At 45.1% G+C, this 56403-nt stretch carries 45 protein-coding genes; 26 read left to right on the top strand and 19 right to left on the bottom strand.

Annotated elements, in window-relative coordinates; all coding sequences use genetic code 11:
- From QUB13_RS24215 to QUB13_RS24200, 4 genes are all read left to right on the top strand, one after another.
- On the top strand, positions 1–201 hold a 201-nt coding region (locus QUB13_RS24215; protein ID WP_333385857.1), incomplete at its 5' end, for a hypothetical protein.
- A 1-nt stretch (position 202) separates the two neighbouring features.
- Positions 203–2428 (top strand): WD40 repeat domain-containing protein, encoded by a 2226-nt coding sequence (locus QUB13_RS24210; protein WP_333385854.1) that lies wholly within the window; start codon positions 203–205, stop codon positions 2426–2428.
- Entirely contained in the window at positions 2425–3549 is a 1125-nt protein-coding gene (locus tag QUB13_RS24205; RefSeq protein ID WP_333385851.1) for an ATP-binding protein, read from the top strand. Before QUB13_RS24210 ends, QUB13_RS24205 begins: the two co-directional genes overlap by 4 nt.
- 210 nt (positions 3550–3759) lie before the next feature.
- Positions 3760–4344, top strand: a complete 585-nt coding sequence (locus tag QUB13_RS24200) for a D-glycero-alpha-D-manno-heptose-1,7-bisphosphate 7-phosphatase (RefSeq protein WP_333385848.1) — start codon at positions 3760–3762, stop codon at positions 4342–4344.
- 7 nt (positions 4345–4351) lie between these two features.
- Here QUB13_RS24200 and QUB13_RS24195 read toward each other — a convergent pair whose 3' ends face one another.
- From QUB13_RS24195 to ftsH2, 5 genes are all read right to left on the bottom strand, one after another.
- Positions 4352–5572, bottom strand: coding sequence for a hybrid sensor histidine kinase/response regulator (locus QUB13_RS24195; RefSeq protein WP_333385845.1), 1221 nt, complete (start codon positions 5570–5572; stop codon positions 4352–4354).
- Positions 5573–5580: 8 nt separating this feature from the next.
- Positions 5581–8172, bottom strand: coding sequence for a PAS domain S-box protein (locus QUB13_RS24190; protein ID WP_333385842.1), 2592 nt, complete (start codon positions 8170–8172; stop codon positions 5581–5583).
- A gap of 277 nt (positions 8173–8449) precedes the next feature.
- Positions 8450–9739 (bottom strand): aminopeptidase P N-terminal domain-containing protein, encoded by a 1290-nt coding sequence (locus tag QUB13_RS24185; protein ID WP_333385840.1) that lies wholly within the window; start codon positions 9737–9739, stop codon positions 8450–8452.
- Positions 9740–9898: 159 nt separating this feature from the next.
- The gene (locus QUB13_RS24180) at positions 9899–10282 is read right to left on the bottom strand and encodes a hypothetical protein (RefSeq protein WP_333385837.1); all 384 of its coding nucleotides are present in this window, start codon (positions 10280–10282) and stop codon (positions 9899–9901) included.
- 198 nt (positions 10283–10480) lie between these two features.
- Positions 10481–12370 carry an ATP-dependent zinc metalloprotease FtsH2 gene (gene ftsH2, locus QUB13_RS24175; RefSeq protein WP_194008112.1) on the bottom strand — a complete coding sequence of 630 codons (1890 nt, stop codon included), beginning with the start codon at positions 12368–12370 and terminating at the stop codon, positions 10481–10483.
- Positions 12371–12692: 322 nt separating this feature from the next.
- Between ftsH2 and QUB13_RS24170 the strand changes: the two genes are divergently transcribed.
- Positions 12693–13775: a ParM/StbA family protein gene (locus tag QUB13_RS24170; protein ID WP_194008113.1), complete on the top strand. Its 1083-nt coding sequence runs from the start codon at positions 12693–12695 to the stop codon at positions 13773–13775.
- A gap of 20 nt (positions 13776–13795) precedes the next feature.
- The gene (locus QUB13_RS24165) at positions 13796–14317 is read left to right on the top strand and encodes a hypothetical protein (protein WP_194008114.1); all 522 of its coding nucleotides are present in this window, start codon (positions 13796–13798) and stop codon (positions 14315–14317) included.
- A gap of 427 nt (positions 14318–14744) precedes the next feature.
- On the opposite strand, the gene QUB13_RS24160 is transcribed toward QUB13_RS24165, so the two are convergent.
- The 5 genes from QUB13_RS24160 to QUB13_RS24140 all read right to left on the bottom strand — a co-directional run bounded on the left by QUB13_RS24160 (position 14745) and on the right by QUB13_RS24140 (position 22287).
- Complete coding sequence (locus tag QUB13_RS24160; RefSeq protein ID WP_333093123.1) at positions 14745–15689, bottom strand: hypothetical protein; 945 nt, start codon at positions 15687–15689, stop codon at positions 14745–14747.
- Positions 15690–16047: 358 nt separating this feature from the next.
- On the bottom strand, positions 16048–17445 hold the full coding sequence (mgtE, locus tag QUB13_RS24155; protein ID WP_333385831.1) for a magnesium transporter: 1398 nt from the start codon (positions 17443–17445) through the stop codon (positions 16048–16050).
- Positions 17446–17811: 366 nt separating this feature from the next.
- A complete protein-coding gene (locus QUB13_RS24150) occupies positions 17812–18699 on the bottom strand; it encodes an amino acid ABC transporter substrate-binding protein (protein ID WP_333385828.1) in 888 nt (295 codons plus the stop codon).
- Positions 18700–18932: 233 nt separating this feature from the next.
- The gene (locus tag QUB13_RS24145) at positions 18933–20669 is read right to left on the bottom strand and encodes an ABC transporter permease (RefSeq protein ID WP_333385825.1); all 1737 of its coding nucleotides are present in this window, start codon (positions 20667–20669) and stop codon (positions 18933–18935) included.
- A 277-nt stretch (positions 20670–20946) separates the two neighbouring features.
- Positions 20947–22287 carry an ABC transporter ATP-binding protein gene (locus tag QUB13_RS24140; RefSeq protein WP_333385823.1) on the bottom strand — a complete coding sequence of 447 codons (1341 nt, stop codon included), beginning with the start codon at positions 22285–22287 and terminating at the stop codon, positions 20947–20949.
- Positions 22288–23362: 1075 nt separating this feature from the next.
- On the opposite strand from QUB13_RS24140, the gene QUB13_RS24135 reads away from it, so the two are divergent.
- The 9 genes from QUB13_RS24135 to QUB13_RS24095 all read left to right on the top strand — a co-directional run bounded on the left by QUB13_RS24135 (position 23363) and on the right by QUB13_RS24095 (position 34290).
- Positions 23363–23968, top strand: coding sequence for a hypothetical protein (locus QUB13_RS24135; protein WP_333385820.1), 606 nt, complete (start codon positions 23363–23365; stop codon positions 23966–23968).
- Positions 23969–24128: 160 nt separating this feature from the next.
- Positions 24129–25913 carry an aspartate--tRNA ligase gene (gene aspS, locus QUB13_RS24130; protein ID WP_333385816.1) on the top strand — a complete coding sequence of 595 codons (1785 nt, stop codon included), beginning with the start codon at positions 24129–24131 and terminating at the stop codon, positions 25911–25913.
- 384 nt (positions 25914–26297) lie between these two features.
- The gene (locus QUB13_RS24125) at positions 26298–26510 is read left to right on the top strand and encodes a type II toxin-antitoxin system VapB family antitoxin (protein WP_333365887.1); all 213 of its coding nucleotides are present in this window, start codon (positions 26298–26300) and stop codon (positions 26508–26510) included.
- Positions 26497–26904 (top strand): type II toxin-antitoxin system VapC family toxin, encoded by a 408-nt coding sequence (gene vapC / locus QUB13_RS24120; RefSeq protein WP_333385813.1) that lies wholly within the window; start codon positions 26497–26499, stop codon positions 26902–26904. The genes QUB13_RS24125 and vapC overlap by 14 nt, the downstream gene beginning before the upstream one ends.
- Before the next feature lie 255 nt (positions 26905–27159).
- Positions 27160–28212 carry a restriction endonuclease gene (locus QUB13_RS24115; RefSeq protein ID WP_333385812.1) on the top strand — a complete coding sequence of 351 codons (1053 nt, stop codon included), beginning with the start codon at positions 27160–27162 and terminating at the stop codon, positions 28210–28212.
- A 52-nt stretch (positions 28213–28264) separates the two neighbouring features.
- A complete protein-coding gene (locus tag QUB13_RS24110) occupies positions 28265–29818 on the top strand; it encodes a hypothetical protein (protein WP_333385809.1) in 1554 nt (517 codons plus the stop codon).
- Entirely contained in the window at positions 29815–30333 is a 519-nt protein-coding gene (locus QUB13_RS24105; protein ID WP_333385806.1) for a hypothetical protein, read from the top strand. Before QUB13_RS24110 ends, QUB13_RS24105 begins: the two co-directional genes overlap by 4 nt.
- Positions 30334–30934: 601 nt before the next feature.
- On the top strand, positions 30935–32128 hold the full coding sequence (locus tag QUB13_RS24100) for a M20 family metallopeptidase (RefSeq protein WP_333385803.1): 1194 nt from the start codon (positions 30935–30937) through the stop codon (positions 32126–32128).
- Between the two features lie 506 nt (positions 32129–32634).
- Complete coding sequence (locus tag QUB13_RS24095) at positions 32635–34290, top strand: SpoIID/LytB domain-containing protein (RefSeq protein ID WP_333385800.1); 1656 nt, start codon at positions 32635–32637, stop codon at positions 34288–34290.
- Positions 34291–34646: 356 nt separating this feature from the next.
- On the opposite strand, the gene QUB13_RS24090 is transcribed toward QUB13_RS24095, so the two are convergent.
- Positions 34647–34946, bottom strand: a complete 300-nt coding sequence (locus QUB13_RS24090) for a ferredoxin (RefSeq protein WP_193971396.1) — start codon at positions 34944–34946, stop codon at positions 34647–34649.
- Between the two features lie 436 nt (positions 34947–35382).
- Between QUB13_RS24090 and QUB13_RS24085 the strand changes: the two genes are divergently transcribed.
- Together QUB13_RS24085 and QUB13_RS24080 are read left to right on the top strand one after the other, a co-directional pair.
- Entirely contained in the window at positions 35383–36396 is a 1014-nt protein-coding gene (locus QUB13_RS24085) for a Gfo/Idh/MocA family protein (protein WP_333385797.1), read from the top strand.
- 177 nt (positions 36397–36573) lie between these two features.
- Positions 36574–37482, top strand: a complete 909-nt coding sequence (locus QUB13_RS24080) for a DMT family transporter (RefSeq protein ID WP_333385792.1) — start codon at positions 36574–36576, stop codon at positions 37480–37482.
- A gap of 66 nt (positions 37483–37548) precedes the next feature.
- On the opposite strand, the gene QUB13_RS24075 is transcribed toward QUB13_RS24080, so the two are convergent.
- From QUB13_RS24075 to QUB13_RS24065, 3 genes are all read right to left on the bottom strand, one after another.
- Positions 37549–38148 (bottom strand): glutathione S-transferase family protein, encoded by a 600-nt coding sequence (locus QUB13_RS24075; protein WP_333385790.1) that lies wholly within the window; start codon positions 38146–38148, stop codon positions 37549–37551.
- Between the two features lie 85 nt (positions 38149–38233).
- Positions 38234–39196, bottom strand: a complete 963-nt coding sequence (locus QUB13_RS24070; protein ID WP_333385786.1) for a glycosyltransferase family 2 protein — start codon at positions 39194–39196, stop codon at positions 38234–38236.
- A gap of 47 nt (positions 39197–39243) precedes the next feature.
- Positions 39244–41181 (bottom strand): ArnT family glycosyltransferase, encoded by a 1938-nt coding sequence (locus QUB13_RS24065; RefSeq protein ID WP_333385783.1) that lies wholly within the window; start codon positions 41179–41181, stop codon positions 39244–39246.
- Positions 41182–41364: 183 nt separating this feature from the next.
- Between QUB13_RS24065 and QUB13_RS24060 the strand changes: the two genes are divergently transcribed.
- On the top strand, positions 41365–42009 hold the full coding sequence (locus tag QUB13_RS24060) for a TenA family protein (protein WP_333385781.1): 645 nt from the start codon (positions 41365–41367) through the stop codon (positions 42007–42009).
- Positions 42010–42189: 180 nt separating this feature from the next.
- Here the strand turns inward: QUB13_RS24060 and QUB13_RS24055 are convergent, their stop codons facing one another.
- Both QUB13_RS24055 and QUB13_RS24050 read right to left on the bottom strand, forming a co-directional pair.
- Positions 42190–42543 (bottom strand): hypothetical protein, encoded by a 354-nt coding sequence (locus tag QUB13_RS24055; RefSeq protein WP_333385778.1) that lies wholly within the window; start codon positions 42541–42543, stop codon positions 42190–42192.
- Between the two features lie 209 nt (positions 42544–42752).
- Entirely contained in the window at positions 42753–44045 is a 1293-nt protein-coding gene (locus QUB13_RS24050; protein ID WP_333385775.1) for a pentapeptide repeat-containing protein, read from the bottom strand.
- Between the two features lie 120 nt (positions 44046–44165).
- Here QUB13_RS24050 and QUB13_RS24045 point away from each other — a divergent pair, with 120 nt between their 5' ends.
- Entirely contained in the window at positions 44166–44621 is a 456-nt protein-coding gene (locus tag QUB13_RS24045; RefSeq protein ID WP_333385772.1) for an aspartyl protease, read from the top strand.
- Between the two features lie 94 nt (positions 44622–44715).
- Here the strand turns inward: QUB13_RS24045 and QUB13_RS24040 are convergent, their stop codons facing one another.
- Positions 44716–45228 (bottom strand): DUF1648 domain-containing protein, encoded by a 513-nt coding sequence (locus QUB13_RS24040; protein ID WP_333385768.1) that lies wholly within the window; start codon positions 45226–45228, stop codon positions 44716–44718.
- A gap of 102 nt (positions 45229–45330) precedes the next feature.
- Here QUB13_RS24040 and def point away from each other — a divergent pair, with 102 nt between their 5' ends.
- The 3 genes from def to QUB13_RS24025 all read left to right on the top strand — a co-directional run bounded on the left by def (position 45331) and on the right by QUB13_RS24025 (position 47900).
- Positions 45331–45891 (top strand): peptide deformylase, encoded by a 561-nt coding sequence (def, locus tag QUB13_RS24035; RefSeq protein ID WP_194008141.1) that lies wholly within the window; start codon positions 45331–45333, stop codon positions 45889–45891.
- Positions 45891–46091, top strand: a complete 201-nt coding sequence (locus tag QUB13_RS24030; protein ID WP_333385860.1) for a hypothetical protein — start codon at positions 45891–45893, stop codon at positions 46089–46091. The genes def and QUB13_RS24030 overlap by 1 nt, the downstream gene beginning before the upstream one ends.
- A gap of 471 nt (positions 46092–46562) precedes the next feature.
- Positions 46563–47900 carry a PrsW family glutamic-type intramembrane protease gene (locus QUB13_RS24025; RefSeq protein WP_333385765.1) on the top strand — a complete coding sequence of 446 codons (1338 nt, stop codon included), beginning with the start codon at positions 46563–46565 and terminating at the stop codon, positions 47898–47900.
- A 9-nt stretch (positions 47901–47909) separates the two neighbouring features.
- Here the strand turns inward: QUB13_RS24025 and QUB13_RS24020 are convergent, their stop codons facing one another.
- Positions 47910–48062, bottom strand: coding sequence for a hypothetical protein (locus QUB13_RS24020; RefSeq protein ID WP_333385762.1), 153 nt, complete (start codon positions 48060–48062; stop codon positions 47910–47912).
- A gap of 209 nt (positions 48063–48271) precedes the next feature.
- Here QUB13_RS24020 and QUB13_RS24015 point away from each other — a divergent pair, with 209 nt between their 5' ends.
- On the top strand, positions 48272–49324 hold the full coding sequence (locus tag QUB13_RS24015) for a Gfo/Idh/MocA family protein (RefSeq protein ID WP_194008178.1): 1053 nt from the start codon (positions 48272–48274) through the stop codon (positions 49322–49324).
- Positions 49325–49691: 367 nt separating this feature from the next.
- Here QUB13_RS24015 and QUB13_RS24010 read toward each other — a convergent pair whose 3' ends face one another.
- Positions 49692–50663: an SGNH/GDSL hydrolase family protein gene (locus QUB13_RS24010; protein WP_333385759.1), complete on the bottom strand. Its 972-nt coding sequence runs from the start codon at positions 50661–50663 to the stop codon at positions 49692–49694.
- 285 nt (positions 50664–50948) lie between these two features.
- Between QUB13_RS24010 and btpA the strand changes: the two genes are divergently transcribed.
- The 3 genes from btpA (at position 50949) to QUB13_RS23995 (ending at position 55979) form a co-directional block, all read left to right on the top strand.
- A complete protein-coding gene (btpA, locus tag QUB13_RS24005) occupies positions 50949–51836 on the top strand; it encodes a photosystem I biogenesis protein BtpA (RefSeq protein ID WP_333385755.1) in 888 nt (295 codons plus the stop codon).
- Positions 51837–52080: 244 nt separating this feature from the next.
- The gene (locus QUB13_RS24000; protein ID WP_333385752.1) at positions 52081–53007 is read left to right on the top strand and encodes a vitamin K epoxide reductase family protein; all 927 of its coding nucleotides are present in this window, start codon (positions 52081–52083) and stop codon (positions 53005–53007) included.
- 866 nt (positions 53008–53873) lie between these two features.
- Positions 53874–55979, top strand: coding sequence for a CHASE2 domain-containing protein (locus QUB13_RS23995; RefSeq protein WP_333385749.1), 2106 nt, complete (start codon positions 53874–53876; stop codon positions 55977–55979).
- Positions 55980–56403: the final 424 nt, after the last annotated feature.

Below are 56403 nucleotides of genomic sequence, written 5' to 3'. Positions count from 1 at the left end.
GATTTTTGGCTGGCATACACTATAACTAATGATTGCTTATTTTTTTATATTATACAATCTAGCTGCGTCTCAGCTTACACCATCTATCATGCTAGTTTCCTTGACTTTCTGAAAAGCAAACGGGAGATGGATTCAAAGCGGAAGATGTTTAAGGAAGTAAATCAACGGATTACTGAGTATTTAGAAGAGGGGATGGCGTGATATGGAAAAATTTGCTGACAAGTTAGCGGCCAAACCACTTTTCTATCAACGTGCTTATCTGGGCAGCTTACTGCCAAATCATGTCAAGTCAGGTAATTTAGAAAAGTATTATCAAAAACTGACTGATTTTAACTTTCTGATGGCAAAGATTCAGCATCCTGAATTTGGGGTGCAGGCACTTATTGATGATTTCAATTTGGTTGACAATTCAGAAGCATTAAGTCACCCAGAGTACAACCCAGAAAAAGCGAAAGCCCTGAACTTGATTCAAGTGGTACTGTGGATGTCAGCCGATATTTGGGAGCGAGATAAGACGCAACTGGCAGGGCAATTGTTAGGGCGCTTGCTGCACTTTAACATTCCGGCAATTCAGGCAATGCCAGAGGTAGCAAAGCAGTGGAAAGCAGCACCTTGGTTGCGTCCTTTGACACCCTGTTTAACTCCGCCTCGCAGGGGATTGCTACGCACCCTCACAGGCCGCAACTCGGTAAATGCAGTCGCCGTCACGGAGGATGGCAAGCGGGCGATTTCTGGTTCATCAGACAACACCCTCAAAGTCTGGGATTTAACCACTGGACAGGAACAGTTTACTCTCGAAGGTCACAGCTACTTGGTAAATGCAGTAGCTGTCACTGCTGATGGCAAGCGGGCGATTTCTGGTTCATCGGACAACACCCTCAAAGTCTGGGATTTAACCACTAGAAAGGAAGAGTTTACTCTCAAAGGTCACAGTAACTCGGTAAATGCAGTCGCTGTCACTGCTGATGGCAAGCGGGCGATTTCTGGTTCATCGGACAACAGCCTCAAAGTCTGGGATTTAACCACTGGAAAGGAACTGTTTACTCTCAAAGGTCACAGCTACTTGGTAAATGCGGTAGCCGTCACTGCTGATGGCAAGCGGGTGATTTCTGGTTCAAGAGACAACACCCTCAAAGCCTGGGATTTAACAACTGGAAAGGAAGAGTTTACTCTCAGAGGTCACAGCTACTCGGTAAATGCGGTAACCGTCACTGCTGATGGCAAGCGGGTGATTTCTGGTTCAAGAGACAACACCCTCAAAGTCTGGGATTTAACCACTGAAAAAGAAGAGTTTACTCTCAAAGGTCATAGCTACTCAGTAAATGCAGTAGTCGTGACTGCTGATGGCAAGCTGGCAATTTCTGGTTCGTGGGATAACACCCTCAAAGTCTGGGATTTAACCACTAGAAAGGAAGAGTTTACTCTCAATGGTCACAGTCAGCAGGTAAATGCAGTAGCCGTCACTGCTGATGGCAAGCGGGCAATTTCTGGTTCATTTGATAACACCCTCAAAGTCTGGGATTTAACCACTGAAAAGGAAGAGTTTACTCTCAAACGCCACAGCCAGTGGGTAAATGCGGTAGCCGTCACTGTTGATGGGAAGCGAGCGATTTCTGGTTCAAGAGACAACACTCTCAAAGTCTGGGATTTAACCACTGGCAAGGAACTTTTTACTCTCAAAGGTCACAGTCAGCAGGTAAATACAGTAGCCGTCATCGGCGATGGCAAGAGGGCGATTTCTGGTTCATCGGACACCACCCTAAAAGTCTGGGATTTAATAACTGGAAAGGAACTCTTTACTTTAAAAAATTATATCCACTGGGTAAAAGCAGTTGCTGTCACTGCTGATGGCAAGCAGGCGATTTCTGGTTCATCGGACAAAACCCTCAAAGCCTGGGATTTAACCACTGGAAAGGAACTGTTTACTCTCCAAGGTCATAGCGACTGGGTAAATGCAGTTGCTGTCACTGCTGATAGCAAGCAGGCGATTTCTGGTTCATCGGACAAAACCCTCAAAGTCTGGGATTTAACCACTGGAAAGGAACTGTTTACTCTCCAAGGTCACAGCAACTTAGTATATGCAGTAGCCGTCACTGCTGATGGCAAGCGGGCAATTTCTGGTTCAAGAGACAACACTCTCAAAGTCTGGGATTTAAGAACTGGAAAGGAAGAATTTACTCTCAAAGATCACAGCGACGTGGTAAAAGCAGTCGCCATAACCCCCGACGGCAAACGGGCGATATCTGGTTCATGGGACAAAACCCTCAAAGTCTCGGATTTAACCACTGGAAATGTCATTGCTAGTTTCACGGGCGAAAGTTCGATCGCCTGTTGCGCTATTGCACCCGATGGAGTCACAATTGTGGCAGGCGACGAATCCGGCCGCGTATATTTCCTGCGCCTAGAGGGGATGGAGGAACTAACATGAATTCCTCACCTCTGCCAACTCCCATCTCTACCGCCGCTTACCCAAAAGAATTTCAGCAACTCCTGCGAGAAAAAACCGAGAATTTTGCAGGGCGCAAATTTGTTTTTTCTGCGATATCTGACTTTCTGGACTCCCACAGCCGCGGTTATTTCACAATAGTCGGCACTCCCGGCTGCGGCAAAAGTTCCATCCTCGCCCAATATGTCACCGCCCATCCTCGCAGTATCTATTACAACGCTGGAGTTGAAGGCAAAAATCGAGCTGAAGATTTTCTCGCTTCTGTCTGCACTCAACTGATTGACAAATACCTTGCAGCCAATGGGGAAACATCCGAAATCCTCAAGCTCAAATCTCAACTTCAAAATCTCGAATCCGATGATGGGAGTTGGTTTCTGTCTTTGTTGCTTCAGCAAATTAGCGATAAATTAGCCGATCGCCAAAAGTTGATAATAGTCATTGATTCTGTAGACGCGATCGCCCGCACGAGTCAGCCTCCGAGCTCAAATCTGTTTTATCTGCCGAGATATTTGGGCGATCGTACTTATTTTATCCTCGCCCGCCGCCCGTTTTTGAGAGAGAAATCCGGTTTGTTAATTGAAACGCCCTCTCAAACTCTCGATTTAAGAGATTATCCCGCCCAAAATCGGGAAGATGCCCTTAATTACATTCAGAAATACCTATCAACCGCACCGGATTTAACTCAACCCGAATTCTGCCAACAACTCGCAACTGTCAGCGAAAACAATTTCATGTATCTGAGTCAGATGTTACCTGCCATTAACGAGAATTCACACCCCGATGCTAATCTGGGAGAGTCCTCACTTTTCCCTGAACTTCCTCCCGGTTTAGCAGCGTATTATCAAAACCACTGGCTGCGGATGAGAGGTGATGGCTTATCTGCGATCGAGTTGTCTGTGCTCAATGTTTTGGTACAATCCACAACAGGTTTGTCTGTAAGTGCGATATCCAATATAATTGATCGGGATGAATACGAGGTTGAAAAAGTGTTAGACAATTGGATTGAATTCTTAAATAAACAAGAAATTAGAGGAGAAATTTGCTATAGTTTGTATCATGATAGTTTCCGCGAATGGCTGGGTAAAAAATCTATTTTAGAATGATGAGTTTACCTAGATTTGCATTTTTTCTATTCAGTCCGCGCAGGCGGACTTTGTTTGTGTAGACGCGATTTAAATCGCCGAGTTATATCGTTTCCGGTTGCATCGTAATGATTTAACCGCAGAGAACACAGAGGACACAGAGGGAGAGAATAGAGAGATGAATAATTCCGATGCCACCTAGTTTTATATTATATCAAAAAAAATACAACAATGAAACGAGCAGTATTTCTTGACAGAGATGGCGTACTCAACATCGAAGCCGGCTACATCCACAAAGTAGAAGATTTGCATTTAATCCCCGGAGTCGCCCAAGCTGTACGCAAATTAAATGACCGACAAATATTTTGCTGTTTGGTTTCCAACCAATCAGGTCCGGCGAGAAATTATTATCCGGTTAGCCACGTAGAAGCTTTGCACAAACGCCTTTGTCAGCTATTAGAAAATGAAGCAGGAGCCAAGTTAGATGCTCTTTATTACTGTCCTTATTTAAGCGCAGCCGAAGGCGGAACTAACCCAGAATTTACGCGGTATACAACGTGGCGAAAACCGAATACAGGGATGTTGGTAGCGGCCGCTTGGGAACACAATTTGGATTTACAGAACAGTTTTATGGTGGGAGACAAAGCGACTGATGTGGATATGGCTCACAATGCCGGTTGTACTGGTATTTTAGTGCAGACTGGTTACGGCAAAAGCGTGTTGAGCGGCGAGTATCAGCACCATACTAAACCGGATTTTATTGCAGCCAATTTAGCAGTGGCGGTTGAGTGGATTTTGCAACATTTTGATGATTAAATAAGTCTTATCTATGATTTTTTGAGGAAAGAGCTACATAGGGAAGCACGACTGTAAAGTTAGTACCAACGCCGATTTTGCTTTCACAGCCGATCGCACCTCCTTGCAAATCCACAGCTTTTTTGACAATGGTTAATCCCAAACCGTTACCTTTAATCTTTCCAGTATTTTTGCAGCGGTAGAACATTTCAAATATTTTTTCTACTTCGGTTTCTGGGATGCCGATACCTTCGTCTCGGATGCGGATAATTAGTAAGGGATAGTTAATATTTGTACATTGAGTATTGGGAAATAAACACTCGCGAGACAAACAAAAAATAGGTTCTTTGTCTCCATCTCCTGCTTGACTGTATTGCAATTCCAAGCTGACTTGACCGCCGCTGGGGGAATATTTGATGGCGTTGACAATTAAGTTAGAAATAATACAGTGCAACAATTGTTGATCTAAAATCGCGCTGGTAACGTCAGACGCGATGAATTTTAGTTTGTGCTTGGCTTCATTTCCTAACTGCAGTTGATCGAGCAAATCTTGACAAAATTCGACTAAATTTATCGGTAATGGATGGGATTTGAGTTTACCTGATTCTGCTCGGCCCATGAACAGCATATCGTCGATTAGCTGGTTCATTTTTTTTGTAGCTGAATTCACCAGCCGCAGGGTTCTGACTTGGGCTTCATCATTGCTACGATCGCGATCGAGCTGTAGGAGTTCTGCAGAGATTAAAATTGCGTTGAGCGGATTCCGCAATTCGTGAGCAGCCATTGAAATATACTGGTTTTGGCGGTACGACTTTTCTTCCACCCACTCTCTCGTTGCTTCCGAAGCTTTAAGAGATTCTCGCATCTTAGCTTCGATTTCGTGTCTGTGCAGGGCAATCTCGATCGCCACCCGTAAATCATGTTGTTGAAATGGTTTGATAATATAACCAAATGGGTTTGTAAGTTTCGCTCTTTGCAGCGTTTTCTCGTCGGCATAAGCTGTTAAAAATACTGTTGGTACATCTACCTTGGTTCTGATTTGTTCGGCTGTTGTTATACCATCCATGTTACCTTTAAGTACGATATCCATCAGCACTAAGTCTGGCCGTTCTTCTGCAACTTTTTCCAGTGCTTCTTCCCCTGAAACAACCGTGGCTGTTACTATATAACCCAGTTTTTTCAACCTGCCTGCTATGTCTTCCGCGACAATCACTTCGTCTTCGACCACCAAAATCTTTATAACGTTCATATTATTTTTTAAATGCGCCGTCGATAAGACAACTCAGTGAAACTAATATCGTAACAAGTTCCGCACTTACTGTCAATCACAAGAGTTCCATCTAATTGGTTGGTCAACATCCGCACTAATCGCAATCCTAAAGTTTCGGTATGTTCTATGTTAAAACCTGCAGGGAATCCCCTGCCGTTGTCTTGAATACTTAAGTGAAATTGCTGAGAAGTTGTGTCACGATGAAAATTAATCTTAATTTCACCTGCCAAACTTTCGGTAAAGGCGTATTTCAACGAGTTAGAAACCAGTTCGTTAATAATCAAACCGCAAGGAATTGCTGTTTCTATATTTAAAGAAATTGGGTCAACGTTGACATTGAATTGGATGGATGTATTGCCGTAACCAAAAGATTGATACAAATTAGCAAGCAAATTTTCAATGTAGGGCGGGAGATCGATCCGATCGAGATTGTCGGATTGATAAAGTTGCTCGTGAATCAAAGCCATTGAATGGATGCGGGTCTGACTTTCTTCAAATAAAGCTAGCGTCGGTTCGTCTTCAATGTATTGAGCTTGTAATTGCAGCAGGCTGGAAACTACCTGCATATTATTTTTGACTCGGTGGTGAATTTCTTTCAGCAATACTTCTTTTTCGCGGAGTGCTGCTTGGATGCGGGCAGAAGTCAATTTGCGATCGCTAATATCTTCACAAATACCAGCGATGCGGTAAATATTGCCCGATTCGTCGTAAATAGGAAAAGCTCGAGCGCAAACCCAGCGAATAGTGCCATCTGGCAAAAAAATCCGATATTCGGTACTGCTGGACTCGCCCTGCAACACTCGCCCCATTGCCTCGTCCAACAAATGTTTATCTTCTGGATGCACCCAATTCATCAATTTTATCGGATCTGCATACAATGCTTCGCGGCTGCGCCCCCAGATTTGTTCGTAAGCTGGACTTACATACAACAAATCGGTCAACTCAGCAGAAACTAACCAAAAGGAATCTTGGATATTTTCTGCTAGCTGGCGGAAGCGTCCTTCACTTTCACGGAACGCTTTTTCTACCTGTTTGCTTTCGCTAATATCTTCGGCAATGCCAACAACGCGGTAAACTTGACCAGCTTGATTGGTAATCGGAAAAGCCCGATCGCGAATCCAGCGAATTTCGCCATCCGGTCTAACAATTCGATATTCCGTCTCATCTTCAGCTACAATTTTTTTAGCGAATTTAGCAACAACGCGAGAGCGATCTTCTGGATGGAGGGAATCCGCTAAAAAGTGTCCGCCAGCATACAATTCAGCACAGCTTCTGCCCCAAATTTTTTCGTAACCCGGACTAATATAAATAATTTCCTGCGGTTGAATGCCTACCATCCAAAACACGCTTTCAATGTTTTCGGCTAGCTGTCGGAATCTTTCTTCACTTTCTTTCAGTGCTGCTTCAGCTTGTTTGCGTTGTCTAGCTGCAACCACCGCATCGCTAATATCACGCTGTACGCCAAAATACCCCAAGATTCTTTCGAGAGAATCGTAAATACAAATATAGTCGCCTTCTACCCAAATTCTCTCCCCGTCAAACTTGCGATTGTCATTTTCGATGTGAACTCTGCCAGCATCAAAAAATTGCCTGAATATCTCTCTGCTCTTTGGCAAGTTGTGGGACAAAAAAAAGTTAATTGTTTTGCCAATCAACTCTTCCCGAGTAGTTTCGTATTGAGCTATCAAAGCATGATTTGCCTTCGTTACCCGCCCGTGAGTAAATACGTAATCCAAAACTTTTTCTTTGTCAACTGTATCGTCCCAGTGCACGGGTTCGTCCAGCATCATAAAGAAAAAGCCATCTAAAGATTGAGAGAAAAACAATTCTAGCTGTTCCTGGCTTTGCCGCAGAGCTTCTTCGACGCGCCAGCGAGAGAGAATTTCTTCCTGCAATAGATTGTTGGCTGTTTTCAAGTCTTCAGTGCGCTTTTTATATTTAATTTCTAGCTGATTTTTGATTTCTTCCAGCGCTATTTCTGCCTGTTTCTTTTCGGTAATATCTTGAGTAACGACCATGCCTGCGAAAATTTCTTCCCGGTCGTTTTTGACGGGAGCAATTGTTGTTGAATAAACGTGATCGCCGTATTTATATTCAAAATTATTCTCTTTTCCTGCCAAAGCCGCGCGATATGTAGTCTCAAAAAGTGGCAAATCTTCAGGTGGCGATACTTCCCACAATGTTTTGCCTTCCAACAGTTCTTTGGACAAACCAACTACTGCCAAACCTTGACCGTCAACCAGAGTATAGCGCAAATCGCGATCGAACAAAAACACCGAGCCATTCGGATAATGTTTGATCAGAGTTCGGTACATTTCCTGGCTTTTTTCCAGAGATGCGATTAACTCAGTGCGATCGTCGGCGATATCCAATTCAGTTACACAATCAGCAGAGTTGGAATTTTCCCATACTTTAAGTTGTGCTGCTAATTTCTGGCACAATTCTCTCTGCTGTTGCAAATGTTCTTCGAGTTGCTGAATTTTTGCGCTTTGCTCTGTTACTAATGCTTCGCAGGTTTCGAGAGGTCGATTCCCTACGGGATAGTTATGCCGTGCGTTGTCTGTGGGATCAATACACATAAGGGCTCTTTGTTTGGCTGTTGGTTGTTGACTGTTGGCTGTTGGCTGTTGGTTGTTGGTAATTAGGAATTATAACCAACAAATAATAAATAAATAAATAAATAAATAAATAAATAAATAAGAAATAAGAAATAAGCTGTCGCGCCTTTAAATTGAATATTCAGGGCGAGCGGGAAACCCCACTCATTGTTTGATTTTTTTTAATATACAATTTAAAGGCGGCAACTGCCAACAGTCAACAGTCAACAGTCAACAGCCAACAGTCAACAGTCAACAATCATTTAGGAACTCCCGCTGTTAATACTTCGTGATTGTCAACTGTCACCAAGACATCATCTTCAATTCTCACACCAATACCGCGCCATTTTTCAGGAATCTCCGGCTGTCCTTCTACGGGTTTAATATAAGGAGAAATATAAATCCCCGGTTCTACCGTCAGCACTTGTCCCGCCTGCAAAACTTGCGAATTTTCGCCGTACTGATAAACCCCGACATCGTGTACGTCCAATCCCAGCCAATGTCCGGTGCGGTGCATATAAAACGGCTTGTATTTCTCCTCTTTAATTATCTCTTCAATGTCGCCGACCAAAAGTTTTAAATCCATTAAACCTTCCACTAAAACACGCACTGCTGTTTCGTGAATTTTGCTGTAAGGATTTCCCGGATATACTTGACTGATTGCCTGCAATTGTGCTTGCAAAACTAAGTCGTAAATAGTCTGTTGTTCGGCGGTGAATTTGCCGCTAATAGGAAAGGTGCGAGTAATGTCGGCGTTGTAGTAGTCGCAACCACAACCGGCATCTATTAGCAGCAAATCGTTTTCCTGCATTTGGCGGTTGTTTTCGATGTAGTGGAGGACGCAGGCATTGTTACCGGAGGCGACAATGGAAGGATAAGCGGAAGTGGCACCGTTCATGCCAAAAATATGTTCAATTTCTGCTTGAATTTCGTATTCGTACCTGCCAGGTTTGGCGAATTCTTGGGCGCGGTTGTGGGCGATAACTGAGATATTAGCGGCTTTTCGCATTAATGCTAATTCTGTTTCGCTTTTCACCAGCCGCATCGGGTGTAAAATGATGTTGGAATCTTCGATTGCTGTGGGGCCTGTACCGCGTTTCGGGTAGGTTGCCATCAAGCTTTGCCAGTGATTGAGGATTGTTTGGTCGAAATTCCGATCGCGCCCGAAGTGATAATATATGCGATCGGCCTTTTCTAGAAATTTTGGCAATTTTTCGGCCAGTTCGGCGATGGGAAACGCTTCATCAGCGCCGTACAGCTCCTTAGCGCCTTCTACTCCGGCGCGATAACCGTGCCAAGTTTCTTTTTCCAAGTCTTTTGGCTGCACGAAGAGGACAAATTTGTGTTCTTCGTGATGCGGTGCGAGCACTGCTACCGCCCCCGCTTCCTTGAAACCTGTTAAGTAGAAAAAATCGCTATCTTGTCGGTAGGCGTATTCTACATCGTTGTGCATGACGGCTGCGGGGGCGCTGCGAAATATCGCGGTTCCGCTGCCAATTTTTGCCATTAAATGTTCGCGTCTTTGTCGGTATTCGCTGGGGTTAGTCATCCGATTTTAGATTTTAGATTTTAGATTTTAGATTGAGTTTAATATTAACATTCGGCGGTTTCAACCGCTTTTACACTGAAAAAACCCGCAAGTCAAGGGTTGAGGATGCGGATATCGGCGATCTGTTTTTTTGTTGGTCTACTGATTGTTGTATTTATGCTATTGTTCGGCGATCGCCAATTGACAACTATAGTCTACCAGCCGAGACAAATATGAGTTTGTGCGATCGACCAAAGTCCATCTCGGATCGAAATTCGACCAATTTTCGCCATCTTCGCTAATTCTGACTGTTCTAAACTCTCGCGAATTGCAGTTAACTTCCATTTGCACCAGCATTTTCTCGTTACTAAACTGCTGAGTGCCTAAAATAATTATGACGGGATAAGAAGGAGCACCGGGAATATCGGATTTGCTTAATTCTACGCTGCTGGGGTCGATACAAATATCTACAAAACATCTTAATTTTTCGGCGCGGGCGCTCAAAGTGTTGACGGAAATTAATGTTGAAATTACTATCAAACAAATCGATGAATTCTTAATCATATAGTTTCTTTTGAGCGAATTTTATTCGCCCTGAATATTCGCCTTGAACTTTTTAAAGTTTCTTTTGAGTCGGCGGTTGAAACCGCTGCTAAACAGACAAAACCCGCCTGCGCGGGTTGAATTTCTTCAGTCCGTGGAGGCGGACTTTGTTTGTGTAGTCGCGAATTCTATTCGCCCTGAATATTCGCCTTGAACTTTTTAAAGCTGAGGAACGTACTGTTCTTTTTCAGGAACAAAAGTATATTCAGAGACGATCAGGCGCAACTCTTCGCCGTCGATGGTTTCTTTTTCGATCAGCAAATCGACTAAACGATCGACCACAGTGCGATTTTCGCGAATAATGCGGCGGGCATCTTCGTAACAGCGATCGACAATTTCCCGGACTTGTCCGTCAATCCGAGAGGCAATTTCTTCGGAATATTCCGATCGCGCCGTGTAGTCGCGGCCGAGGAAAATTTCGCTTTGCTGAGCTTCTAGGGCGATCGGGCCCAAGGTAGACATCCCGTAGCGAGTAACCATTTGGCGGGCCATACCGCTGACTTGCTGCAAGTCGTTGCCGGCACCGGTGGTAACTTCAGCATCACCGAAAACTACTTCTTCGGCTGCGCGGCCGCCCAAAGCACCGCTAATCCGGGCTAAGATTTGCGATCGAGAAATCAAACCTTGGTCTTCGCTAGGCATGAACCAAGTCAAGCCGCGAGCTTGTCCGCGAGGGACTAAGGTAACTTTTTGCACGGGATCGTGGGCTTGAATCAAAGTACCGACGACCGCGTGGCCGATTTCGTGGTAAGCAATCAAACGCTTGCTCTTGCTGTCCACCAGCGGCGTGCCTTCCATACCTGCTACCACGCGATCGACTGCATCGTCAACTTCGAGCATCGTAATCGCTTCTTTGCGGCGTCTCGCTGTTAAAATAGCAGCTTCGTTGAGCAAGTTAGCCAAATCAGCGCCGGTAAAACCTGGAGTGCGGCGGGCGATGGCATCCAAAGAAATCTCCGCAGACAGCTTCTTGTTGCGCGCGTGAACTTCCAAAATTTCCAAGCGCCCTTTGATATCCGGCGTATCTACGCTAACTTGGCGGTCAAAACGACCCGGACGCAGCAGCGCCGAATCGAGCACGTCGGGGCGGTTTGTAGCAGCAATGATGATAATCCCAGTATTGCCCTCAAAACCGTCCATTTCGGTCAGTAACTGGTTCAGGGTTTGTTCCCGTTCGTCGTTACCGCCGCCGATGCCTGCGCCGCGCTGGCGGCCCACTGCATCGATTTCATCGATAAAGATTATGCAAGGAGCGTTTTCTTTGGCTTTTTTGAACAAGTCGCGGACGCGGGATGCGCCGACACCGACGAACATTTCCACAAATTCTGAACCGGAGATGCTGAAGAAAGGCACGCCGGCTTCGCCTGCGATCGCTTTTGCTAGCAAGGTTTTACCGGTTCCGGGAGGGCCTACTAGCAGCACGCCTTTGGGAATCTTCGCCCCTACTGCGGTGAAGCGTTCGGGTTTTTTGAGGAATGTTACGACTTCTTGAAGTTCTTCTTTGGCTTCCTCTACGCCTGCTACGTCGTCGAACAGTACGCCTGTTTTAGCTTCCATTTGAAAGCGTGCTTTGGATTTGCCAAAGTTCATCGCTTGGCCAGGGCCTCCGGGCACGTTGCCACCGCCGCGGCGGAAGAGGAAAAACAGCCCTCCGACTAACAAGAGGGGAAATACTAGATTGCCTAAAAGTCCCCAGACTGCGCCGTCGTTCCGCAGGGGATGGGTGTCGAAGCTGATTTGGGAGTCTCTTAGCCTAGAAACGAGTTCCGGGGAATTTGATGGCAAGTCCACCCGCCACCGCTGCTCGCGATTGTCTAATTCGGGATCTACGGCTAGGACGATCGCCGTCCGACCTCCGTCGTACAAATCAACGCTGGTGACTCGACCGGCGTTTAAGTAATCTAAGAATCGACCGTAGCTTAAGCGTGTGCTGGCGGTGTTCTTACTCATTTCTGCTGGGGATGGGGCAAAGGCTCCCTGCCACAAGAAAAAGCCGATTACCAGGGCGGGTAAAGTCCAAAGTAGTATAGTTCGCCAAGAAATTTTCATAAATAGGGATGCCTTGAATTGGGGACAGATCGGGTAAGAGCGCGGTGCCTCAGGAGCGGGACAAAACTTTACACTCAGAATCTTAACTAAATTTAACTTAACAATGCACGATCGGGCAACAGGCCTTGCTCGCGATCCCTAGAAAAAAAAGTTAGGTTAGTTACTGCAACTGCGATCGTCCCGAATATAATGTTTGGTGCTGATTTCGATACCGATATAGGTAGAGTTAAAAGAATCGCCTCAAAACCCACTGTCTTTAAGCGTGGCAGTGTCAAGGGATAAGGCATGATAATGGTGAGGCTCAGTGAGGTAACACATTTCGATGACAACTAGACAGCTTGTTCCTAATTCGGCTATGCTGACGCAGCAGACTAAGATCGCTTCTCACAAATCGATTATTAGTGCTGATTTGGGTCGTACTGCAACTAAAGCTTGCGTAAGTCGCAACCCAAACGGCGTTGTTTTTATCCCCGCCAACGTGGCTAATATGCCAGTGGAAAAGGTGCGGGGCGGCAGCTTTGAGTCCAAAGCAACAGACCCTCTGTTGGATATGTGGCTAGAGTACCAAGGCAAGGGATACGCGATCGGTCAACTGGCTGCAGACTTTGGCGCTAATCTCGGCGGCGCAGACCAGTCGAAAGTAGTGGATGCTTTGGTTAAGGTTTTTTCCTGTGCTGGATATTTCCAGATGAAGGGCGAAATGGCCGTAGTGCTGGGTTTGCCTTTTTATTCCCAGGATCAGTTTGAAAAAGAAAAGGAAGAGATTATCAGCCAACTTCGCTCTCCCCACGTGGTGGTCTACCGAGGTGAGCGCGTGGAAATTGACATCCGCCACGTTTGGGTGATGCCGGAAGGATTCGGCAGCCTGATTTGGTGTGAGGCTCAAGACAATAAGGAGTTTACGCCGGATTTACCGGAACTGTCGGTGGCTGTTGTCGATATCGGACACCAAACTACTGATTTGTTAATGGTCGATCGTTTCCGGTTCGCCCGGGCGGCTTCTAAGAGCGATTCTTTCGCCATGAACAAGTTCTACGAACAAGTAGCCTCCAAAATTCCGGGGGCAGACCCTCAATCTCTGTCTTTACTAGAAGCGGTGAATAAACCAGAAGGCGAGCGTTTCTACCGTCCGAGAGGAGCGACTAAGCCGACTAACTTAGATCCGATTATTAAGGATTTACGGGAGGCTTTTGCTAACGAACTATCCGAACGTTTAGTGCAGTGGCTGCCAGAACGGGTGACGGATGTGGTTCTGACTGGCGGCGGCGGCGAGTTTTTCTGGGAGGTACTCCAACCTTTGCTCAAAGATGCCAATCTTAAGGCTCACTTGGCTCAACCTTCTCGGAAAGCTAATGCTTTGGGACAGTTTATTTATGCTGAGGCTCAGCTAGCCACAATTAAGTAACGCATTAAGGCTTGAACCCTATGGCACTGTGGGCAAAAAATAAGGCGAATTTCTCGGTGGCGTTTACTGAAGATGCTGCCGATCAAACTTTACTGGCCGCTATTGAAAAAGAGTTGGCTTTTACGAAGTATCAGACTTTCGGCAATCTCTGCAAGCAAGCTTTGTGGCAGTTTTTGTCTGTATCTGAGTCTGCTGGCTCTACAACAGATAGCTTTCAGCGCTTGGAACAGCGTATAGCTGAACTTGCGGTCAAATTTGCTGAGTTCGAGCGCCATGTTTCTGCTGAGGAATTAAGCCGTTTGGAAGGACTGGAACATCACCTAAGTCAACTGGGCGCGCAGTTGGATCAGTTGCAGGGAAGTGTTAACAGTAAGTTTGCTCAAGTTTCTTTTGCCCCAGTTTCAAAAGTAGTAGAGCCTGACTCGATTAAGTCTGATTCTGTGGCGGATGATAATGTCATTTCTGATGCTGAGGTTGGGCCTCGTCGGGAGTCCGATCCTTTGTTGGAGCGTTTAAGTTCTTTGTTACCGCAAGATTTCTAGTATGAGGTAGAACAAGGCTATCGGGCCTTGAGATTTGATGTTAGCGATCGGCTGTTGACAGTCGGTACTAGAATAAATAAAGTCGATCGCTCTTTTGAAAAAAAGGCGATCTTTTTTTATTAGTTATTAGTTATTGGTTATTGGTTATTGGTTATTGGTTATTAGTTATTGGTTATTAGTTATTGGTTATTAGTTGGTAGGGGCGGTGCCCCGTACCCGCCCTCAGTTGTTAGTTGTTAGTCATATCAAATCTATTGGCATCGGAATAGTAAATTAACAGTTAACTGTTAACTGTTAACTGTTAACATCATGTATGAGTGCAACCGGAATTGATATCATTAGTCTCGATATAGCGGTTCTCAATTTTCGTGAAATAGTAACCAATGCCCTGTTTTGCGAAGGCCCTGTTTGGTCAATTCCCTTGATATTATTCGATCGATCCTAGTTTTTGTAAGCGAGAACGAATAGCAGCCGGCTGTCGCTGAAATCTCTGAGCTAATTCGCCAATTTGTTGACCGCTAGCATATTCTTTCTGCAAATTTTCGTCTTCATCCTGACTCCACTTTACATAAGCTCTGGGATATTTTTGGCGAATTTTCTCGTTCTGGTTTTTAGGTCGATCGGCATTATGCTGCATCTGAGAACTGTCAGACTCCAAATTCGAGCCACCAGCGTTCAACTGCGGGTTGATTGCACCGCCACGACTAGCTACAGCTTCCTGTATGCGGTTGGGAATTGCAGCAATTTCTTGAGCAAGCTCGACCAAAGCATTGTCTGCTTTTTGCTGAATTTCTGTTAGCTGCCGCTGCTGCAAACTGCCCCACTGCGGCAGTTCGTTGATAAACTGCTGCAAGTCGAGAATGATTGTTGTCAAAGTTTCGATTTGTTGCAACTCCGGGCGCTGTTTGAATTGGCGACTGGTGACTTCGATATCGCTTTGAATCATTTTAATCGTTTTTTCTAAAATGATTAGTCGCTGGCGCAGGTTCTCAATGGCGGAAATTAGAGAGTGTACGTTTTCTCCCGATCCAACATTGAGGTTTTCGCGAGATGTTTGGCCTAGGGCTTCGTCTAGGGTATTTACAGCAAGTTGCAATTGCTCGATCGCGCGATCGGTAATAGTTGCTTGTTGATTTACGCGATCGAACACAGCCGCCGTACTTGTTTTAACTTGGCCGTGCAGCTTCTGCCGGTTCACAAAATTCAACACCAGCGAAATCACTACAGGCACTTCGACATAAACGCCCTGCTGCCAAACCAAACTAGCAGCCAATCCCGCAGCCGAAGCAGCAAGAAAAACCAATTCAGCAGTGTCTAACAAATTGCTAGGCTGGGATTTTTTGATTGTAGTTGGTGAATTGGATGGTGACATAGGCTAATACCATTTTTGATTTTTAATTGTTGATTGGGAATGACCGAGGTCGATGGGAGTTTGGAGTTTGCCTATAATTCAATACAGTTCACTTAACATATTTATGCCCCGGAGATCCCCCTAAATCCCTTAAGAAGGGGAGTAGGGGTTGACTTTGAGGGGATTATTGTTCCCCCCTTTTTAAGGGGTGTGCCAGGGAGATCGTCTTAAGTAAACCGTATTGGCCTATAATTGCATGATTTTTAAATCAACTATAAATATTCAGGTAAAAATAAAGTGCGATCGGATGCAGACCGTGAATTGAGCAGCGGTGAAAAACAAATTAAATTTTTTATTAACCGTCATCTCATTAAATATATTAAATCTGCAAAATTGCCCGAGCTAAAGAGAAATAAATCAAAACTCCGAGGACATCAACGGCGGTGGTAATAAAAGGAGCAGACATTAAAGCTGGGTCTAAACCCAAAGAACGAAATAGAAACGGCAGAGATGAACCGGCAAGAGAAGCTAAAATTGCGATCGCCAACAAACTTACTCCCACTGCGATTGCCACTGCTAAATTCCCTTGCAGAGTGTAAGCCCAGCCCGTTGCTACAGTCCCTAATATAGCTCCTAACAGCGCTCCCGCCATCCCCTCGCGCACAATTACTTTAAACGGGCCCATCGCCGTAATTTCGTCAGTGTTCAAACCGCGAATTATAACTGTTGAAGACTGGGCACCGACATTACCTCCAGTGCCAGTCAGTAGCGGAATAAAGGCTGCTAGGGCGACTACTTGCTGCAAAATATCTTCTTGCGCTCTAATAATTGCCCCAGTGACTGTATTGGTTAAGAGCAGAACAAACAGCCACACGACCCTTTTGCGAGCAACGGTGATTAAATCGGTCTGAAAATAATTGTCGCCGCCGGACTGGACACCGCCCAAGGTATAAATATCTTTATCAGCTTCTTCTTCTAAAATGTCGATCGCATCGTCAACTGTAATGATCCCCACAAGACGCTGTTCGCGGTCTACAACGGGCACTGCTAAAAAATCGTAACGCTGGATCAGCCTAGCTACTTCTTCTCGATCCGTTCCAGTTTGAACAGAAACTACGTCGCGAGTCATAATTTCGCCGACTGTTTTGTCGAGGGGGGAAGTGACCAAATCCCGCAAGGATAAAATGCCCGTCAGGCTGCGTCCGGCATCGGTGACATAAAGAGAATAAATTGTTTCGGTAGTTTTAGCCAAAGACCGAATTCGGTCTAAAGCTTGGGCGACGGTAAAACTTTCTTTCAGAGAAATATATTCTGGGGTCATGATCCGGCCGGCGCTACTGGCTTCGTAACCCAAGAGTTGGGCCGTTGCTTCTCGTTCCGTCGGACTCAATTCGCCTAAAAGGCGGCGGACTAATATCGCCGGCAGTTCGTCAAACAGTTTTGCTCGATCGTCCGGCGACATTTTGTCTACAATGTCGAGGACTTCTTGGCGTTTGAATTTTTCGCAGAGGGACTGCTGAACGCTGGAGTCGAGATATTCGTAAACTCCGATGGCTTCGTCTTTGGAAAGCAACCGGAAAGCTATTACTTGCATGGTTTCTGGCAGGCCTTCGATCGCTTCAGCGATGTCCGCCTCCTGCACCGGATGCAAAATCGCTTTTGCTCCTTTAAAGTCTCCTTGTTCTAACAAAGCCCTTAACTGCGATCGAACTAATTCCCGCAGTTCTTTTCGCGCGTAGGTGGGAAGCGAAGACGATTGATAACTTTTTTCTGTCACTGATGACCCTCCTAATGCCCTTTTCGCTTTTCGATTTTCGCATAGAAGATTATCGATTAAAGAATTGGGGATGACTTACGGAGTCAGCGGTTTTGGAGTTTACCTACAGTTACATTTTTGGGGGAAACTGGTATAAACCTGTGCTGCGCGCCTTCCTGAATCCAGTTTAGAGCCTATTGACACCACTCGTCGCAGCGATCGAACTTGCCATGACACAATCCGCACTTTACCAGAAAAAATTGGTTTAAAGCCTCTCCCTTGAAGGATCGAAGAAAAAAATTAATTTCCCTTGTCCGCAATCTCCTGGCGATCGAGCGCGGGGTAACTGTCAACCTATATGCTGTCAACTGTTGAACCGATTTGGGATCAAATACATTTATTTTGATCGGCGACACTCATCGGTAGGAAAGGAGAATTGGGCCCGAACACTTTTTCCAACAAATTCGTAGAACTTTGATTGCGAATAAAATTATTGACCGTTTCTTTCCATTCAGTATCACCTGCTGGCAGGATCATGCCATAGGAAATGCAGGTTAAAGGCTGCTCCGGTATCAAAGAATACTGGTTTTGAGTTAAACCCTGTCTCAGAGCTTCTCCAACTAACAGCATTCCATCGCTAGCGAAGGCATCGATTTTTCCGGCTGCCGCATCTGCCACACCAGACTCTCTGCCCGCCATACCTTGATAAATTTTCTGGTTGGCTAGTTGATATCTGCCTGCAATGAATTGTTCGGTAAGAGAACCGCTCAACACGCCAATTGTCGCGCCTTGCAGGAATCCCGAAGGATTGACTCTCAGTTTGTTTTCTGGCTTGACTAACAGATAGGTGCCGCTGTATAAAAAGGGTAGCGAATAGGCAATTCCGCTGGGGGGATTTTGGAGGATTGTATTGGGCCCGCATTCCAGGTGAGCGCGCTTGCTGGTGACGCTACGAAATCGCCCTTTTTCGGCTGATTCGTTGAGGTTTGTTTCGAGTTTTTCTAAGCGAACAGAGCGATTTAATTTCTTTTCTAAGTCAGCTCGGAAAAACTCTAACTCTTCGATGCAAACTCCTTGCCACTTTTCGCCTTCTAAGTAGCCGAAGGGAGCAGCATCTTTTCTGATGCCGACTTTCAGAATGCCGGTTTGCTTAATTTCTTGCAGTGCTGTTTCGGCGGAGGCAACTGAAGGTAAAACTGCGGGAAACAATATCGACAAGAAGCAGCCGATCGCTGCAAATTTTAGGGTTTTGCTGGTATTTTTTTTGTCGGTCACTTTAACATCCAAATAAATATTTTACGGGTTTTTAATATCATACGCACAAAACCAACATTGTCAATATATTTTGGCGGTCTAATTTTGGGCGGTCGGGGTGTTTTGGGTGCTGCGCGCGATCGGGTGTTCTCCGTATCGGAATGCAAGTCTTCATAAATCAGACGACTTGCATTCGGAACGATCGAACCAATTTTATTGTTGTAGAGCGACGGGACATGATATTGACCCCGAAATTAAACCAACAACTGATATTTTTCTTGTGCCAAACGGTAAAGCGGCCGCCACACCAAACGGTTAGTCAATACCACCAGCAGCGACATCACAGAAGTAGCTGCCAATAGCAGAGGAAAATTGCCCGATGCCGTGGCTTCAGAAATCGTCTCGCCCAAGCCGCTTGTTTTAATTATTTCACCTTTAAACTGCACGTATTCGCTGACAATACTCGCATTCCAAGCTCCCCCCACCGCCGTAATAATTCCTGTAATTAAGTAAGGGAAGATTCCGGGAATAATTAAAGTTTTCCAGCGCTGAATTAGTGAAAGCTTATAAACTTGCGCGGCTTCAAACAATTCCGATGGTATGGATTGAGCGCCGGCAATCACATTAAACAGCAAATACCACATTGTACCCAACATCATCAACGCCACAGAACCTATTTGTAAGCCGCCTCCAGCGTGAATTAAAGCTAGCAGCAATACAGGAAATAAAGCCGTTGCTGGTACAGAAGCGGCTATTTGTACTAAGGGTTGCAAAAGTTGAGCTAAACGCGGATTTCGCCCGATCGCCACTCCGAGGGGTACTGTCCACAACAGCGATAAAAATAGGGCGCAAATGACTCGTAAAGCGGTAAAAAATGCACCTCCCATGACTTTTTGCCAGTCCGAAAAACTCAGCAACCTGAGCAGCAGCACTGCTTCCCATGTTCCCCAAAGCACGATCGCGGCAAACCCGCACAGAAACAGCCAATTTATCCAATTTCCGAGGTGGCTTTGCGGGCGATCGCTTCTTGGTAAGTTAGCAGGTGCAAAACCTCTGGCTAAAGTGCGATCGAAACTGTCGCCTAGGGGCGAAATCCGCGACTTCAACACCCGCAGTGTGGGCGATCGCCTTAAAAAATCCAACACCTTTGACTGCGGTACGTTGGTAGCTTCCACGGTTTGATATTTAAATTTTTCTGCCCAAGCAATTAAAGGCTGCCAGATGAAAAAGTCGATCGCCACGATCGTACCAATTAATATTGCTAAACCCCAGCCGATCGCCCCAAAATTGCCTTCATTGGCTGCTTTGCCCAAATAGGAACCAAGTCCGGGCAAATTAAAATTTTTGTCGCCCAAGGTAAAAGACTCGATCGCAATCAAAAAGAACCACCCGCCAGCCACTGACATGACGCTGTTCCACACCAGTCCGATCGCACCAGCGGGCAATTCTAACGTCCAAAATTGCTGCCAAGCATTGAGGCGATAAACTCGTGCAGCTTCCTTTAGTTCTTGCGGAATCCCGGAAAGCGACTGATAGAAACTAAAGGTCATATTCCAAGTCATTCCAGTAAATATTAAGATAATCGATGCGAGTTCTACGCCGATTCTTTGACCTGGAAATAAAGTCACTAGGGCTAAAACAACTCCGGGCAAAAAAGATAAAACCGGAATTGACTGTAAAATGTCTAACAAGGGAATTAAAATTTTGGCTGCTAGGGCAGAACGGTAAGCAGAATAAGCATAAACTAAGGTAAATAGCAAGGATAAAAAATAGGCGGCTGTCATGCGTAAAAGAGTCTGGGCTGTATACCCTGGCAAGACATTTAGTGTGGTCTCAATTTTAAAGTTAGGGTTGTACTCACCGTTGAATTGAGATGCTGTTTGAACGATTACGAAAATTAGAGAAAATATCGCTAGAATCAGCAATCCATCTTGCCAAGTCCAAGCGGATCTTTCTAAAGTTTGATTGGCGGGTATTAGGGGTCTTGTCATAATTCCGAAGGAAGAAGGAAGAAGGAAGTTCGGCAGCGGATTTTTAACGGATTTAGCGGATGAAAGGAAGGTTCGGCAGCATATTTTTTAACGGATTTAACGGATGAAATAAAGGTTCGGGAGCGGATTTTTTAACGAATTTAACTGATTTAACGGATTTAACGAAGGTTGAAGTCAGAAGTTGTTATTAGTAATTCGGTAAAAATACCAATGACTACTGTCAACAGTCAACTGTTAACAGTCAACAGTCAACAGTCAACAGTCAACAGTCAACTGACTACTCATCTTTAGCTTCGGATTCTAAAAATATTTCGCCTCCTGGTTCGTCGTAGCTGTACAACTCGGCATAGCGACCCCAATCAATCGCGGTTTGCAATTGTCGCATTGCTTCTTTCGGGCTAAAGTGGGCTTCGAGAATATCCAGAATTAACTCTTCTGAAATGCGGTGATTGCGCTTGGCCTGAAGCATTCTATAAATTTGCTGTACGAGGAGAATGTTGCTGATAATTTGGGTGCGGACAATTTGTTTGCGCTGGTCAATTCCGCCGGCTATGAATTGAAGGCCCACTGGTGTTAAAAGCAGGTCGCCTTCTTGGATTACTAGGAATTCCATTAATTTTGCTGCTTCGACGATCGGCAAAATGTCGTCTACCTCTAGCATTAATTCTTGACCGAGGCGGTAGAGGTCTTTCTCTTGGCGGTCTTCTAAGAGTTCCAGCAAACCTGCGATCGCACCGATTCGCACCTGCGGCAGAGATTGGTATTTAGGCGTTGGGACTGGTTCAGGTTGAGACACAGCAGCACTTTCAGCAGGTGCTGTCACTGTGGGGCCGCTCAATTCGGGATTGGTGAGGATTTTGTAAACTTGGTCTACGAGAGTTTGGAATTCGGCTGTTTTGCGATCGCGATAGTGCGGCAAATTCACGGTCAATTCGGCACGAATTCGCCCCGGATTGCGGCCGAGGACTACAATGCGATCGGCTAAAATAACCGCTTCCTCAATTCCGTGAGTTACGATTAACACAGCTTTGGTAGGAATCTTTTTTTCCAGCCACAAATCTAATAACTCAAACCGCAAGTTTTCCGCAGTCAGAACATCTAAAGCTGAAAACGGTTCATCCATGCAAAGCAGTTCGGGTTCTACCGCCAAAGCTCTAGCAAATCCCACCCGCTGCCGCATTCCGCCAGAAAGTTCTTTGGGATAAGCATTTTCAAATCCGTCCAAACCGATAATATCAATCATTTTCAAGGCTTTTTGGAGGCGCAGTTCGGGCATTTCTCCTTTAGCTTTTAAGCCTAATTCTACATTTTCTAGTACCGTCAACCAGGGATAAAGAGCAAAGTTTTGAAATACAATTGCCACCCCAGGATTTAAGCCGATTAAAGGACGATTATGGTAGAAAATTTGACCTTCGCTGGGCGGAATTAGTCCGGCTATCATCCGCATTAATGTTGATTTGCCTGAGCCGGAAGGGCCGAGCAAAGCTACTATTTCGCCCGATCGCAATTCTAAATTAATTTGCTCTAAAATAGAAATTTTTTGACCGTTTGGCTGCTGGTAAGCTTTGCTAACGCCTTTTAAGGTAATGAGGCACTCTGTTGCTGTTTTAGCTATCACAGCTAAACCCCCTATGTTTTGTTTGAATTTAGTCAGTAGTCCCAGTGATTAGTCATTGGTCATCAGTCATTAGCAAAAATTCTCGAAAACGCACAACAGATATTTGTCGGCAGGCACGAGTCCGGGTGCGGCGGTTTTAAAATTGATTCTTGGGTTTCCATACCTATACCCCATAAACTCATTTTTCGCAAGACCTGCTGGCGACAATGGGTAAAATCTGCGAGATATCAATTAAAGCTGAAATGATGAGCGATCGCCAAAACTTGGTTTCTCTAAAAAAACTGGATTTTGAGATTAATTTTGAAAATTATTGCTACAATGACTGATTTTATATAAATTATCTTTAATTTGTCGATAACTCGCCGGACTTAGGCATTGGTGTTTTTTTACAGGTGCTCGATTCTCTATAATGTAAAGATGTAAACGGTATTTGATTTATTTGCCAATTCGTGCTAAAATGCTGCCTAACTGAACGGCAATTACTCCAAGTATGGCACTGGCTACCCAGTAAAAAATGGCAAGGCTGTAAGCTCGATCGCGCTACAAGACATTGGACTCTAAACCGTAAGTTAAAAAAGTAGTATAGAACCCCTTTGATATCTATTCTGCATAAATCTCAGAAACCGGGTTTCTCTCTATATTTCTCGTCACCCAACCCAAAAACTCGTAGAAACCCTGTTTCTTGCCCCTTGCGTAAATAGCAAAAACCAGTTTTTCTCTATATTTATCGTCACCCAACCCAAAAACTCAAAGATGTCAAATGGGTTCTATATCGATACAAATTTCCTCAATCTTGGCTGTACGCCCAAAAAAGTCACCAATTGTTACAGACTAGCGATGTCGGAGATTTGCAGGGGGAAAATAGAAAATTTAAATCTTTAACTATGGTTGAGAAAAATTAAGTTTGTTGTGCGTTGTTAGGTGAAGGGAATTATCATAAATTTAAGTGCGCTAAACCGTACCTGCAAGTGGGCGATATCCGACAGGCGGCTTCAATGCTAAAATGTCAGAATGAATTCTGGCGCTATAAATACAAAGTCCATTCCCAGCGGATTTAAGAAAGGAGATAATTGATATGACAGATCCAAATGTGACTGAAACAACAATTGTAGAGGTAACTCCCGAAACGACGGCGATCGTCAAACAAGAGATGCCCGACGCGACTGATGAAACGATCGCAGAAACTGCGGCCCTGTTTGAATCAATCAAAAAACGCGCTGCTGCCGAATTTCAAGCCGCTGGCGAACTCACCCGCGAAGCTTATTTGAAAGCTGTGACGAAAGCCAGTGACGCGATCGACGAAAATAAGTCGATCGCCAAAGACAGAATGAAAGAAGCAGTCAGCCTGATCAAAAAAGAATCCGAGAAAAATTGGCTGGTACTTGATGCAATTAAAACGCGGGCGCAAGCGCAGGTACAAGATGCCGGCGAAGTCAGCCGCGAAGCTTATTTGAAAGCTGTGCGACAAGCGCGAGAAGCGGTGGAACAAAATAAATTGGTCGAACGCGATCGCATCGAACAAGCTGTTGACGACATTCAGAAACAAACTGAAAAAAATTGGCACGTTGTTGTGGGAGAAATTGAGTCGCTGGGGACTCGCTTGAAGGAAACGGCTAAGTCTGCATGGAACTCGCTAACGGCGTTTGTTGAGAAGTCTCGCAACAATGGCGGCGATTCCTAGCAAGATTGGACACAATCTGGCAATGTTTGCGCTACAGCCCGCCCGCCCGGTTTCAAAGCTGGGCGGGCTAATAGCGATCGCCCTTTAATTTGCATTCAGCAAAAGGTTCAGCCATACTGCATAATAAAAAAGCTTTATTCTTAGTCCAAAACCCCGAACCATGAGAACTTACTACTGCGGCGACCTGCGAAGCAAACATATCGGAGAGACTGTCACCCTTTACGGCTGGGTGGATCGCCGCCGCGATCATGGCGGAGTGATTTTTCTCGACGTGCGCGATCGATCGGGTATTGTGCAAATTGTCAGCGATCCTGAACGCACCCCCGACTCCTATCACGGCGCTGAGTCTTTGCGCGGCGAATACGTGGTGAAAATTACCGGTAGAGTCACCAGCCGGCCCGAAGATTCCCTCAACCCCAAATTGCCTACGGGTGAAATAGAAATTTACGCGGACGAAATTGAGTTGTTAAATGCGGTACGCAAGCAGTTACCGTTTCAGATTTCCACGGCGGATAATGAAAATGTGCGGGAAGATTTGCGCTTGAAATATCGGTATTTGGACTTGCGGCGCGATCGTATGAGTCGCAACTTGCAGCTTCGCCACCAAGTTGTCAAAGCTATGCGCCGTTACCTGGAAGATGTCGGCAATTTTATGGAAATTGAAACGCCGATTTTAACTCGATCGACTCCCGAAGGTGCCAGAGATTATTTAGTTCCCAGCCGCGTCAATCCCGGCGAATGGTATGCTTTGCCACAGTCGCCGCAGTTGTTCAAACAATTGTTAATGGTTTCGGGATTTGACAGATACTATCAAATTGCCCGCTGTTTCCGCGATGAAGATTTGCGCGCCGACAGACAGCCGGAATTCACGCAATTAGACATGGAAATGAGTTTCATGTCTTTAGAAGAAATCCTGGAATTAAACGAAGGTTTAGTTTGCCAAATTTTCCAAAGTGTTAAAGGCGTAGAATTGCCGCGTCCTTTCCCGCGTTTGACTTACGCCGAAGCAATGGATCGCTACGGTAGCGACAAACCGGATACTCGTTTCGGTATGGAATTGGTCGATGTTTCCGATTTGATGAAAGATTCGGGATTTAAGGTGTTTTCTGGGGCGATTGCTGCGGGCGGAATTGTGAAAACTTTGCCGATTCCGGGCGGGAATGAGGCTTTTTCTAACGAACGGATTAAAAAAGGCGATTTGTTTAAGGAAGCCACTGAAGCGGGTGCGAAGGGATTGGCTTTTATCCGGGTGCGGGAAAATGGCGAAATTGATACGATCGGCGCAATTAAGGATAATTTAACGGAAGCGCAAAAACAGGAATTGCTCGATCGCACGGGCGCGAAACCTGGTCATTTGTTGTTGTTTGCAGCAGCCGACGCGACTGCTGTCAATAAGACTTTGGATAGATTGCGTTTGTTTGTCGGTAACGAATTGGGTGCGATCGACAAAGAGAAGATGAATCTGCTTTGGGTGACGGATTTCCCGATGTTTGAATGGAACGCTGACGAGAAGCGTTTAGAAGCTATCCATCACCCGTTTACTGCGCCGCATCCTGACGATATTCACGATTTGAAGACGGCGAGAGCTCAAGCTTACGACTTGGTGTTAAACGGCACGGAAGTGGGCGGTGGTTCTCTGCGGATTTATCAGCGGGATGTTCAGGAAAAGGTGTTTGAGGCGATCGGTTTATCGACTGAGGAAGCTTACAATAAGTTCGGCTTTTTGTTGGATGCGTTTGAGTATGGAACTCCGCCCCACGGAGGCATTGCTTACGGCTTGGATCGGTTGGTGATGCTGTTGGCTGGTGAGGAATCGATTCGCGATGTGATTGCGTTTCCGAAGACGCAGCAGGCGGGTTGTTTGCTGACGAATGCGCCGGCTGGGGTGGATGAGAAGCAGTTGAAGGAGTTGCAAGTGCGATCGACTTACGTACCGAAAACATAGGTATAGCAATCCTAAATCATTTGTGAATTTCTTACTCCCTCCCCTTGGTAAGGGGAGGGTTGGGGTGGGGTAAAAAGTTTACGACTCCTGCAAGGATTGCGAGATGTAAAACACCTTCAATGAATAGTGGATGGGTGGCGAGAAACCGGGTTTTTCCCAGAATACTTCGCCACACCTCCTAGAAACTGCGAAAAACCAGGTTTCTTTTGTTTGTGCGCCGTCCTAAACCAGGGTTTTTCCGAGAATACTTCGTTATCATTAAACTAAAAACGCTATAATTATCACAATCAAAAACAGGTAAAAACGATTAGTTTACCAAGTTGCGGAGGTCGAAATTGCGATCGTGGCTGGTAAGTATCATTACAATGAGATGAAAGATTAACTATGAAAACCCCCGTTGAACTTAACGAAGAGTTGGTTAAAGAAGCCTTTCGCTTAACCAATTTCAAAACAGAAAAAGAACTGATTGACTTTGCTTTGCAAGAATTAATTCGCACCCGCAAAAAGCGGAACCTACTGGATTTAAGCGGACAAATTCAATTCTCGACTGACTACGATTATAAAGCCTTGCGGGAAAACAAAAATGTTTCTGATTGATACTTCCGTCTGGATCGGTGTTTTGCGCGACAAGACAGGTGTAGTACGCCAATCCTTGGAAGCAATAATTAATGATGAAAGTATTTTCCTAAACCGATTTACTCAGATGGAACTTTTGCAAGGTTGTCGAGATGAAAGGGAGTGGACACTATTAGAAACTTATCTCCAAGAACAAGACTACATCGAGTCTACGCCTAATACTTGGGTAGCGGCTGCTCGGATTTATTACGATTTGCAACGACAGGGGTTGACGGTTAGAAGTAGTATCGACTGCTGCATTGCCCAACTTGCGATCGAGCACCAACTTATTCTAGTTCATAACGATCGTGATTTTGAAACTATTCAGAAAGTGCGATCGCTCAATTGTTTGCGCTTCCGGCCTGACAATAATTAAAGATTAAAAAGTGAAAAACCCGGTTTCTTTGGTTTTCGGGTGGTCAGAAACCGCGTTTTTTGGCGATCGTACTGCGTCCTCACTCACCGAAAAAAGATTGACAGAGCTCCATAAGTAGTTCATTATAGCAACAGGAGGGATATTACCTCAGCTATTTTACCTCTGGCTGCTCACGACTCAGAGTAGGTCTTGGCACTTACATCTGTAGCTTGACATCTCTTCACCAGCGTTTTGTAACTTAAGTAGGTCAACATAGTGAAAACTCCCATTCAGAAAATCCTCTTTGGTAGTCCTGGAACTGGAAAAAGCTACAGAATTGATCGGGAAATTGTCCCGATTGATCTGAGAATAAAAAGTCCAGAGAATGTTATTAAAACAGTTTTCCATCCAGAGTACACTTATGGTGACTTCATGGGAAAACTGGTGCCGATTACTATCTCAAAAAAAGTTGAATATAACTTTTATGAAGGTCATTTTTTAAAAGCACTTGCACAATCTTACAAAAATCTTCTCTCTCATCAAGAAGGAGAAGAAGTTAAAAATGTAGCTTTAGTGATTGATGAAATAAATAGAGGTAATTCCTCAGCAATCTTTGGGACAGTTTTTCAACTTTTAGATCGGGCTGAAAATGGCTGGTCAGACTATGGAATAAATGTCTCTGATTTAGAATTACGAAAGATTGTTGATTTGATAGGCTTTGAAGAAGCGGGAACGGAAAAATCGGGAGAAGGACAAATACCAACTTATAAGTATGAAGGAAAAGGTCAAGCAAAAACTCTAGAAAAGCATCAAGATCTTTTGTCAAAAATTAACATCGAAATTCAAAACAATAAGATAATTGGTAGCTGTATTCGTATTCCTCCTAATCTTTCCATCCTAGCTACTATGAACACCTCTGACAATTCCATTTACTTTATGGATAGCGCCTTTAAACGACGTTGGGAGTGGGAATTTGTCAACTGGGATAAAAGTAAACCTCTTGCTGCAACATACGGTACAGCAGGTATTGTGGATAAGGATGAGTGGGAAGAGCTAATAAAAAAACTTAACAGCTTTATCAAAAGTCATCACACTTCCATTCGGGGAATTGAGGACAAGCAAATTGGCTATTACTTTATCAAACAGCCTGTAACGGCTGAACAGATACAAAATAAACTTATGTTCTTCCTATGGGATAGCGTTTTCAACCGTGACAAAAAACCCCTTGTGGATCTTTTGAAGGTAACAAGAGATGAACTCGTCACTTTCGGTGATTTCACTAAATTGCATAATGAGTTCATTGCAAACATAATGAATCTCAATGTTTGAATTGGTCTTAAGTCTCTACTTAAAAATAATAGCTTCTCTTTTTTGACACTCCATGTTTGATTTTTCAAGCTTTAAGTTGATTAAAAATTCCAATGACTTTTTTGTTGGAATCCGTAAATCTGCTTTAGAAGATGGTTATGAGTTTTGTCTGCCAAATGGCTTTGATAATTTTCCAGATGGTAACTTTAACGAGGTGCGGGATTTATTTTTCAAGATGTATCGCACTTTCCGCAAGTTTGAGAGAGACAATACAGGCACAAACCGATTCAACCTTAACAGATCCGACTTCCAGCAAGACCAAGATCAGACTACCCTTTCTGCTGGCGGAGTCAGTATGCAAACGGAAGATGGGGAAGTTTGTGTACTCTATAGCAAGATTAAAATGATCGAGCGGGTACTGGAAGCCTACGATGACCTTGCTATCAACTCAATCCAAAAGAAAGCCAGACGCAGTGAAGATATTGATTATTCTCAACTTTACAAATACTTAGATCGCGCTATCTACCTCGATAACGATGTAATTTACGTCGAGGCGATGGATTTACCACGTCCGACGGTGCGCTATGAAAGCACTGATATCGTGAACCTGTATTGTTATATACTCGATGAGATTGTACAGCAGTTGGATGGCGATGTGCCGGATAATATTCAAGCACACAGTCAAGATATTCGCTTCCTTGCTCAACGCTTCCAAGACGGCTACTTGACCAGCAATCAGTCAATTTTTGACAAAGACACTTTTGGCGAAACTATCAGCATTCTTAAAGAAGCGCTGGATAACATAGACAAAAATACTTATTATAAAGACGCTGACTATTGGGGACTTTATGAAGCTATTGAAATATTCTTATATGGCGAAATAAATCCCGATCAGAATGATGGTGACTACTGGGGAATAAAAGGGTTTTCTCTGGTTTGGGAGGATATGTGCAACACCTATTTCTTCAAAGAATACCCAGATAAAATTTGCTATGCAGATACCGATATACCTTTGAAAGATCCTCCCAATCCAGAATCTGAGAGGCAAGGTGAAGAACCAAAACGGGTTGGCAACCACCAAGCTAATCATGGAAACTACGGGTACGGTAATAAATGGATTTATAGGACAATATCGAATATTCCCTATCCTAAAAATCCCGGTAACTTCGGATGGAATGAACTACTTTGTATTGAGCTTGATACTCAACCGGGAACGCTGGTCTACTCAAACCCAAGGTATAATGAATTGGAAAACCGAGATAGAAGTAGGGCAATGCGCCGGTTTCCCCGTCCTGACTTAGTTCTTAAATTAGAAACACAAAATGGATTTAAACTAAGAATATTGGATTATAAGGATGTACCTCTTGACTTTTATCTGAATCCCTCATCGTCACCAAAATCGAAAAACAAATACAATAATGATATCTTCAAGCAGCTTACTTATGAATTTGCTCTCCAGCAAACCCATACTGTTGCAGAGAGTGTATTTTTTATTCCTTGGTATTACACAGCAGAACCTGAGCCTGATCCTTTGGGAGAAACTGAACAACAGCCAGAAATGAAAGGAATCAAAATATTTAAGGCTAACTTCTTTATTATCCAAAAGCTCTACCTGGAAAACTCATGAATCAGAAAATAAATATTATAGGAATTTGCCCTGAAACTCTACTTTTCCAAAGCAGTTATGTTCCTCTAATTTCATTTAAAGATGAAGAACAAAAAAAAGCTGCTGAGGATTACATAACTGGGGAAGCAAAGAAATTTTTTGATATATTGTTGCCCGATCAAGAAGTGAAACCACTAGCTTATCCAATGCTTATCACAGAATTGGACTTTCAAAAAATTGATATGAGGTATTTTTATGAAAATCTGTTCTACGATTTGGAGCGAAAGCCTGATGGAAAGTTAGAAGCAAAAATAAAATGGGGAATCACTTTTGATGAAAAATGCGCTCCTATTAACTTAGGTTATCTTAGCCCAAAATACGATGGCTATGAGCCTAAAATAAAATATACCAGTAGTGATGGTCGCCCATATCGTCGATATGGCACTATAGACATAAATGGAAATGCAATTTTTTACTACATTTACTTTACGCTTCAAGAAATACTGGACGAGATTAAACAATTACCAAACTCTTAAAAATCAATAGTCCGGACACTTTTTCTATGGGCAAATGGCTTATTCCCTAGGACTTTGAGGCGAGCGTGGATAATTAAATCAATGTCACGTCTACCCCTGACTTGCATTTAATTCTACTTTTTTGTGATCTTGCCCTGTAAGGCTTGTAGTATCGTTCCAAAAACTGTCCGGAGTATTGCAAAGTCATAGCCTTACCAACTCGTGACTACATCCAAAAAGGCAACCGCAATTTAATTAATGGCAGTGCGGTTTGAATATCTTGACCGATCGCACTTCACATCAAAAAGTACGATCGCAAACTGCGATTGAAAACAAAAACAACTGCCATCAGAACAATCACATTCCACAAACCAAAACTCATCACAAAAAACAATTGTAATTTACTGCTTAATGATATCACCACAAAAAAATCCACCAAAACACAACATTAAAGCCTCAAAAATCCACTCCAACTCCCCATCTCCAGCAAAATCTCTTTCCCCTCCTCTCTCCGCGTTCTCAGCGCCCTCTGCGGTTAATAAAAAAAAATCTCAGTGTCACACCCAAACATATGCGTTAACCTAGTTGACTACAGCTTGTACCGCACTCCCCAAGATAATCTATGCTTCTTGCCCGCATCCAAGAACTAGCCGCCACCCTCGCACCCCGCTTAATCGAAATTCGCCGCCACATCCACTCCCACCCCGAACTCAGCGGCCAAGAATATCAAACCGCCGCCTATGTAGCCGGAGTTCTCGCATCCAGCGGAGTCCGCGCCATAGAAGGAATCGGCAAAACAGGAGTGCTCGGCGAGCTCAAAGTTGACAGCAGCGAGTCCCGGTGGCTGGCAATTCGTACCGATATGGACGCTTTGCCAATTCAAGAACGTACTAACCTAGAATTTGCCTCCCGCAACGAGGGAGTGATGCACGCCTGCGGCCACGATATCCACACCACAGTCGGTTTGGGCGCGGCAATGATTTTGTCTAAGTTAAAAGAAAAATTGCCCGGTAACGTCCGCTTTTTGTTTCAGCCGGCGGAAGAGATTGCCCAAGGTGCTCAATGGATGATTAAAGATGGGGCGATGCAAGATGTTGACGGTATCCTCGGAGTGCACGTTTTTCCGACGATTCCCGGCGGTTGTGTCGGTATCCGCCACGGGGCCCTGACGGCGGCGGCGGATGACCTAGAAGTGATTGTAATGGGCGAATCCGGCCACGGTGCGCGTCCTCACGAGGCGATCGATGCAATTTGGATAGCTTCTCAAGTAATTACCAGTTTGCAGCAGGCAATTAGCCGGATGCAAAATCCTTTGAGGCCTGTGGTTTTGACGATCGGGCAAATTAGCGGCGGACGCGCGCCGAACGTGATTGCCGATCGAGTAAAATTATTGGGAACCGTGCGATCGCTCCATCCCGAAACCCACGAAAAACTACCGGCTTGGATCGAACAAATCGTTTCCAGCGTCTGCGCGACTTACGGCGCAAAATACGAACTCACCTACAAGCGCGGCGTGCCCGGAGTCCAAAACGACCCAAAACTGACGCAATTAGTCGAAACTGCAGCTTTAGAAGCTTTAGGTCGATCGCGCGTCCAAATTTTACCAGAACCATCCCTCGGCGCCGAAGATTTTTCAATGTATCTAGAACACGCACCGGGAACCATGTTTCGCTTAGGAGTGGGACTGACTGACAAACCCAACTATCCCCTCCACCACCCGCAGTTTGAGGTGGATGAAGCAGCTATAGTTACGGGCGCTGTCACCTTAGCCTATGCCGCCTGTCAGTATTGGAAACAGCAAGCAACTAAGGAATGAAAATTTAATAACTTAAGCGATTTCTCGTTACCAGGAAGAGCCTGGTAATGCAGGTGCGGAGGAAGAGCCTCCTTCTTTCTCGCAACTTACAGGATAGAGGGCTGTAGGAGGTGGTTAGGTTATTAAGTTTTCGATCCTAAGTAATATCCTTGCCGTTAAATTACCCAAAATTAACATAGGTTCGCAGTCAGAAATTCAGTTTTTTTCCAAATTAGAGGATTGAAGTCAGAACGATCGCATTAATCTTGTTGTTATCAATCCACCAGACACGATATTAGTTAGTGCAGTTTGGACAGTTTCAGGGCTTCTCACGGGAGGCTAGAAACCGGGTTTCTAGGAAATTGTGCGTTTAGTAGCGACAAATCACGCAAGAAACCCGGTTTCTGAGATCGCGACTAGCCCAAGTATATTGGCCTATCTTCGGCAATTCCCCTCTCCGCAGCCGCCAAATGTGCTAACGTACAATCAAAACTCCCCAAATTTCAACTATCTGGAGACAGATAACTGTGTTCGCTCAAACACCTCCAACTCCAAGTTACAAATGGCTTAGCTGCCTTTCTCGCACTGTATTCGCCGCATTGTGCCTGTTGCCGATTTTGGGCGCTGCGGGAAACGCCCAAAATCCCCAAAATAGACTCATCAAAATTGGTGTGGTGCAGCGGTTTGGTAATAAAGCCACCGACAAACTCACGCTGAAAGCATTACCGGGCGACAGCTTAACATTAAGTTACAAAACTCCTCAAGGGACAGAAACCAAAACTGCTCCCAGCATCAAGCTAGAAATTGCCAATAAACCCCTGCAATCGCCATTAGTAGAAGAACGAGTTGTTCTGAGTTCCCACCGCAGTTTTGAAAGCGCAGAAGATAGCGCCAATCAGTGGCGCGCTAAGGGTATTGATGTAGAAATTGCTCAACCTTTGCGCTGGCAAGTTTGGGCGAAAAGAGATATTTATAATTCTCCTATAGTGCGGCGCTGGCTGTTGCAAAGTTTGCAAGCTCAAGGTAACAAAACAGCTTTTTTAGATTCCAAAGTTATCAAACAAATACCCCAAGCATTTTGGATTTTAAATGGCTTTCGTTTCAACCGCAATGAGTTGGATGTGACGGCGGGCAAAAATACGATTGAGGTATTGGAAGAAACTACTCAAGAGGCGACAGCTACTGAACCCGAAAAAGTTCTTCAACAAACTCGCCGTTATGGTGGCAGTTTGCACCTGCAAAAAAATTCTTACGGCACTTATACTTTAGTTAATGAGGTGCAGACGGAAACTTATTTGCGGGGTGTTGTTCCTCACGAAATTGGGGCTTTTTCGCCTTACGCTTCGATTGTAGCTCAAACTATTTTAGCGAGAACCTACGCCCTGAGAAATTTGCGCCGGTTTGCTGTGGATAATTATGAGTTGTGCGCTGATGTTAACTGTCAGGTTTATAAAGGTGTGACGGAGGTTTATCCGCAAAGCGATAAGGCGATCGCCCAAACGAGCGGTTTGGTGCTAACTTATCAAAATCAGCTCGTAGACGCGCTCTATTCTGCGTCTAGCGGCGGCGTGACAGCTACTTTTGGCGATGTGTGGCACGGCCCGGAACGTCCATATTTGCGATCGATAATCGATTCCCCCAAGAACGTCTGGGATTTGTCAAAGCAGAGCTTGTCTGATGAAAACAACTTCCGCCGCTTTATGACTCTCAAAACAGGGTTTAATGAGGAAAAAGAAGACACTTTCCGCTGGCGCGAAGAAGTTTCTTTGACATCGATTGGGGCATTTCTCAAACAGTATCTTCAAAAGAAACAGCACCCGCTAGCTAATTTTAAAACTCTCACTCAGGTGGAAGTGGTGGAAAGGTCGCCCGCCGGTCGAGTTTTGCAAATGAAGGTTCAAACTGACTTGGGCTCCATCGATATCGAAAAAGATGAGATTCGCAATGCTTTTTACCCGCCGATTAGCACGCTTTTTTATCTAGAACCGATTTACAATCCAGACAAAACTCTCAACGGTTATGCTTTTGTCGGAGGCGGTTTCGGACACGGCGTGGGAATGAGTCAGACTGGTTCTTACAATTTAGCTAATTTGGGCTGGAGTGGCGATCGAATTCTGGGCTTTTATTTTCCCGGCGCTCAAGTTGTCCCCCTCAACGATTCCATTACATTTTGGCGGGAATAGTTTATTGAGACAATACGCTTGGGTGAAGACAGATCCCCCCTTAGCTTGCCCCCTACTCGACCCCTACTCCCCTTAAAAAGGGGAGTAGGGGGTGGGACAAGAAGTTACTCAAAGTCCCCCTTCTTAAGGGGGATGCGAGGGGGATCTCCGGGCGATAAACAGTGTTAACCCAAGCATATTGGTTTATAAGACAACACGCTTGGGACAAGAAAACCGGGCGATTTCAACCGCACGTCCGATCTTTATCGCCGTGTTTCAACGCAAAAACCCGGTTTCTTAACGTAATTAAGCTGAAATAGCTCAATTACGAAAACAAGAAACCGGGTTACTTAACGCATCGCGCCGAAAATCCTTACTTAGTAAAGAGATTCTTCTTGGTGAGTTTCGATCGTACAATCAGACTTAGGATAAGCGACGCAGGTCAAAACAAATCCGGCTTCGATTTGGTCGTCATCCAAGAAAGATTGGTCAGATTGGTCAATTTCGCCTGATGTGATTTTGCCGGCGCAGGTGGAGCAAGCTCCAGCGCGGCAAGAATACGGGAGGTCGAGTCCTGCTTCTTCGGCAGCATCTAGAATGTAAGTATCGTCATCAACGTCAATGGTCTGGTTGATTCCTTCGGCTTCGCTGATGAGGGTAACTTTGTAAGTTGCCATGCACTAATCCTCTCAAAAATTCAACAATATTGATAATTTTTCCTAATGCAACCTTCAAGGCTATATGAGCTCTGAGATTAACTCTTAGGTTCGTTCCCTTTATGATATTAGGGGAAAGAAGCAAGCTTGCAACACTCATTTACAAAAAATTTGAATGGGATTCGTTATAACTTTTTCTAATTTCATCTTGATTACTTATACCTATGCGCGGCTCAGCCTTGTGATACTGTTGCTGCAAGACTTACGCAAAATAACCGGGTTTCTCTTAAAAATCCTGTTTTGAGCCCTACAGTCCAAATAACCGTTTTTTGCTATGGGGTTTGTCGATCGACTTTCCGCAAAGCTTGCTTGAGTTGGTCTTCTGTGCCTAAAATTTGGGCAATAAAACCCTAAACCCCTACACCGCAAGTCTGTAACTATCTAAAATCTAAATCCTATGACTCAAATTAATGCTGGCTTTGGTTTTTCCCTAAATTCCCCAATTCGCGTCGGGATTGTGGGTACTGGCTTTGCGGCTAAGTTGAGAGCCGAGACGCTGGTAGCTGACGCGCGATCGAACTTGGTAGCAGTTGCGGGGCACAACCAGGAGACAACCGCAGCATTTTGCCAAACTTTCGGCGCCGAAGCTGCGGTTTCTTGGCGCAAGCTGGTAGAAAGAGACGATTTAGATTTGGTAATTGTCTGTACGGTGAACCGCGATCACGGGGCGATCGTCCTCGCCGCCCTGGAAAATGACAAGCACGTTGTGGTGGAATATCCTCTATCTTTAGAACTATCTGAGGGCGAAAGGGCGATCGAACTTGCCGCCCAAAAGCAAAAACTCCTCCACATCGAACACATCGAATTGTTAGGCGGTTTGCACTCCTCAATCAAAGAATCTTTGCCATTAGTCGGTAAAGTTTTTTATGCCCGCTACGTTACAATTACCTCTCAGCGTTCAGTACCTAAGCGCTGGACTTTTCAACATTCCCTATTTGGTTTTCCATTAATCGGTGCAATTTCTCGACTGCACCGATTTACAGACTTGTTCGGAGAAGTGACAAGCGTTAACTGTCAAACTCAATTTTGGGACACTCAGCCGGATTTCTACAAAGCTTGTTTGTGCAACGCACAGTTACGCTTCACCAATGGCGTTCTCGCGGAAGCTGTTTACGGAAAAGGAGAGACTTTTTGGCAGTCGGAAAACATTTTTACCATCTACGGAGAAGCAGGAACACTGGTTTTTACTCCCGAATCCGGTCAATTAATTCAAGGAGAAAATCGACAAACCATCAAAGTAGGAACGCGGCGCGGTTTGTTTGCCAAAGATACCGAGGTGGTGTTAGACTGTTTGCTAAACGGTACGCCGTTGTATGTCAATAATACAAGTAGCTTGTACGCTTTGAAGGTGGCGGATGCTGCGAAGCGATCGAGCGAAACTAATCAAAAATTGGCGATCGACAATTCATAACTATTCCGATCAAACGGCGGTTGAAATCATGTTTATACAAACTTTCCTCTCTCTCAGTAGACTGCATTAAACAACGTAATTTTAATTGCCTGCTATTCAACCAGCGGAGGCTAGTTTTATCTGTATAGTAGCGGTATCAACCGCCGAGCGTTATCTGACCTAACAAATATATTAAAAATGAAATTACCCTGGAACTCTCATCAATTTGAGCCAGAAACAATTGGGCTAGTTTACGGTTTTCTAGGCGTAGTTGGTTTCAGCTTAACACTTCCAGGAACCAGAGCTGCAGTACAGGATTTAGACCCTATTATTGTAGGTTTAGGGCGCGGATTAGTAGCAGCTATACTAGCAGCCTTTACTCTGCGGATAACGCATCAACCAATTCCCTCCAAACCGCAATTGTGGAGTTTATTAATGGTCGGATTGGGAGTTGTTTTGGGATTTCCGCTATTATCAGCTTGGGCAATGCAGCAAGTACCGGCAGCCCACGGTGCTGTGGTATTAGGATTGTTGCCCTTAGCAACAGCAGTAGGGGGAGTTTTGCGATCGGGCGATCGCCCATCTTCTAGTTTTTGGATTGCTAGTATCGCCGGGAGTCTAACCGTCGTTGGTTTTGGAATTATTACTGGTGCAGGGCAACTCCAAGCCGCAGATCTAGCTTTATTTGCATCAGTCATTGCTGCTGCTTTTGGTTACGCCGAAGGTGGGCAATTAGCTAAGACTTTAGGCGGATGGCAAGTTATTAGTTGGGCATTGATCATTATCGCTCCCTTCGAGATTTTGCCTACAATATTTGTAGTCATACAACATGGATTAATAGCTGCACCGACGGCATGGTTGGGTTTTGCCTATGTGAGTATTATCAGTCAATTTGTAGCATTTTTTGCCTGGTATCAAGGGATGGCTATTGCCGGAGTTGCCAGGGTAGGGCAAATTCAGTTATTGCAACCATTTTTGACTATTCTAGCATCGGCAATTTTGCTTGGTGAAACTATAGAACCGATCGCCCTAGGCAGCGCTTGTTTAGTTGTGATCTGTGTAGCAGTAGGGAAAAAAGCATCAATTCAGCAAGCAGCCGATTTGTGATGCGAACTAATTTTTTTGTGGTTTTTCAAAGCTTAAATTAGCTCAAGTGCGAGGTGCACCCTAGATTCATGTAATGCTGATATATCGAGGCTGATTTTTGACTCTACCGATCCAATTTTGAATTGCCGGAAACCGAGTCAAATCAAATCCGCCTTCGCCAGCAACGTGAGTGTAAGCAAATAAACCGATATCAGCAATAGAATAGCGATCGCCTACAAAAAAGTCATTTTTTTCTAAATGCTGTTCCATCACCCCCAAAGCGGCATAACCGGGCGCTTTTTTTTGTTGAAGTGCTGCTTGATATTCCTCAGCTTTTCCCAACACAGAAATCCAAAATCTGGAAGTTGCAATGTAAGGTTCGTGACTGTACTGTTCAAAAAACAACCATTGCATCACTTGAGCCCGTTCAAATTTATCGTTGGGGAAAAACTCAGTTTTTTCGCTCAAGTAAAACATAATCGCATTGGATTCAAACAGAAACTTACCCGGTGCAATCTCTAAAACAGGAATGCGGCCGTTAGGGTTTTTGACCAAAAATTCGGGTGTCCGACTTTCTTTTTGGAGAATATTAATTTCAGTGCGATCGAACGGAATATTGAGCTGAGTTAAAAGCAAGCGAACTTTGTAGCAATTGCCTGACGGAGAATATTCGTAAAGTTTAAACACGAGTCTTGAGGAGATTTTATGGTGTTAAATTATATCATAAATTCATAGAATTTAGGCACAATTAGTTAACTGTTGTTTGCTAAGATTATTTAGGCGACTTTGGGCGATCGCAAAAACCAGCCACTTCAGCCAGCGTATAAAGCGGCCTCCCCTTCACCTCCTCGTAAATCCGCCCGATATACTGACCCAAAATCCCAATACTCACCAACTGCACCGCACCCAAAAAGAAAATTGCCATAATGATAATTGTCAAACCAGTTAAGGCCGTACTCGGAGAGAAAAGACGCCAGTACAAAACCAAAAAAGCCATTAAAATAGACACCAAAGCCGAAAACAAACCCAAATAAATCGACAGTTGCAGAGGCACTTTTGAAAAAGAAACTAAACCGTTCATCGCCAAAGCAAAAGATTTGCTGAAAGTATACTTAACATCGCCAGCAAAACGCGGATCTCGTTCAAACTTAACAGCAGTTTGTTTGAAACCAATCCAAGCGCGCAGCCCCCGAATATAACGGTTGCGTTCCGGCATTGCGTTGAGCACATCCACCACGCACCTATCCATCAAACAAAAATCCCCCGTATCTATCGGAATATCAACATCAGCCAGATTCCGCAAAATGCGATAATACATATAAGCTGGCAACCGCTTAAACCAACTTTCTTGACGGCGATGAGTGCGCTGGGCATAAACAACTTGATACCCGCTGCGCCACTGTTCTATCATCTCTAAAATCAGTTCTGGCGGGTCTTGCAAATCGCCGTCCATGATGACTGCAACTTGACCAGTAGAAAAATTTAAACCAGCGGTTACAGCTATTTGGTGGCCGAAATTGCGGGCAAAACTGAGGTAACAAATTCGCGAGTCTTGTTCGTGCAATTCTCGCAAAATGTCGAGAGAGCGATCGCGACTACCATCATTGATTAAAATTAATTCCACTGGCCCGTCCAGGCGCTCCATCACCCCACTAATTCGCCGGTACAATTCAGGGAGATTTTCTTCTTCGTTATAGATGGGAATTATTAAGGAATATTTAGGTCTATTTTTCATCTGACTTTCTGTTGTATAATCAGGGGTTAAACAGTTAAATCAACAGTTTATTTTTTCACAAACACGCTCAGCGGCTCCATCGACCATTTTTGTATGTAAGTTTGATTTTTGACTATTATCTCTTTTGCTTGTTTGCCGTCATTTTTTGTAGGAGAGTAAATTATCGCACAAGGGATAAAACTTTTGTAAGGTTCCGAGTTGAGTTTTTGCTTAACAATAGGATCAATCGTCGAAATGTGTTCGATGCGAGGTGCTGGTTTTCCCGGCTCTGGAAGCATTACCCATAAGGGATATTCCCAGACACTTTTAGCCCAAAATGACAGTCCTATGTTGGTGCAGTTTTGAGATTTCACAAAATCTACTGCTTTATTGTGCGGCACCTCGATCTTCGGCCGATTGGTAAAGTAAAGCTCGTGTCTACTGCTATTAAAAATGTTACTATCTCCCAGGAGAGGTCTAAATTGGTTGTAAAAAATCCAAGGTAGCGACATGACAATCAGAATCGTAGCCAGATAATTTGCTATTTTTTGATTTGATAATTGCGATAATGCTAATCCAAATATGGGCGAAAACAATACAAATATTGACAGGTGGTGGCGGCCATGCCAAGGCTGCAATTTAAGGATAAGACATAGCAGTAAAAATGTCATTATTACAGAAATTAAATAAGTTACTACTATTTTTGTTTTTCTTAAATTTGGGGTTTTAAATATAAGTGCGATGGCGGCAAATGTCAGCCAGAAGTGAATGGGATTGGTAGCTGTGTTTTCATTAAATGACGGTGTGGCGATCGCAAATACCTGTCCGGGAGGCCAAGTGATGCGCGGGTCGTTTGTCGCTACGCCCAGTATTCGGTGCAGCACGTTAATCAGTCCCACAATCGCACCGTTAATTCTGGAAATCCTCGTGCCGGCTTGCATACCTAAGTTTCTAATGACATTTGACAGGAACGTTGGCAGCGTAATTGCTTCAATTTTATATTCTTTAGTAAAACTTTCAGGCGCTCCGATCGCATAACCGAACAGATCGTAATTTCGCCAAAAATGACCAAAGTTTATCAGAAAAGTTACAGTGGCTATAATCAATATTGGTTGGAGCATTTTCCCCCGAAAGCCTTTAATTCCTCCGACAATAAACCAAACAATAAAAGGCAAACAAAATATATAAGCGGTCGTTTTTGTCAAGAGAGCTAGACCCAAACTCGCACCGATTTGGAAAGTATTAAATCCCGTGATTCCGGCCCAGAGTCCTGCTAAACCGCAGCAAACAAAACACACAACCCAGAAACACACAGCATAATCGTTTTGAGTGCTAGAACCCTGGAGGATACCCATCGGCAAAGTCGCAGCAAAGACTGCTGCAAAAACTTGACCCCGCAGATTAGCACCTAGTTGCTTGGCAATTAAAGAAACTGCGATCGCGCTGCCCACCATACTCAACCACTGTACCAAATTAGCAAAGCGATCGCCTCCGCTTAAAATCTGAAAGTGCATAATCGCAAACTCAGCCCCCGGCGGGTGATACAACTGCGGCACGTAAGAAGTCGGATAATGCTCGACACTGCGGTTTTGCATCCAGTGAGCAACCCGGCTCATGTGATAAGTCATCGAATCCCAATTGTTAGGCGGTGCAACTACAGCAATCAAACCCACCCCAGCAAAAATAAACAATACACCGCCTAGCAACCCCGCTAAGACAGTAGAAAATTCCTCGTCTTGACTTTTCTCAAAACTTAGTTTGACAGGTTTATATTTTAGATAAACCATCAAACCTAGAATATTTGCTAGCAACCACAGCCCCAACACCCACTCAAAAGTCAGCAACCTAAATAAACTTAAAATTTCGGTAGATAAAGCAACAATAACTCCCCAAACAATTGCTGCGGATAGAATAGCGCTGCGCCAACAATTATCTATTTGCTTAAATTTGAGGAACAAAATGCCTAGAGCCACCAATGGAATCAAGCCGAATATATCTGTTATCATAGATGTCGAGCCGCACTTTAAAAGTTATCAGAAAGAATTGGTTTAAAGCCGGAATCCTGATCGGGATCAATTAAAATCAGACTATTTATTACTCCAATCCTCTTCCTTCTTTTGTCAAGTGCTGTCAACTGTCAACTGTCAACTGTCAACTGAATGAACACCATCACCGATAAATAAAAAAATATGACAAATTCTAAGTATCTGTGGCAAGCCAATCAAGACTTAAGCGCAGCTTGTCTGAAACATCCCTTTGTCAGAGGCATTGCTGAGGGCAGCCTCCCCCAAAATAGTTTTGCATATTACGTTGCACAAGACGCATTTTTTCTGAGAGCATTTGCCCGGGCTTACAGTATCGCTGCGGCAAAAGCATCCGACTGGGATGGGTTTGAAATCCTCCACAATCTGGGCAGCGGCGTTTTAGAAGAACTTCGCTTACACCAAGGATATGCAGCGAAATGGGGTGTAAATTTGCAAGAGGCTAAACCGGGAAGTGCTACCCGCCGCTACACGGATTTTTTATTAGCAACAGCCTGGGGAAGCGGTGTCGGTTTGACAGTAGTGGCGATGACTCCTTGCTTGCGGTTGTATGCTTTTTTGGGACAGCAGCTAGCTCAACCTAATATACCGGAACACGCCTTGAGCGAGTGGATTTCTACCTATAGCAGCCCTGAGTTTGAGATTTTAGCAAAACAATTGGAAAGTTTGGTCGATCGCTATGCTGACACAACGCCGGAAGTAGAATCAACCTATCGCTACGCTATGCTGTGCGAAAGAGACTTTTTTCAGGCAGCGTGGGAAATATCGTATCATTGTTCTACCCAAAAGTAGACCAGCACTAATGCACCCAAAAATGCCAAAGAGTTAATTCATACCCTTGCTACTTCCACTGGTATTCCGAAAGTCATCAATCCGCGCATGAGTAAAGAAAATAGCGGATAAAAAGCTACAGAATTATGATCCCCGTTATTTGCGTAGCTGTAGCCAGAAGTAGCTATTTGGACGTACCATTTACCGTCCCAGTGGGAAAACAATTCCCAACCGCTTTTGGGAAGGAAGGGCATACACCGAGGGTTTTTGGGAGATTAAAGGAGCAATTAGCTGCGTCCCGATCGCAATTAGCGATCGACTCATATCAAATCCGGTAGCATTGGAATTATATAGTGCGATCGTCCCCGAAGAGCGAAGTCGATCGCTCGCGGGGATGCTCGCACTATCAATGATTAAAATATATAATTCCGATGCTATCGGAAACGATATCAGAAACAACATAGCAGTGACAAAAATCCCTCCATCCCTGCTTTTGTTGCGTTCCAGACGCGGACTTACTTCTAGCGCTAAAACCGCTAAATCAGTATTGCTCATGGCCAAAACAGCGCAAAACTGTCGATGGAAAATTAAACTATAGTCCGCTGCGATCGCGAGCGCCAAATATGTATAGCGATTCTCACAAAAGTGAGGTATGCCCTATGCCCACGGAGGCCTATGCCCACGGAGGCCTATGCCCTATCCCGGATAGTACCTCATACCAGAGCACAGAAAGGCTATACGTAAGTACAGCGGGACTGCTAATTTTAACGTCCGAGTTTATTGGGAATCCCTTCGCAGCCGCCGGGAATAGTGTCTCTCGACTTCGAGCCACACCAAGCGCAGCAGTAATAGCGCTGAGCCTCTGACAGTCGCTTGACAGCCGTGAAATCAGCGCGTTCAACCACCGCGCCGGTATATTCGCCCGTTTGATAGTTGGGAAATTCCGTGCGGCTGCGAGGAGATGCAGTTTCTGGTGATCCGTAGAATAATATCGCCGCTTTCATGTCAGCACGATCGAGCTTGGCATCGTACAGGATAGCGCGCGAAAGGTTGGCTTTGACTAAATCGCATTTGCTGAGATTGGCCCGGACAAGGTTGGCTTCGCTCAACTCAGTCCACCGCAAATCGGTGCCAGCTAGGTTAGCACCGGCTAACATCACGTTTAAATCGATGACACGGATACCGTGAGATCTGTCTTCTGCGTAGCCGCCGTCGCCGTCAAGGATGGCGCGGCCCAAAAGCCGATCGCGCTTCAGAGGAGTCACCAATCTCGACTGCGACAAAAACCGCAGAATTTTCGCCTTACCTTCAGCATCCACACTGCTCATAATCGCAGCGGTGCGGCCTTCGGCGATCGCCCTTTCCTGGGGCCAATCTTCCAAAAACCCTTGTTCGTCAAGGGCTAAATCGGAAACCCCTTGAAAATAAGCATCAATAGTTTGCTGCTGCGTAATTCGATTTTGCTGAATCGTCAAATCCTTCGAGATTACGTACTGCCGCCAAGCTACGTAAACGCCCAAAATTGCAATCAAAATTTGCCCCAAAGCGCCGATTAACTCGCCGAGAGCTCCGATAGCGTCCCAGTTGATTTCGATGTTGCGGCTTCCCGGTGCAGTGTTAGTACCGCTAAGCATCAGCAAGCCAACGATTCCAGCTAAAAGCCCGAAGCAGGAGACGATCAGCGTGCGCCAAGTCGGCGGAATTACCTGCGTCCAGATTTTGCCCCAACTCGGCCAGATCATCCGCAGCGATATGCCGATCGCACCGACGGCTCCAATTAAGCCGATCCAAATGCTATCGTTAGCCAGCCCTACAATCATTGCTGCCGTCGCCGCCAGCGTCAGCACCGAACCCGACATCTCAGCAGTCGTTTGTGTCGGCTGTATCGGCGCAAAAACCCTGCGGGTTGGAGTCGGAGGCAGCGGTTTTGTCGGTTCAACATTAGCAACGATTGTTGCTGATTCTGGTGGGACAGCAGGGCTCGCACCGTTAGGACTTTCTACAGTCACGTTGGAATCAGGAGGATTGGGTTGAGAAGAGTTTTGTTCTGGTGTCATGCGTTGAGGCAAATTCTAATTTTTGGCGATCGCTAAAACGATTTTAACCAATCAAGCACGATTATAGATAGCATTACAATATAAATATCCAAGTATTGACACTCAAATAGGTAAAATAATATGACTCTGGTACTCCCCAATCTTCAAAGCAAACAAATGGGTCAAGTAATCACTACAATCGCCGTCACGAATTTCATCGATCTGGTTATGGCTGAACGGGGATTTATTTCTGCTGAGGAAGTTCGCTCTGTCAACCTCGATAACGTTGTTGTCGATACCGGAGCAACTCTGCTTTCCTTACCAGCTCCCATTATTAGCCAACTAGGTTTAAAACAAGTAGGAGAAAGAGATGTAGAAACATCGGCCGGCATCAAAAAAGGTCGAATTTTTGCAGGCGCTCAAATTATTGTAGAGGGGAGAGAAGGCAGATTTGATTGTCTGGAATTGCCCGAAGGCGTTTCGGCTGTTTTGTTGGGCGTGATTCCAATGGAAGAACTAGGCCTAGAACCAGATTTGAAAAATCGACGGTTGCGAGTGTTGCCGATGAACAATCAACAAACATATCTGATGGCTTAGTTTAAAATTTTGTCGTGAAGAATCCGATTTTTCGGATTGATGCGGACTAAAGTCATCACTACAAACCTTGTTAGAAAATAGTTTTTGCGTATATTTATCGAGCAGAATAAGCCTTGAAAAAATACAAACCAACCGTCGCAAATATCAAAACAATTATCCCTAAAAGCAATTCCATACTAAACCTTTGAGCATTGCCCAAAGCCACAAGAATTTGTTGCCGCACCACAAAAGCAAACAGCCAACAAACCTCCGCTTTCAGCCAAACCAAAAGGCTTCTGGCTAGGAGATATTGTCGGCGCGCATTTTCTTCGGTAATCCGTACTGGATAATTAAAAGTATGCGGGTAGCGCGATACTCCAGTTAAAACCACAAAAATAATGGCAGCCACTGCCGGCAGTATCCAAATTGTCACCCTGTCGCCCCAAGCATCAGGCTGCCCGGAAAATCCGAAATGAATTGGAATTCGATCGGGCAAAACAGCCCAAAATTCTACGATCGGCAAAACAGCAAGCACAATCGCGATCGCCCCGGCGAACTCTACCGCCAAATCAGCAGGCGAAAGCCCCAGGGATCTAACAGGCCTTTGGTTTGGTGTGTTTCCAGTCATGGCTACTTAAAATTAGATTAAGATTGAAAATAATAGTATTGCTTCCCATTTCCTCCCCCAACAGCTTTCGTTGGGGATTTTCAAACAATCTCGTGAGGTTTTATGACGGTTCAGGTTTTGGTGGAAAAGAAAAAGTTAGAAAAACCGCCCCTAACAATACACACTTTAGGCGATCGCGTCCTGCGGCAGCCAGCAAAGCGTGTCAGCAGCGTCGATGCAGAAATTCGGCAGTTAGTCCGAGAAATGCTGCAAACCATGTACAGTGCCGACGGCATCGGTTTAGCAGCCCCCCAAGTCGGAGTCCACAAACAAGTAATTGTTATCGACTGCGAACCCGACAATCCCGCGATACCTCCATTGGTTTTGATCAACCCCACCATCAAAAGTAGCAGCAGCGAAGTCTGCATCTTGCAAGAAGGGTGTTTGAGCATTCCGGGAGTTTATTTTGATGTCAAACGCCCAGAAGTCATTGAAGTGTCTTACCGCGACGAATTCGGTCGCCCCCAAACACTCAAAGCTCAAGACTTGCTGTCTAAGGTGATCCAACACGAAATCGATCATCTCAACGGCGTGCTGTTTGTAGACAGAGTAGAAAACAAACTGGCATTGAATGAAGAATTAGTCAAGCAAAAATATTCGCCCAAGGCAGTAAAATCAATATGATGGCAGGAACTCCCAAAAGTGGTTTATTGTTAGCTCTTTCTTGCATCACTGCGATCGCCGCCGTCGGCTCCATCTTTGAGTTGTCTTCGGGAGACGCTCAACTCGGCAATTTAGTGACTGGTATCATTCTCGCCTTCAGCGTACCGCTAACAGGCATCTTTTTCTATGCCGCCGTTCAGGATGCTAGAGCAAATCTCTAAGCAGAGTCATTAGTCCAACGTCATCAGTCCAACGTCATCACTCATCAGTCATTGGCCATTAGCATTTTGTACGGGCGGGTTTAGCTAAGGATATATGATACAAATGACTCAAAAAAGGGCTCGCGCCCGCCCTCAGTCATCAGTCATCAGTCATTTTAGCCGCTCGCGAAGCCGAAGGCTAGTCACTGGTCATCAGTCATTGGTCATCAGTTATCAGTTATGAATCATTATTCAAAACCTAAAATTTCATAACTGTGGAATCAAGATTGCGGATAAATAACATCATTTAACAGCGAACAAATGACTAATAGCTGTGCTATCAAGACTGCAGATCAATAACATCAACTAATAACTAATGACGTTGGACTAATAACTAATGACGTTGGACTAGCCTTCGGTTTCGCGAGCGGCTAAAATGACTGATGACTGATGACGTTGGACTAATGACGTTGGACTAATAACTAATGACTAATGACTAATGAAATCGGATTTTTGCGACAAGTGCCCGCCAAAGGCGCTGTGGCAGCGCCAGCGTCCAAGTACCTACTTTCTGAATATGGGGAAGTGGCGATCGGACGCGATCGCAATTGTGACATAGCCCTAGAGTCGATCGCCCACGGCATGGTTTCCCGCCGCCACGCCGCAGTCCGTCCCCTGACTCAGGGTAATTTGACGAGATGGCAAATTTGCGACCTCAACAGCGCTAACGGAACTTATATCAACGGTCAAAAACTGCAAGGCTGCCAAACTTTACAAACAGGCGATCGCATCAGTCTCGGTCAAGACGGCCCTGAATTCATATTTGAAACTTCCGCAACCCCTCACCAAAATAAACCCGGATTCTCCCAGGCCTCAACCGTCAATTTTGAGCCGCCCGAAAAAGACGCTCTAACTTTAACTCAATTATTCCCGATCGCCTCCACCGGCAAACAATTAAGCCAAAAAGCATACTTATATCCAGGCATTGCGACAGTTATTTTTGTCGTGTCAATGTTTCTCGCCGTCGGAAATTCCGCAGCCTTCAACTTCCTGCTGTCAGCCTACCTAGCCGGTGCAGCCTACTACTTCATCTATCAACTGTGCGGCAAACACAAACCTTGGTGGGTATTGCTCGGTACCGCTTTAGCAACAGTCCTGATACTGCTAAGCCCCTTATTGATTGGATTTATATTAGTATTTAGAGAAATTTTACCCGGTCGTTTGCCCGCAGAAGGCGAACAAATCAGTTTTTTACCTTTTTTAATCAGAATGTTCTTCGGGGCAGGTCTAATGGAAGAATTGCTGAAAGCCCTGCCCGTTTTGGGAGCAATGCTGCTGGGAAATTTACTAAAAAATCCCTGGCGCGATCGCATCGGCGTTTGGGAACCATTAGACGGAATTCTGTTAGGAAGTGCCTCAGCAGTCGGCTTTACACTACTAGAAACTCTCGGTCAATACGTTCCCAATATCATCCAAAATATCACCCTGCAAGCAGGCCCAGAAGCCGGACAATTAGTAGGATTGCAATTGCTCATTCCCCGCATTTTAGGCTCCGCCGCCGGACACATGGCTTACAGCGGTTATTTGGGATATTTTATCGGTTTGAGCGCCCTCAAACCCCGGAAGCGCTGGCAAATTTTGGGCGTAGGTTATTTTAGCGCCTCCGCACTTCACGCATTGTGGAATGCGTCGGGAGCAGTCAGCGTACTTTTGCTGGCCTTGGTGGGAGTTTTGTCCTATGCGTTTTTAGTAGCCGCAATTTTGAAAGCTCGGGCTTTGTCTCCGAATCGAGAGCAAAATTTTGCTACTCGCATATTTTATGAAAAGTGAACTAGCAGATCAAACAGCGGTTTTTTTCTTGTGTTTCAACCAGCTTAAACCGACCAATGCTAAAGCTGTCCCTCCAAAGGTGAGAAGTTCGGGAACTGCTTCGGCAGCGGCATCCAGGCGATCGCCCGCAGCATATCCATCATGTATAATGATATTTGTCAATACGTAATTTCCTAGAAAAATACCGCAATATTAAGCTCTCGTGCATAGGTAGCGCCTGCGTAATTGCTGACAGCCAGAATCCCAGCCCAACTTAGAAATTCTTCACAAATAGTTTGACTGTGGTACTATCTGGATGAGCTGTGAGTAGCTTAGGGAAGCCAACGGGCTTGATTCCTGTGGTGGAGGAGAATCCAGGAGTGCTAGATAGGATGTCATTGGGATACGCAAACGTTTTCGTCAAGCGAAGTCAACCCGAACCCCTCCGCATTGGGGTAATTGGGGTTGGCAATATGGGCCAACACCATACGCGAGTTTTGAGCTTGCTAAAAGATATCGAACTCGTGGGTGTTGCAGATATAAATGTAGAGCGGGGAATTGATGTAGCAAGCAAATATCGGGTTCGCTTCTTTGAAGACTACCGAGATTTGCTCGCCCACGTAGATGCAGTATGCGTCGCCGTTCCAACTCGCCTGCACCACCCTGTGGGGATGTCTTGTCTCCAAGCAGGGGTTCACGTTTTAATTGAAAAGCCGATCGCAGCTAGCATTGCTGAAGCCGAATCTTTAGTCAACGCCGCTGCAGAAGCCCACCGCATTTTGCAAGTGGGTCACATCGAACGCTTCAATCCAGCTTTTCAGGAACTCGGCAAAGTGCTGAAAACTGAAGAGCTACTGGCATTGGAAGCTCACCGGATGAGTCCCTATTCCGATCGGGCCAACGACGTATCGGTAGTTTTGGATTTAATGATCCACGACATCGACTTGCTTCTGGAATTGGCAAATTCTCAAGTAGTAAAATTGACGGCTAGCGGTAGCCGCGCATCAGATTCAGGTTATTTAGACTACGTGACAGCGACGCTGAACTTTGCTAACGGCATTGTGGCCACCCTGACAGCAAGCAAGGTGACGCACCGCAAACTTCGTTCAATCGCCGCTCACTGCAAAAATTCTTTGACAGAGGCAGATTTTCTTAACAACGAAATCTTGATTCACCGACAAACCACCGCCAATTACGTGACAGATTACGGTCAGGTGCTTTACCGTCAAGATGGGTTGATCGAGAAAGTTTACACCAGCAATATTGAACCGCTCCACGCAGAATTGGAGCATTTTATTAATTGCGTGCGGGGTGGAAATCAGCCTTCAGTCGGAGGAGAACAAGCTCTCAAAGCTCTGCGGCTTGCGAGTTCGATCGAGCAAATGGCTCTCGACGGTCAAGCTTGGTATCCACAAAAGCTAGAGTCTACTTTGCAAGTTAGCTAAATCGAGACAAATTCTGTCGTTTCCGGGTGCCTTGACAGTTTGGGGTTTGTTGTTTGTTGAATAGGGTAACTGTTTGGGCGCAACCGGATTCGATGTCACTCGATTTTAGATTGTAGATTGTAGATTTTAGATTGACTCCATAGATGCAATCTGCTGGGTTAAACTGTCAATTTTAGATGAGAGATTTGAGATTGACTTCACATCCTTTATTGGAAGATGAAACTGTCAATTTGAAATCTCAGATTTGAGGTTGACTCCACAGATGCAATCTGCAGGCTTAAACTAAAATTTAATTTTTTTTGCTTTCCACAACCTATGTCGGGGGAGGGCAATTATCCATCTTTGGCTAAAGTCACAATTTTTGATCTTAAAAAAGAGCGACTATTTGACTGCTGATAGTTTGGCTAACTAGCTGATTTCCTTGAGGGCTTAGGTGAATGCTGTCTCGATACAAAGTTGCAAGTTGCGCCGCACAATTGAAAATAGGAAGAAAATCTATGTAAGTAATTTTCTCCTGTGTGACAAGTTCGGCGAGACGCTCTCTAGCCTTGACTTCCCAGTCTCTAGGGCCCTCGCCGCATTCATGGCGCTTGGGAGTCACCGCTAGCAAAAACTCGACGTTAGCCGATACAGCTATTGTTCGGATTTGGCGAATAGCTTCTAAGTTGCAGCCGACTACATCGCCACTTTTGGCTACGGCTGCTGCTAATTGGCTCGCTGGCACCGCAGGTAGCAAGTAACGGCTCAATAATTCTAGCGCGGCCGAGAGCGGTTGGCGATCCGGGTAAGCTCGATCGCGCCCCACCACCAGAGAAGAAGGAGCAGATGCAAACAAATCGTCCGTATTCAGCAGCAACACCAGAATTTTTGACCCAAAAACACCGAACCGCTGGGCGTAAGCAAGTTGATTCCTCGGCCCCCAAGAATTGGCTGAGGCATTCAGAATTTCAAACTTTGAGTAGTTGACTTTTGAACTTAATTGTGCATTGGTTGCCAGATTTTGTACTTGCAGCCTCAACTGGCGAGCCATAATTTCGGAGATGGTATCTGTCTGATCTGTCCACCAACCGCCGTTGGCGACAGAATCTCCCAACAGCAAAACCCGCAGAGTGTCTGAGGCTGGGAGTGGGGCGATCGTTCCAGTACGCATCGAATACTCGTTAATCTCAATCCGGTTTCGCAAACGGCGCACCCTCTGGTTGGGCGCCAACAAATAGCCGCACTCCGCATCAGCAATGTAAATCAAGGGATTGCCAAAACCCAGCAACACCCGCAGCAGCACTTCGATTGCTGCCCACAATCCGCAGGTGAGGGCCAAAATTATCAGAACAAATTTCAACGATTAACCTCAATCTAAAACGGATACGGTGCCACGTACTATCTGTGGTAAAGAGTGCAAAATTTGAGACTTTTGTTCAACCTCCGGTAATTCACCCGCTTTCAGTAAATCGAAAATCTGCAATACCCGAATCGAAAATCGACTAAATGCTGCCCAATTCAGGCTTTTAGCAACTCTGCAGCGCGATCGAGTCAGCGGAATCGCCCGCGTGGATATAGAATTCTAGAATATACCGTCAAAATCCGCCGTCAGCCGTCAGTGAACTTGGTGGTTTCAGGAAAATCCGTGGACTTAAAACAAATATTCAAAACGCCGAATCCCATAATCGGTGTCGTACATTTACAGCCTTTGCCAACTTCTCCCCGCTGGGGCGGGAACCTCAAAGCTATTATCGGAAGAGCCGAGCAAGAGGCTACAGCGCTGGCTTCTGGCGGCGCAAACGGTATCATAGTCGAGAACTTTTTTGATGCTCCTTTTGCCAAAGACAGCGTAGATCCGGCTGTTGTCAGTGCGATGACTCTGGTAGTCGAGAGGTTAACAAATCTCGTGACACTGCCGATCGGCGTTAACGTGCTGCGAAACGACGCCCACAGCGCGATCGCCATCGCCTCCTGCACGGGAGCTCAATTCATCCGCGTCAACGTCCTCAACGGCATCATGGCTACAGACCAAGGCTTAATTGAAGGCCAAGCACACCAGCTCCTGCGCTACCGTCGGGAATTGGGAAGCGATGTCAAAATATTAGCAGACGTGCTAGTCAAGCACGGGCGACCCCTGGGAGGCTCCAACTTGACCACAGCCGTGTCAGAGACGATCGGGCGCGCCTTAGCCGACGCCGTAATTCTTTCCGGCTGGACAACCGGCAGCCCTCCCAATCTCGAAGACTTAGAACTTGCGAGTGCAGCAGCGGGGGAAACTCCTGTATTCATCGGTAGCGGTGCATCGTGGGAAAACATTTCCACCCTCATGCAAGCTGCAGACGGAGTAATTGTGTCGAGCTCGCTGAAGCGAAACGGCCGCATCGAACAACCGATCGATCCCATCCGCGTCAGTCAATTTGTAGAAGCCGCCCATCGCAGCTTTTCCGAGAAAGAGCTCGAACAAGAAAACAAAAACGCTAATGGTTCGAGAGGGCTAACACCGGAACCGAGCAGAGTCAGAAGTAAAACGTAAAATAGGAATTGTTGGCAGTTGGCAGTTGGCAGTTGTTAGTTGGCAGTTGGCAGTTGTTAGTTGTTAGTTGTTAGTTGTTAGTTGGCAGTTGTTAGTTGTTAGTTGGCAACAGTCAATAGGGGCGGGGCCCCCGTGTCCGCCCTCTTAACAGTCAACAGTCAACAGCCAACAGCCAACAGTCAACAGCCAACAGCCAACAGTTAACAGTCAACAGTCAACAATTAATAATTCCCAAATCAAAAAAATGATTCGCCGACGTTCAACCCCTTGGATTCATCGCTGGTCTAGGACGGTGATGGCAGCCATCGCAGCCATCGGCGTCCTAGAAACGGCCTATCTGACGATCGCTAAATTCACAACAAACTCAGTAATTTGTCCCACCAGCGGCTGCGACAAAGTTCTCAACAGTCCCTACGCTACCGTCTTTGGCACAGTGCCTTTAAGTTTATTAGGTTGTCTGGCATACCTGAGCATCGCAATTCTGGCATTAGCTCCCAAAGCCGTCAATCCTGACAACAACAAACGGCTGCATTCTCAACTAGAAAACTGGACTTGGCAAGCCCTATTTATCATCACCGCTGCGATGCTAATATTCAGCAGCTATTTGATGTATTTGATGGCTTTTGAAATTAAGGATCTGTGCATTTACTGCATCAGTTCCGCCTTATTTGCTCTATCGCTGTTTGTGCTGGTGCTAGTGGGCCGCGACTGGGAAGATATCGGACAATTAGTTTTTACAGGCATTTTGGTGGTGATGGTGAGTTCGATCGGCGCTTTAGCCCTATACAACAGCGTCAGCTCACCCGCTCCTTTTGTTTCTGCTACCCCCGGAATTTTACCCCCAGCAGTCACCACAACCTCCGGGCCAGGAGAAATTGCTTTAGCCCGCCATCTCCGACAAATCGGCGCTAAAGAATATGGCGCTTACTGGTGTCCCCACTGTCACGATCAAAAAATGCTGTTTGGGAAAGAAGCAGCCAAAATAATTGATTATTTTGAATGCGATCCCAAAGGGCAAAATTCCCGCGCTGAAATTTGCCAAGCTGGTGCTGCAAATATTAAAGGTTTCCCTACTTGGGAAATTCAAGGTCAGTTTTATTCGGGGACACAAACTTTGGATAAACTCGCTGAGTTATCCGGTTACACTGGCCCGCGCAACTTTCAAAAATGACAGCAAGGCTTGAGAGTTGAGATGTGAGATTTTTTTGGGTAGGAAAAATCCGGCTTTTTAAAGCTTAGCTAATAGACCTCTTGCATAAATAATTGATGGGTAAACCGCAGATTTCAAGCGGATAAATACCGATAAACGCAGATAATTTAATCTGCTCTGCGAATGAGTGCAAGAGGTCTAATCTTTTTCGGCTGTTGTAAAATCGCTCAAAAATATCGCATCTATAGCCTTTCTCAGAAAGATGAGGTACTATCCGGGATAGGGCATAGGGCATAGGGCTATCTTCACTTTTGTCAGAACCGCTATACAATCCATAAAAAAAATTTAAACATTAGTTGGTGCGAATTTTAAAATACTTTCGGAAGTATTGTAGTATTAAGTCTGAAAAAAAATCAATTATCATTCCTTCATGCAATAGATTTCCCTAAACTGCAGATTAATCGACCATCTTCCAGAAAGACCAACAATCTCATATAACCGCACCAGATATATTCAAAAATCCAGAAAAAACCCAGAGTTTCACTGCCCAACATTTTTGCAGTAGCAAGCTTTATTATAAATTTTATAAATAGTAGAACTACTAGACATTTTACAAATAAAATCAAAAAACCGGATTTCTGCTTCCAGACTCATTAAACTGGTATTGCATTAATTCGCTTTCAATTCCTGCAATTATCTGCGTTTATCTGGGTCTATCTGCCTGAAATCTGCGGTTGCCAAGTGCGATAAAAAACTTAGGCAACTCCAGTCTCTTGTCAAATGAGATATTTTGCCAGGATCGACTGAGCCGATCGCCGAGAAGATATAAAAGCTATATGTAGTAGTAGCTTAGATGCTCGAAAGGCGAGGCAAAAATTCCCAAAATTATGATAGAAAGTATCAAAAAATGGCTCGATCGAGAACGCAGAGTATTGATTACTGCCAGTACGGTTGCCGGTACGGTGATTGTACTGCGCTGGTTCGGATTTTTGCAGGTGTGGGAATGGACTGCTTTCGACCACTTTGTGCGCGGGCGGCCAGCCGAACCAATTGACTCGCGCATCGTGATTGTAGAAATTAAGGAAGCTGACTTGCAAAAATACGGCTACCCAATTTCCGATGCTGTATTGGCCCAATTGCTGCAAAAATTGCACGCTGGCAAGCCGCGGGCGATCGGTCTCGACGTTTACCGAGATTTGCCCACTCAACCGGGTAACGCCGAATTGCTCAAAACTTTTAAAACTATTCCTAACTTAATTGGCATTGAGTTGATGCCAGATGAAACCAGGATTGGAGTTCGGCCCCCTCCGGTTCTTGAGGAGTCCTCGCGCGTCGGTTTCAACAACGTTGTCATCGATGCTGACGGTAAAGTGCGCCGAGCTTTGCTTTACTCTTGGCCCGGAGACGGCAAAACTCATGAAAGCTTCGCGCTCAAACTAGCTTTGCTTTACCTCGAAGGCGAAGGGATTTCTCCTCAGCCAGCAACTGTCAATCCTAAATACTTGCAGTTAGGCAAGGGGGTGTTTCGACCTTTTGAGCCGAATGACGGTGCTTACGTGCGAGCAGACAGCCGCGGCTATCAAATTTTGGCTGCTCTGCGTGGCCCGAGCGGCAGTTTCCGCACTGCATCGATGGGTGACGTGCTTTCTGGCAAAGTACCGGCGGATTTTGTGCGATCGCGCGCTGTCTTGATCGGCTCAACAGCCACCAGCCTCAAAGACTTTCAGCAAAATGCTTACAGTTCGGGTGTGTTTGCTCCTCCCCAGCCCATACCGGGAGTCGAGCTTCAGGCTCATTTCTTGAGCCAAATTTTGAGTGCTGCCCTCGACGGACGCGGAGGTATCAATATTTGGTCCGAGGCTGGGGAGTTACTGTGGATTTTACTGTGGTCTTGGGTGGGAGCGAGTGTGAGCTGGAAGTTGCGATCGCTCGGGCGATCGGCTGGGTGTTTGTCAAGTATCTGTCTCGGTTTGAGTGCCAGTTTATACTTAGCTTTTTTAGACGGTTGGTGGCTGCCATTAATTCCTGCAATCCTCAGTCTTTTTGGTTCTGGCGTAGCAGTTGTCGGCTATCTGGCTCACTTGCAAGAAGAACTAAAACGCTCTAAAGAATTTTTACAATCGCTAATCGATACAATTCCAGACCCGATTTTTGTCAAAGATATAAATCACCGCTGGGTTGTGTTGAATCAGGCCTATTGTCGGTTAATCGGCTATCCTTGGGAAATTTTAACCCATCGCACAGATTACGACTTATTTCCCCAAGCCGAAGCCGATATATTTTGGCAGCAAGACGAATTAGTATTGCAAACTCAACAGCCGCAAGAAAATGAAGAATATTTTACCGATGCTCACGGAATTACGCATCTGATTGCGACTAAAAGAACCCTGCACAAAGATGCAGCCGGAAACTTATTTTTAGTCGGAGCCATCAGAGATGTTACCGAGCGCAAACTTCGCGAAGACGCTCTAGAGAAAAAAAATGCTGAACTCAGCCACCAAGCTTCTCACGATGCTCTTACAGGTTTGCCCAACCGTAAAATGTTTTACGAATGTTTGCATCTGTCTCTAGAAAGAGCTTCTTGCAATCAAGAATTGGTAGCTTTACTGTTTTTAGATTTAGATGGATTTAAGTCTATCAACGACACTCTCGGACACAATGTGGGCGATTTACTCTTAAAATCAGTTGCTAACAGGCTCAGACAATGCTTGCGCGGCAGCGATATCATCTCGCGGCTGGGCGGCGACGAGTTCACAGTCATCCTGTCGGCAATTCCCGGTAATGAGGAAGCTGCAAAGGTAGCTGAAAAAATTTGCGATGCCATCGTGCAGCCTTTTTTTTTAGAAGAAAATAAAGTTTCTGTAACTACAAGTATTGGCATTAGTTTATATCCAACTGACGGTCAAGAGTCAGAGATTTTAGTCAAAAATGCCGATGCTGCAATGTATCGTGCTAAGGAACGGGGGAAAAATCAATATCAATTTCTTGAGTAATTTATCATTAGTCATCAGTCATCAGTCATCCGTCATTAGATAGACTTACAAAAATCATGAAACTTATGACTTGAGATTGTCGTCTCATCTAAATCGGGACTGAGGCAAAAAAGAGTTTTATATCAATTCCGGTTGCACTCCTCATGATGTTGAGTGTTGACTGTTGACTGTGAATCGAACAACTGAAAATTGCGCCGAGATAGGTAACGAATTGTAAAAATCTTTCATAAATTGCCCTTTAACTTATCACCTGACGATGCAGCCGGAAACGATATTATTTATTGCTTGTAGGGGTAAGGCTCCATACACCCCGCACCCTACAGATAGAGGTTATGCTGGAGCATCTCATAGCTGGTAAAAGTATAGTCATTTATTGCATGACATGGGAGGCGTTAAGTCCCTCCCCCTTCCCTTTCACTTTGAG

Source organism: Microcoleus sp. B4-D4, from assembly GCF_036705185.1.
Classification (GTDB): Bacteria; Cyanobacteriota; Cyanobacteriia; order Cyanobacteriales; family Microcoleaceae; genus Microcoleus.
Note: the sequence above shows the minus strand (reverse complement) of the source record. Positions and strands in the feature narration are given on the sequence as shown.

Bases quoted from the DNA above. Each gene is read 5' to 3' on its own strand.
- QUB13_RS24210 (WP_333385854.1), top strand. From the start codon at position 203: ATGGAAAAATTTGCTGACAAGTTAGCGGCCAAACCACTTTTCTATCAA.
- QUB13_RS24205 (WP_333385851.1), top strand. From the start codon at position 2,425: ATGAATTCCTCACCTCTGCCAACTCCCATCTCTACCGCCGCTTACCCA.
- QUB13_RS24200 (WP_333385848.1), top strand. From the start codon at position 3,760: ATGAAACGAGCAGTATTTCTTGACAGAGATGGCGTACTCAACATCGAA.
- QUB13_RS24195 (WP_333385845.1), bottom strand. From the start codon at position 5,572: ATGAACGTTATAAAGATTTTGGTGGTCGAAGACGAAGTGATTGTCGCG.
- QUB13_RS24190 (WP_333385842.1), bottom strand. From the start codon at position 8,172: ATGTGTATTGATCCCACAGACAACGCACGGCATAACTATCCCGTAGGG.
- QUB13_RS24185 (WP_333385840.1), bottom strand. From the start codon at position 9,739: ATGACTAACCCCAGCGAATACCGACAAAGACGCGAACATTTAATGGCA.
- QUB13_RS24180 (WP_333385837.1), bottom strand. From the start codon at position 10,282: ATGATTAAGAATTCATCGATTTGTTTGATAGTAATTTCAACATTAATT.
- ftsH2 (WP_194008112.1), bottom strand. From the start codon at position 12,370: ATGAAAATTTCTTGGCGAACTATACTACTTTGGACTTTACCCGCCCTG.
- QUB13_RS24170 (WP_194008113.1), top strand. From the start codon at position 12,693: ATGACAACTAGACAGCTTGTTCCTAATTCGGCTATGCTGACGCAGCAG.
- QUB13_RS24165 (WP_194008114.1), top strand. From the start codon at position 13,796: ATGGCACTGTGGGCAAAAAATAAGGCGAATTTCTCGGTGGCGTTTACT.
- QUB13_RS24160 (WP_333093123.1), bottom strand. From the start codon at position 15,689: ATGTCACCATCCAATTCACCAACTACAATCAAAAAATCCCAGCCTAGC.
- QUB13_RS24145 (WP_333385825.1), bottom strand. From the start codon at position 20,669: ATGACAAGACCCCTAATACCCGCCAATCAAACTTTAGAAAGATCCGCT.
- QUB13_RS24135 (WP_333385820.1), top strand. From the start codon at position 23,363: ATGACAGATCCAAATGTGACTGAAACAACAATTGTAGAGGTAACTCCC.
- aspS (WP_333385816.1), top strand. From the start codon at position 24,129: ATGAGAACTTACTACTGCGGCGACCTGCGAAGCAAACATATCGGAGAG.
- QUB13_RS24125 (WP_333365887.1), top strand. From the start codon at position 26,298: ATGAAAACCCCCGTTGAACTTAACGAAGAGTTGGTTAAAGAAGCCTTT.
- vapC (WP_333385813.1), top strand. From the start codon at position 26,497: ATGTTTCTGATTGATACTTCCGTCTGGATCGGTGTTTTGCGCGACAAG.
- QUB13_RS24110 (WP_333385809.1), top strand. From the start codon at position 28,265: ATGTTTGATTTTTCAAGCTTTAAGTTGATTAAAAATTCCAATGACTTT.
- QUB13_RS24105 (WP_333385806.1), top strand. From the start codon at position 29,815: ATGAATCAGAAAATAAATATTATAGGAATTTGCCCTGAAACTCTACTT.
- QUB13_RS24100 (WP_333385803.1), top strand. From the start codon at position 30,935: ATGCTTCTTGCCCGCATCCAAGAACTAGCCGCCACCCTCGCACCCCGC.
- QUB13_RS24090 (WP_193971396.1), bottom strand. From the start codon at position 34,946: ATGGCAACTTACAAAGTTACCCTCATCAGCGAAGCCGAAGGAATCAAC.
- QUB13_RS24085 (WP_333385797.1), top strand. From the start codon at position 35,383: ATGACTCAAATTAATGCTGGCTTTGGTTTTTCCCTAAATTCCCCAATT.
- QUB13_RS24080 (WP_333385792.1), top strand. From the start codon at position 36,574: ATGAAATTACCCTGGAACTCTCATCAATTTGAGCCAGAAACAATTGGG.
- QUB13_RS24070 (WP_333385786.1), bottom strand. From the start codon at position 39,196: ATGAAAAATAGACCTAAATATTCCTTAATAATTCCCATCTATAACGAA.
- QUB13_RS24065 (WP_333385783.1), bottom strand. From the start codon at position 41,181: ATGATAACAGATATATTCGGCTTGATTCCATTGGTGGCTCTAGGCATT.
- QUB13_RS24060 (WP_333385781.1), top strand. From the start codon at position 41,365: ATGACAAATTCTAAGTATCTGTGGCAAGCCAATCAAGACTTAAGCGCA.
- QUB13_RS24055 (WP_333385778.1), bottom strand. From the start codon at position 42,543: ATGAGCAATACTGATTTAGCGGTTTTAGCGCTAGAAGTAAGTCCGCGT.
- QUB13_RS24050 (WP_333385775.1), bottom strand. From the start codon at position 44,045: ATGACACCAGAACAAAACTCTTCTCAACCCAATCCTCCTGATTCCAAC.
- QUB13_RS24045 (WP_333385772.1), top strand. From the start codon at position 44,166: ATGACTCTGGTACTCCCCAATCTTCAAAGCAAACAAATGGGTCAAGTA.
- QUB13_RS24040 (WP_333385768.1), bottom strand. From the start codon at position 45,228: ATGACTGGAAACACACCAAACCAAAGGCCTGTTAGATCCCTGGGGCTT.
- def (WP_194008141.1), top strand. From the start codon at position 45,331: ATGACGGTTCAGGTTTTGGTGGAAAAGAAAAAGTTAGAAAAACCGCCC.
- QUB13_RS24030 (WP_333385860.1), top strand. From the start codon at position 45,891: ATGGCAGGAACTCCCAAAAGTGGTTTATTGTTAGCTCTTTCTTGCATC.
- QUB13_RS24025 (WP_333385765.1), top strand. From the start codon at position 46,563: ATGACTAATGAAATCGGATTTTTGCGACAAGTGCCCGCCAAAGGCGCT.
- QUB13_RS24015 (WP_194008178.1), top strand. From the start codon at position 48,272: ATGTCATTGGGATACGCAAACGTTTTCGTCAAGCGAAGTCAACCCGAA.
- QUB13_RS24000 (WP_333385752.1), top strand. From the start codon at position 52,081: ATGATTCGCCGACGTTCAACCCCTTGGATTCATCGCTGGTCTAGGACG.
- QUB13_RS23995 (WP_333385749.1), top strand. From the start codon at position 53,874: ATGATAGAAAGTATCAAAAAATGGCTCGATCGAGAACGCAGAGTATTG.